The organism is Paenibacillus sp. LS1, from assembly GCF_026013365.1.
Taxonomy (GTDB): domain Bacteria; phylum Bacillota; class Bacilli; order Paenibacillales; family Paenibacillaceae; genus Paenibacillus.
Genome location: NZ_JAPDOE010000019.1, coordinates 1 through 57,671 on the forward strand (window position 1 = coordinate 1; position 57,671 = coordinate 57,671).

At 48.3% G+C, this 57,671-nt stretch carries 42 protein-coding genes and 1 riboswitch; of the genes, 32 read left to right on the forward strand and 10 right to left on the reverse strand.

Going from position 1 to position 57,671, the window contains the following annotated elements; translation table 11 throughout:
* The first annotated feature begins 735 nt into the window (after positions 1-735).
* The 12 genes from OM416_RS30050 (at position 736) to OM416_RS30105 (ending at position 17,454) form a co-directional block, all read left to right on the forward strand.
* Entirely contained in the window at positions 736-2,148 is a 1,413-nt protein-coding gene (locus OM416_RS30050; protein ID WP_264935606.1) for an alpha-L-fucosidase, read from the forward strand.
* A gap of 324 nt (positions 2,149-2,472) precedes the next feature.
* Entirely contained in the window at positions 2,473-3,450 is a 978-nt protein-coding gene (locus OM416_RS30055; RefSeq protein WP_413775846.1) for an ABC transporter permease, read from the forward strand.
* Between the two features lie 15 nt (positions 3,451-3,465).
* Positions 3,466-4,374, forward strand: coding sequence for a carbohydrate ABC transporter permease (locus OM416_RS30060; RefSeq protein ID WP_264935607.1), 909 nt, complete (start codon positions 3,466-3,468; stop codon positions 4,372-4,374).
* A gap of 128 nt (positions 4,375-4,502) precedes the next feature.
* Positions 4,503-6,140, forward strand: coding sequence for an extracellular solute-binding protein (locus OM416_RS30065; RefSeq protein WP_264935608.1), 1,638 nt, complete (start codon positions 4,503-4,505; stop codon positions 6,138-6,140).
* A gap of 175 nt (positions 6,141-6,315) precedes the next feature.
* Positions 6,316-8,535, forward strand: a complete 2,220-nt coding sequence (locus OM416_RS30070) for a helix-turn-helix domain-containing protein (RefSeq protein WP_264935609.1) — start codon at positions 6,316-6,318, stop codon at positions 8,533-8,535.
* Positions 8,536-8,585: 50 nt separating this feature from the next.
* Positions 8,586-10,898 carry a glycoside hydrolase family 3 N-terminal domain-containing protein gene (locus tag OM416_RS30075; protein ID WP_264935610.1) on the forward strand — a complete coding sequence of 771 codons (2,313 nt, stop codon included), beginning with the start codon at positions 8,586-8,588 and terminating at the stop codon, positions 10,896-10,898.
* Entirely contained in the window at positions 10,895-14,026 is a 3,132-nt protein-coding gene (locus tag OM416_RS30080; protein ID WP_264935611.1) for an alpha-mannosidase, read from the forward strand. Before OM416_RS30075 ends, OM416_RS30080 begins: the two co-directional genes overlap by 4 nt.
* Positions 14,027-14,043: 17 nt before the next feature.
* Positions 14,044-14,919, forward strand: a complete 876-nt coding sequence (locus OM416_RS30085) for a sugar phosphate isomerase/epimerase family protein (RefSeq protein ID WP_264935612.1) — start codon at positions 14,044-14,046, stop codon at positions 14,917-14,919.
* A gap of 12 nt (positions 14,920-14,931) precedes the next feature.
* Entirely contained in the window at positions 14,932-15,804 is an 873-nt protein-coding gene (locus OM416_RS30090) for a sugar phosphate isomerase/epimerase family protein (RefSeq protein WP_264935613.1), read from the forward strand.
* A gap of 187 nt (positions 15,805-15,991) precedes the next feature.
* Positions 15,992-16,219, forward strand: a complete 228-nt coding sequence (locus tag OM416_RS30095; RefSeq protein ID WP_062837704.1) for a hypothetical protein — start codon at positions 15,992-15,994, stop codon at positions 16,217-16,219.
* Between the two features lie 79 nt (positions 16,220-16,298).
* Entirely contained in the window at positions 16,299-16,859 is a 561-nt protein-coding gene (locus tag OM416_RS30100; protein ID WP_264935614.1) for a hypothetical protein, read from the forward strand.
* 166 nt (positions 16,860-17,025) lie between these two features.
* Positions 17,026-17,454 carry a VOC family protein gene (locus OM416_RS30105; RefSeq protein ID WP_264935615.1) on the forward strand — a complete coding sequence of 143 codons (429 nt, stop codon included), beginning with the start codon at positions 17,026-17,028 and terminating at the stop codon, positions 17,452-17,454.
* 119 nt (positions 17,455-17,573) lie between these two features.
* Here OM416_RS30105 and OM416_RS30110 read toward each other — a convergent pair whose 3' ends face one another.
* Complete coding sequence (locus OM416_RS30110; protein ID WP_264935616.1) at positions 17,574-18,431, reverse strand: hypothetical protein; 858 nt, start codon at positions 18,429-18,431, stop codon at positions 17,574-17,576.
* Positions 18,432-18,653: 222 nt separating this feature from the next.
* On the opposite strand from OM416_RS30110, the gene ytxJ reads away from it, so the two are divergent.
* The 8 genes from ytxJ to OM416_RS30145 all read left to right on the forward strand — a co-directional run bounded on the left by ytxJ (position 18,654) and on the right by OM416_RS30145 (position 28,852).
* A complete protein-coding gene (ytxJ, locus tag OM416_RS30115; RefSeq protein ID WP_264935617.1) occupies positions 18,654-19,193 on the forward strand; it encodes a bacillithiol system redox-active protein YtxJ in 540 nt (179 codons plus the stop codon).
* A gap of 298 nt (positions 19,194-19,491) precedes the next feature.
* Positions 19,492-19,554 carry a potassium-transporting ATPase subunit F gene (locus OM416_RS31995; protein WP_353884092.1) on the forward strand — a complete coding sequence of 21 codons (63 nt, stop codon included), beginning with the start codon at positions 19,492-19,494 and terminating at the stop codon, positions 19,552-19,554.
* A 59-nt stretch (positions 19,555-19,613) separates the two neighbouring features.
* A complete protein-coding gene (gene kdpA, locus OM416_RS30120; RefSeq protein ID WP_413775847.1) occupies positions 19,614-21,293 on the forward strand; it encodes a potassium-transporting ATPase subunit KdpA in 1,680 nt (559 codons plus the stop codon).
* A 208-nt stretch (positions 21,294-21,501) separates the two neighbouring features.
* A complete protein-coding gene (gene kdpB, locus OM416_RS30125) occupies positions 21,502-23,502 on the forward strand; it encodes a potassium-transporting ATPase subunit KdpB (RefSeq protein WP_264935648.1) in 2,001 nt (666 codons plus the stop codon).
* Positions 23,503-23,563: 61 nt separating this feature from the next.
* On the forward strand, positions 23,564-24,124 hold the full coding sequence (kdpC, locus tag OM416_RS30130) for a potassium-transporting ATPase subunit KdpC (protein WP_264935618.1): 561 nt from the start codon (positions 23,564-23,566) through the stop codon (positions 24,122-24,124).
* Between the two features lie 86 nt (positions 24,125-24,210).
* Positions 24,211-26,550 (forward strand): histidine kinase, encoded by a 2,340-nt coding sequence (locus OM416_RS30135; protein ID WP_264935619.1) that lies wholly within the window; start codon positions 24,211-24,213, stop codon positions 26,548-26,550.
* Entirely contained in the window at positions 26,551-28,149 is a 1,599-nt protein-coding gene (locus tag OM416_RS30140) for an ATP-binding protein (protein ID WP_264935620.1), read from the forward strand.
* Between the two features lies 1 nt (position 28,150).
* The gene (locus OM416_RS30145) at positions 28,151-28,852 is read left to right on the forward strand and encodes a response regulator (protein ID WP_264935621.1); all 702 of its coding nucleotides are present in this window, start codon (positions 28,151-28,153) and stop codon (positions 28,850-28,852) included.
* 119 nt (positions 28,853-28,971) lie between these two features.
* On the opposite strand, the gene OM416_RS30150 is transcribed toward OM416_RS30145, so the two are convergent.
* Positions 28,972-30,273, reverse strand: a complete 1,302-nt coding sequence (locus tag OM416_RS30150) for an alpha-glucosidase/alpha-galactosidase (protein WP_264935622.1) — start codon at positions 30,271-30,273, stop codon at positions 28,972-28,974.
* A gap of 204 nt (positions 30,274-30,477) precedes the next feature.
* On the opposite strand from OM416_RS30150, the gene OM416_RS30155 reads away from it, so the two are divergent.
* From OM416_RS30155 to OM416_RS30180, 6 genes are all read left to right on the forward strand, one after another.
* Positions 30,478-31,305 (forward strand): AraC family transcriptional regulator, encoded by an 828-nt coding sequence (locus OM416_RS30155; RefSeq protein WP_264935623.1) that lies wholly within the window; start codon positions 30,478-30,480, stop codon positions 31,303-31,305.
* 77 nt (positions 31,306-31,382) lie between these two features.
* Positions 31,383-31,577: riboswitch (cobalamin riboswitch) on the forward strand.
* Between the two features lie 165 nt (positions 31,578-31,742).
* Positions 31,743-32,681 carry a nickel ABC transporter permease gene (gene nikB / locus OM416_RS30160; RefSeq protein WP_264935624.1) on the forward strand — a complete coding sequence of 313 codons (939 nt, stop codon included), beginning with the start codon at positions 31,743-31,745 and terminating at the stop codon, positions 32,679-32,681.
* Complete coding sequence (nikC, locus tag OM416_RS30165; RefSeq protein WP_264935625.1) at positions 32,682-33,518, forward strand: nickel transporter permease; 837 nt, start codon at positions 32,682-32,684, stop codon at positions 33,516-33,518.
* Between the two features lie 14 nt (positions 33,519-33,532).
* Positions 33,533-35,125 carry an ABC transporter substrate-binding protein gene (locus OM416_RS30170; protein WP_264935626.1) on the forward strand — a complete coding sequence of 531 codons (1,593 nt, stop codon included), beginning with the start codon at positions 33,533-33,535 and terminating at the stop codon, positions 35,123-35,125.
* Positions 35,125-35,922, forward strand: coding sequence for an ABC transporter ATP-binding protein (locus OM416_RS30175; RefSeq protein ID WP_264935627.1), 798 nt, complete (start codon positions 35,125-35,127; stop codon positions 35,920-35,922). Before OM416_RS30170 ends, OM416_RS30175 begins: the two co-directional genes overlap by 1 nt.
* Complete coding sequence (locus OM416_RS30180; RefSeq protein ID WP_264935628.1) at positions 35,912-36,787, forward strand: ABC transporter ATP-binding protein; 876 nt, start codon at positions 35,912-35,914, stop codon at positions 36,785-36,787. Before OM416_RS30175 ends, OM416_RS30180 begins: the two co-directional genes overlap by 11 nt.
* 404 nt (positions 36,788-37,191) lie before the next feature.
* Here the strand turns inward: OM416_RS30180 and OM416_RS30185 are convergent, their stop codons facing one another.
* The 4 genes from OM416_RS30185 to udk form a co-directional block, all read right to left on the reverse strand.
* Positions 37,192-40,095, reverse strand: a complete 2,904-nt coding sequence (locus tag OM416_RS30185; protein ID WP_264935630.1) for a DUF5704 domain-containing protein — start codon at positions 40,093-40,095, stop codon at positions 37,192-37,194.
* Positions 40,096-40,573: 478 nt separating this feature from the next.
* The gene (locus OM416_RS30190; RefSeq protein ID WP_264935631.1) at positions 40,574-41,863 is read right to left on the reverse strand and encodes an S-layer homology domain-containing protein; all 1,290 of its coding nucleotides are present in this window, start codon (positions 41,861-41,863) and stop codon (positions 40,574-40,576) included.
* A gap of 346 nt (positions 41,864-42,209) precedes the next feature.
* Entirely contained in the window at positions 42,210-42,539 is a 330-nt protein-coding gene (gene csaA / locus OM416_RS30195) for a chaperone CsaA (RefSeq protein WP_264935632.1), read from the reverse strand.
* A 112-nt stretch (positions 42,540-42,651) separates the two neighbouring features.
* Positions 42,652-43,284: a uridine kinase gene (gene udk / locus OM416_RS30200; protein WP_017691162.1), complete on the reverse strand. Its 633-nt coding sequence runs from the start codon at positions 43,282-43,284 to the stop codon at positions 42,652-42,654.
* A 314-nt stretch (positions 43,285-43,598) separates the two neighbouring features.
* Here udk and OM416_RS30205 point away from each other — a divergent pair, with 314 nt between their 5' ends.
* The 4 genes from OM416_RS30205 (at position 43,599) to OM416_RS30220 (ending at position 48,955) form a co-directional block, all read left to right on the forward strand.
* Positions 43,599-44,432: a PRD domain-containing protein gene (locus OM416_RS30205; RefSeq protein WP_264935633.1), complete on the forward strand. Its 834-nt coding sequence runs from the start codon at positions 43,599-43,601 to the stop codon at positions 44,430-44,432.
* Positions 44,433-44,554: 122 nt separating this feature from the next.
* Positions 44,555-46,483, forward strand: coding sequence for a beta-glucoside-specific PTS transporter subunit IIABC (locus OM416_RS30210; RefSeq protein WP_264935634.1), 1,929 nt, complete (start codon positions 44,555-44,557; stop codon positions 46,481-46,483).
* 48 nt (positions 46,484-46,531) lie between these two features.
* Positions 46,532-47,989, forward strand: coding sequence for a glycoside hydrolase family 1 protein (locus tag OM416_RS30215; protein ID WP_264935635.1), 1,458 nt, complete (start codon positions 46,532-46,534; stop codon positions 47,987-47,989).
* Positions 47,990-47,995: 6 nt separating this feature from the next.
* On the forward strand, positions 47,996-48,955 hold the full coding sequence (locus tag OM416_RS30220; RefSeq protein WP_264935636.1) for a 2-keto-3-deoxygluconate permease: 960 nt from the start codon (positions 47,996-47,998) through the stop codon (positions 48,953-48,955).
* Between the two features lie 68 nt (positions 48,956-49,023).
* Here OM416_RS30220 and OM416_RS30225 read toward each other — a convergent pair whose 3' ends face one another.
* Positions 49,024-49,707, reverse strand: coding sequence for a type 1 glutamine amidotransferase domain-containing protein (locus OM416_RS30225; protein WP_264935637.1), 684 nt, complete (start codon positions 49,705-49,707; stop codon positions 49,024-49,026).
* A gap of 383 nt (positions 49,708-50,090) precedes the next feature.
* On the opposite strand from OM416_RS30225, the gene OM416_RS30230 reads away from it, so the two are divergent.
* Positions 50,091-50,555, forward strand: a complete 465-nt coding sequence (locus OM416_RS30230) for a hypothetical protein (protein WP_264935638.1) — start codon at positions 50,091-50,093, stop codon at positions 50,553-50,555.
* 138 nt (positions 50,556-50,693) lie between these two features.
* Here the strand turns inward: OM416_RS30230 and OM416_RS30235 are convergent, their stop codons facing one another.
* Both OM416_RS30235 and OM416_RS30240 read right to left on the reverse strand, forming a co-directional pair.
* The gene (locus OM416_RS30235) at positions 50,694-53,714 is read right to left on the reverse strand and encodes a DEAD/DEAH box helicase (RefSeq protein WP_264935649.1); all 3,021 of its coding nucleotides are present in this window, start codon (positions 53,712-53,714) and stop codon (positions 50,694-50,696) included.
* Positions 53,715-53,719: 5 nt separating this feature from the next.
* Positions 53,720-55,498 (reverse strand): SWIM zinc finger family protein, encoded by a 1,779-nt coding sequence (locus tag OM416_RS30240; protein ID WP_264935639.1) that lies wholly within the window; start codon positions 55,496-55,498, stop codon positions 53,720-53,722.
* Positions 55,499-55,777: 279 nt separating this feature from the next.
* Between OM416_RS30240 and OM416_RS30245 the strand changes: the two genes are divergently transcribed.
* Positions 55,778-56,596, forward strand: coding sequence for an endonuclease/exonuclease/phosphatase family protein (locus OM416_RS30245; RefSeq protein WP_264935640.1), 819 nt, complete (start codon positions 55,778-55,780; stop codon positions 56,594-56,596).
* Between the two features lie 157 nt (positions 56,597-56,753).
* Here the strand turns inward: OM416_RS30245 and OM416_RS30250 are convergent, their stop codons facing one another.
* Entirely contained in the window at positions 56,754-57,581 is an 828-nt protein-coding gene (locus OM416_RS30250; protein WP_264935641.1) for a methyl-accepting chemotaxis protein, read from the reverse strand.
* Positions 57,582-57,671: the final 90 nt, after the last annotated feature.

A 57,671-nucleotide genomic window follows, 5' to 3' on the forward strand; every position in this document is an offset into this window, starting at 1 on the left:
TTCGTTTTGCGATGAAATTTACGGACAAAACCGCAGCGTAGTGTCTACTTTTTTGACATAGGTCCATGATGTTTCTTACAATTTAAAAAGAGGACCAAATGGCTAAATAAGACGCCCTGAGTTCCTTAGAAAATCATCTACCCATTTGCCGAAATCATCCAAATTAGATTTCAAGATGTTATAAACGCGCTGAAATCCATCATCATATATCTTCCCTGAACTGAAGTTGAAGACACATCCTATAGAGACTTACCGTTTACGCTATAACAGAAAGTGTAGAACCAATCCAATACAACAAAGTGCACTCTCTGCCCTTGAATTCCCTATAGGAAAGAGGAGGAAATAAGGGGGCCATAGTGATTGAAGATGGCACCGCAATCGAAATAACAAAGTTACTAAGCCCCTTAATAGTTAAGCGAACCGTTACGCTAAAACGGAGAACGCAAACCAATATGAAGTAACAAGCTAAAAGCTGAGGAAGATCCTACTACACTAAAAATTACAGGATTTAGGATGTCCTTCTTAGTTGAATTAAACGTTTACACGATAACGGAGAGGGCAGAAGAAATCTGAAGAAGCGAAGCGCTAGCCTTTATCCCCGGATTTCCCCTCTAGGGAAATAATCAAAAAATCCGGGGGTAACAGCGATCGGAAGATTATTCTGTCCGCGCAGTGGCCGAGTGTAAACCTATGTGTTCAGCGTTTGACATTGAAATCTAGAGGAGATGAAACAGGATGAGCGAAACCAAAGAAACCGTACTGGAGCAGGAAGAGCAGATCGTCGAAGCCGGCGTGCACAATTTTAGCAAAGAGGATGAATGGATCAAACCGGAAGATCCGCTGCTGAATGAGCGGTTGGAGTGGTTCAAGGATCAGAAGCTGGGGCTGATGATGCACTGGGGTCCTTATTCCCAGCTTGGTCTCGTGGAATCCTGGGCACTGAGCGACGAGGATGGCGATTGGTCGCGCGATGACATCGACTGGACGGACGACATGGAAGACTTCAAGCGGGAGTATTTCGATCTAAACAAAACCTTCAATCCGATTCGCTTCCAGCCTGAGGAGTGGGCTCAGATGGCGGCAGATAACGGGTTCAAATATTTCCTGTTCACCACCAAGCACCATGACGGTTTCTGCATGTGGGATACCAAGACGACGGATTACCGGATTACGGGCAAGGACACGCCTTTTCATACCCATAAGTATGCGGACATCTGTCGAGCCCTATTTGACGCTTTCCGGGCCAAAGGACTCGGCATCTCAGCGTATTTCTCCAAAGCGGACTGGCATACCCCGTATTACTGGGCACCGGGCATGGAGCGTGGACGGCATATGTGGCGCGGCCCTTCGTATGATCCCCATAAGTATCCATGGCTGTGGGAGAAATTCGTAGATTTCACACATGAGCAGATCATGGAGTTGCTGACGAATTACGGGCGGATCGAATGTCTGTGGCTGGATGCCGGCTGGGTGCGCGAAGGTCGCCATGGTCAGGATATCAGGCTCGGAGAAGTTGTGGATCGGGCGCGTCAGACCACACAACCTTGGCTTCTTTCCGCAGATCGCACCGTGGGTGGGCCGTATGAGAATATCGTTACCCCCGAGCAGACCATACCGGAACATCCGATGAACATTCCATGGGAAAGCTGTATTACTGTGGGGAACTCCTTTGCTTTCGGATTTGATGATCAGTATAAAACGGGAAGACAGCTGGCACATATTCTACTTGAAGTTGTGTCCAAGGGCGGTAACCTGGCGCTGAATGTAGGTCCACAACCCGATGGGCGTCTGCCAAAAGGGGCAATTCGAGGCATCAAGGGCCTCGGTGAATGGTTGGGTACTCATGGAGAAGGGGTCTATGGAACCCGGATCTGTGGGCCATATTTTACGAAAGATTGGGCTTTCACTCAGAAAGAAGAGATCAACACCGTATATGCCTTCCGAATATACCGAAACGAGAATGAGATCGTACAACCACAGTTAATCATTCCTTATCTGGAAAAGGTAGAGCGGATCGAACTCATTGGTAGCGATGACGTACTTTCGTATCAGCATACAGAAGACGGACTTCTCGTGGAACTGCCACAATCCGCCGCAACCAGTGAAGCACCCATCACACATACGTTCAGAATGGTCACAAGCGCATAGAACCACATAGAACGTCATGTCAATTCCGGGGGAGATATCGCAGCCTCCGGGATTTTTTTATTCATACATAAGGAACACGATTCCCAATAGAAACAGCTCGCAATCGCTTGTCACACAAGGGTTTATGGAATAAAGAGAAGTCGGAGAAAATTGCAAATTGATGAAAGTTTATGGTTCGAGGTACTATCAAATCAAGAAAGCGTTACCTGATATGAATGTTCACATAATATTTGCTTACCAAGGGAAAGAGAACAGAAAAAAGGATGTTTAAGGGATGTAAATGTAATGTATTATTACACTTGAGGTGTAGAAGGAGTGACGCAAATGAGTCGAGCTACGGAAAGCATACCCGCCAAGATGGAACTCCAACAGAGGAAACATGTGGAGCCCAAGCGGCAGCATCCATTCATCAGAAGCCTCAAGAAGCACTGGGAGCTCTACCTGCTCGTGCTGCCCCCGGTGTTGTATCTGTTGATCTTCAAGTACATTCCTATGGTAGGTGTCCAGATCGCCTTCAAGGATTTCAGCGTGGTCAAAGGAATCTGGGGAAGCCCTTGGGTTGGATTCAAACATTTTGAAGCCTTCTTCCAATCTCCAAACTTCTGGCTACTGATTAAGAACACGATAGGCATTAGCTTCTATTCCTTAATCGCCGGTTTCCCTATTCCGATCCTTCTGGCGCTGGCGCTGAACGAGATTCGAACGGGTTATTTTAAGAAGACCGTGCAGATGGTCACCTACGCTCCGCATTTTATCTCCACCGTTGTTATGGTATCCATTATCATTCTGATGCTCTCCCCGCATGTGGGCGTGGTAGACAAGCTGTTCACACTGCTCGGATTTCCGATGACGAACTTCATGGGCATTCCGGAATACTTCAAATCGATCTATGTCTGGTCAGGTGTGTGGCAGGGCATGGGATATTCATCAATTATATATATCGCAGCGCTTGCTGGTGTTGATCCATCTCTCTATGAAGCAGCGAAGATGGATGGCGCATCAAGGCTTCGGAAAATATGGCACATCGACCTCCCATCGCTCGTTCCAGTCACCGTCATCATGCTAATTCTGAGTCTGGGCAGCATTATGGGCGTGGGCTTCGAGAAAATATACCTGATGCAGAATCCGCTCAACACAAGCGCTTCAGAGGTCATCTCCACGTATGTGTACAAGGTGGGTCTGATCGGGGCGAATTTCAGCTTCTCCTCGGCAGTAGGGTTCTTCAACTCCATTATCAACCTGATCCTGCTGGTTATCGTCAACGGCATATCACGCAAAGTATCCCAGAACAGCTTGTGGTAAAGGAGGAGCTTATCCATGTTCAACCTGATTAATCGTAACCGGATCAAGGACCCGCTCGGTGACCGTATTTTCATGACATTCAACTACATCTTTCTGTTCGCCATACTGCTAACGGTGTTTTACCCTCTCTTGTATATCATCAGTTCTTCGTTCAGCTCTTCACGAGCCGTGACATCCGGTCAGGTGTGGCTGTTCCCGGTAGATTTTAACATCAAGGCGTACATCTCCATTTTCAAAAGCCAACAGCTTATGCTCGGTTTCTATAACACGATCATCTATACCGTGGTGGGCACGTTCATTAACGTGGTGCTGACCGTGATGCTGGCGTATCCCTTGTCACGCAAGTCGTTCTACGGACGAGGAGCTATCATCATTTTCATGATGATCACAATGTTCTTTGATGGCGGTCTGATTCCCACCTACCTGCTGATGAAGGACTTGCACCTGCTCGATACACGATGGGCGATGTGGCTGCCCGGGGCGCTCGCGGTGTTCCAGGTCATCGTGGCGAGAACGTTCTTCCAATCTTCCATCCCGGAAGAGCTTGGTGAGGCCGCGGAAATGGACGGTTGTCGGGATATCCGGTATCTGATCAGCGTAGTTCTTCCCTTATCGAAGCCCATTCTGGCCGTCATGACACTCATGTATGCCGTAGGCCACTGGAATGCGTACTTTGATGCACTGATCTACCTGCGTTCCGAGAAGTTATTCCCGTTACAATACGTGCTTCGCAATCTGCTCATCCTGAACGCGGCTGATCCGGCGATGCTCGCCAATACCAGCCAACAGATGCGGGATCAAGGGTTCGAGCAGGTGTTGAAATATGCACTGATCGTTGTGGCGAGTATTCCAATTCTGATCATGTATCCATTTGTACAGAAGTATTTTGTTAAAGGTGTCATGGTTGGTTCCCTGAAAGGTTAATCCTTGTGAGTTAAGCCCGGTTGCCTCTTGAAAGGAGGTGGAAGGAACACGCCAGCTTCCGGGGTCGATTTTATACACGTGCAGTACTACCAATGGTTTGCCGTTATGAACAAAAAGGAGGAGTCAGATTGAGAAAATCTTGGATTTCGATGTTGTTTCTGGTCTTTGCTTCGATGGCTTTGTTGTCCGCATGCAGTTCATCCGAGGAATCGGGTGGGAGTAGCGACGGTAGCGGGGAGAGCGGTGGTCCTGTAACCATGACTTTCTTTGCTCCGCAAGGCAAAGCGTCTATGGAAGAGAATGAATTCACCCAATTTATCGAAGACAAGTTCGACGTTACCCTGAAATGGGATCTGGCCCCAACGGACGCCTTGCAGGATCGCAGACAATTACTGCTGGCCAGTGGTGATTATCCCGAAGTGTTTCTTCACGGCAAGTTCACCACCTCAGACCTTCAAACCTATGGAAAACAGGGCGTGTTCCTTCCGCTACAGGATCTGATTCAGGAGTATGGTCCGAATCTGACCAAGATTATGGAAGAGAAGCCATACTTCAAAGAAGCCATCACGGCACCGGATGGTAACATCTATGCGCTGCCGATCTTCAATGAATGTTATCACTGTACGTATGCACAGAAATACTGGATCAACACGGAGTGGCTCGATAATTTGGGTCTGAAAATGCCAACCACAACAGATGAATTGTATACCGTTCTGAAGGCGTTTAAGACACAAGATCCGAACGGTAACGGGAAAGCGGACGAGATTCCACTCACGGGTGCACCGAACAAGTATGTATGGAATGGCAACATTGATGCCTACCTGATGAATAGCTTTATCTATAATGATAACGACAAGTACCTGATCGTGAACGATGGCAAGGTGAGTTTTGCCGCCAATCAGGAAGGGTGGAAGAAAGGGCTGGAATACATGAACAAGCTGTATGCGGATGGCTTGATTGATCCAGCTTCCTTCACACAGAATGATCAGGCGATCGGACAGCTGGGTAACAAAGAGGGCGATGAAGTGGTCGGCTCCATTACAACAGCGCTGGTCAGTTATCTCGTGAATACCTATGACAAAGACATCACCCGTCACCAGCACTGGGAGATCGTTCCTCCATTGAAAGGGCCGGATGGGGTGCAGACGACAGGCGCCACGCAGAGCGTAGGTGAGTTTGAGTTTGCCATCACCAACAAAGCGACAGAAGCACAGCAGATTGCCGCCATCAAAATTGTGGACTACATGTTCAGTGAAGAAGGTGCGCTGTACGCGGAGTATGGTCCAACTGAAGGTAAGGGATGGAAGAAGGCAGATGCCGATGAGAAAAACATCAATGGCGAGCCGGCCAAATACAGCTACTACAACCTGCCTGAGCGTGATCCAAACGTTGTTGTGAACGAGAGCTGGTCACAGATCGGAGCACATGACTTGTCCAACACGTTCCGTAATCTGTTTGCCGAAGGACAGAATCCATTAGAAGCAGAGGGCTACGGTACACGTTTGGCTCAAGCAACCAATGTGTATGAACCTTATGCACCAAAAGAAGTATATCCTGCGAACGTATTTATCCGTCCAGAGGATACGGAATCAGCTGCACAACTGACTACGGCCATTAAGGATTATGTGCAGACGAATATGGCACAGTTCATTATTGGTAGCAAGAGCATTGATAAGGAATGGGATTCGTATGTCAAAGGCTTCGACGGTCTTGGGCTGAGTAATTACCTTGAGATCTACCAGCGTGCCATTGAGAAGAATCAATAATTGAAGGATTCAATATAGAGGCTGTCCCGTCTGTCACCCGTGACCGGGACGGTCTTCTCCTATGACAACCCCACGTCATCCGATATAATGTACTGTATATTTATGGAAAATTAGCGATCAGCACAACTATTTGTCGTCATTCAGCATGAACAGTAACGGTGGGGGGATCTCGGAGATGAACAACAATTGGTTTAGGCGTCTGCTGTTATCGTATCTGCCTGTTTTCTTTATTGTGACGACCATTCTATTCTTTATTTTCTTTCAGGTGTTCAATGAACAGAATCGTAGAGAAGCGCTGAAGGCCAATGAATTCCTTGCCTCACAGGTCACGCAATATCTAGACAACTCCCTGCGTTCCATCGACTTCAAGGTACTGCGTGAGATTTTGACCAACCCTAACTTGAAGAATTATTTCTCGGTATCTGGCAGCGAAGATGTGTATGCCGGCATTCAGGCGGTCCAGGTGGTTGATGAATTGAAAATAGAGTATCCGCTGATCGATTCGATATATCTCGTTCGATATGGAGATGGCACGGTCTTCAGTAACGGGAAGGCTGTTCCGATTGAAGAGTTCCCGGATGCAGACTTCATTGCAGATAGCCGGTCAAGGGATGAACAGAAATGGGTAGGAGCACGAGCGTTCCGGGCTTTTCCTTCGCAAGCGACGGAGCAGGTGATTACGATTGTGCGAAGTGTAGGGAACGGTAAAGGACTTGTGGTCACGAACGTAGATCTTAGTACCTTGAGAAAATCCATCATGCAGATGTATGATCCGGAATTTACGTTCGTGAACATCTTCAACCGATCAGGCGGCAATCTGTGGGATAGCAGCATGCCCGAAGGGGTTACAGCTTCCAATAAAACCACTTCGGGAGAGGTCTTCTCCGAATTTACATCGAGCTATAGCGGTTGGAAGGTGCAGACGGGTCTTAATAATGGGAAAATCGTCAAATTGGCTCTGCAATTTTATAATATCTGGTTTGCCTTTGCGGTAGTGGTTGTGTTGATTGGCGTGGTGTGGGTGATCTACGTAACCCGCAGAAATTACAAGCCGATTCAGCAGATTGTCACGTTAATTCAAACCGTCTCTTCGCAGAAGCAATCGGGGCTGAACTATGGCAAAGAGAATGAGTTCCGATTCATCCATACGACGCTGGAACGCATGATTGATCAGACGAAGCAATATCAGGAGGAGCATGAAGAGAATCTGATTTTGCAGAAAAAAATGTTCTTTCAGGAACTCTTGGAAGGAACACGAGATTATACGGGCAGCGAGCTGACAGCCGAGATGAAGAAGTTCAAACTGCCTGGGCTGGAACATCGTTGGGCCGTCATGGTAGTCGAGATGGATCGGTATGATGCATTTGTGACGGAGTATCATGATCAGGACCAATCCCTCCTGAAATTCGTGTTATCCAGTATTCTGCAGGAGAGTGCACGTCATGAAGGAACGGATGTATGGGCTGAATGGATCTCTGATCAGCGCCTGTACGCCATCCTCTGGATGCCGGAAATGGAACAGGCCGAGGAGACCGAGCATCGATTGCTCGCTGGTTATCTGGACAGAATCGATCAGTATCTGAACTTCACTGTGACCATTGGTGTTGGTCGGGTCGCTGTCGATATTCGGGGACTGAGAGCTTCATTGAAAGAAGCTGTGCACGCGCTGGAGTATAAGGCCGTACTAGGGATGAATCGCATCATTCCGTGTAGTGATGTGCCGAATTCGACCAATGATGTATATGAGTTCCTGAAGACCATCTCACTGCTGGTACAGGCGATGCGTTTATCGGACGATGTTTGGGAAAAGCATTTTGAAAGACTGTTTGATCAAATCAGTGAGTCCGTTCTGTCCCGTCAGGAGATTATGAATACGATCCAATTGTTATTTCAACATTACAATCGGGAATTTGCCGAACTTCCACGGGAGTATCAGGAGTCGTGGGCTGCTATATTCACCCCACTTCTGCCAAGGCTTGAGGGCTGGGAGACGTTAGACGATCTGCGTGAACTGTGCTGGGAAGGGTTCAGGGAACTGGCACTTCAGATGCAGACGCTGCATTGTTCCCGAAAACACAGATCACATATTTTGGAGATTCGCAAATACATCGAAGAGCATTACAACAATCCCGATCTGTCACTGAACTACCTTAGTGATCTATTCGATATTAATCCGAAGTATCTGAGCAAGCTTTTCAAGGATGAGATTGGGGAGAAGTTTGTGGATCTGCTCATTAGTCATCGTATCGAAAAAGCCAAGCTGCTCATGCAGGAGACGGATAAGGCTATTCAGGAGATCAGTGAGGAAGTGGGATACACGAACTATAATTCCTTCAACCGAGCTTTCAAGAACGTGGTGGGTGTGGCACCAAGTGACTACCGCAAAGCCATGTGATGTAAGTGCACGCGCCTAACTAATTCCGAACGCATAAGGAGAATGTGCATATGGACTATAAAGATGCTTCGCTTCCCATTCACGAACGGGTTCAGGATCTGATCGGACGAATGACAACGGCAGAGAAGATCGGACAACTCATTCAGCCGATGGGCTGGAAGACGTATGACAAATTAGCTGATGGTACAGTAAAGGTGACAGAAGAGTTCAAAGCGGACATGGAACAGGGCGGTGTCGGTTCTCTGTACGGTGTGCTTCGAGCCGATCCATGGACCGAAGTGACACTGGAAACGGGGCTGACCCCACGGCAGGGAGCTGTTGCCACGAATGTCATTCAGCAGTATGCCATGGAGAATTCCCGGCTGGGCATTCCCATTTTGTTCGGAGAAGAGTGTTCCCACGGGCATATGGCGATTGGGGCGACAGTATTTCCGGTACCGTTAACGGTGGGCAGCACATGGAATATGGAGTTATACCGCAAAATGTGTGAAGCCATCGCTGTAGAGACCCGGAGTCAGGGGGGAGCGGCAACGTATTCCCCGGTGCTTGATGTCGTACGTGACCCGAGATGGGGACGGACAGAGGAATGTTTTGCCGAAGATCCATATTTAATCGGTGAATTTGCAGTAGAAGCGATGAAGGGAATCCAGGGTGATCGCCTAGATTCCAACCGGACGATTGTCGCGACACTCAAGCATTTTGCGGCTTATGGCAGCTCGGAGGGTGGGCGGAATGCAGCACCTGTGCACATGGGATTACGTGAATTGCATGAAATAGATCTGTTGCCGTTCAAAAAGGCAGTGGAAGCCGGGGCTTGCTCCGTCATGACCGCTTATAACGAGATTGATGGTGTGCCTTGTACGTCCAGTACGTATCTGTTGAATGACCTTCTGCGCGAGCAGTGGGGATTTGATGGATTCGTCATTACTGATTTTGGCGCCATTCAGATGCTGGTCCATGGACATAACACCGCTGAGGACGGGGAGCAGGCCGTAGCACAGTCCCTTCGGGCAGGGGTAGACATGGAGATGTCCGGGTACATGTATCGCAAACATCTCGGTCAGGCGCTGGAGCAGGGATTGATCGAAGAGAAAGATCTGGACTTGGCTGTGTGGCGGGTGCTGGAGATGAAATTCAGACTCGGGTTATTCGAAGAGCCTTTCGTAGATCCTGACTTTGCCGAACAAGTCATCGGATCCGAGGATCATATTCAGCTGGCGAGGGAAGTTGCACAAGAGGGGATTGTTTTACTGAAAAATGAGGGAAATACTCTTCCGCTTGCCAAAACAGGTACAAAGCTGGCTGTCATTGGTCCAAACGCGAACCATATCTATAACCAGCTTGGGGACTATACCTCGCCACAGCCGAGAGAACAGATCGTCACCGTACTGGATGGCATTACGCGCAAGCTTGGCGCGGATTCGGGTCAGGTGCTGTACGCACCTGGTTGTCGGATAAAAGGTGATTCCAGAGAGGGCTTTGCACAAGCGCTCGCCTGTGCGGAACAGGCTGATGTCATCGTGATGGTGATGGGCGGGTCCAGCGCCCGCGATTTTGGTGAAGGTACCATAGACTTGCGGACAGGTGCTTCAGTGGTGACCGATGATCCATGGAACGACATGGAGTGTGGCGAGGGCATTGACCGGGCTTCCCTGAATCTCATGGGTGTTCAATTGGAGCTGGTGCAGGAAGTACATAAGCTGGGAAAACCCGTTATCGTAGTGTATATTAACGGCCGCCCCATTGCTGAACCTTGGATTGATGAGCATGTCCATGCCATTTTGGAAGCGTGGTACCCCGGACAGGAAGGGGGTAACGCGATTGCGGATATTCTGTTTGGCGATGTGAATCCATCGGGCCGCCTTACCGTCTCCATTCCCAAGCATGTTGGGCAACTTCCGGTCTACTATTATGCCAAACGCACTCGTGGCAGACGGTATTTGGAGATGGATTTGGCGCCGCAGTATCCGTTCGGATATGGACTGAGCTATACCAAATTCAAATACGAGAATGTAAGAGTAATACCAGACGTAATTGGGCCGGATGATGAAGCACAGGTGATGGTTGAAGTCACCAATACTGGAGCGGTATCGGGAAGCGAGGTTGTGCAGTTATACATCACGGATGTGTCGGCTTCGGTTACGCGGGCTGAAATGTCACTGAAAGGTTTTCGTAAAATCCATCTGGAACCAGGACAGACCCAGACCGTTACATTCCCTGTGCAAAAAGAACATCTCGCACTGATCGACTCCCGTCTCCAGTCTGTCGTAGAACCGGGTGAATTCAGGCTCATGGTTGGCCGCAATTCTATGGATTGGACCGCCTGCAGTCTGCACATCCAGAAGGTGGGGGTGGAGGTATGATTCGAATTCAGCGATTCATCGAAGATCTGAAGAAGCGGCAATGGCTGGATACGATCGAGCTTCCAGCGTGGGAGATGCAGAGGGCCAGATACATTCGGCCAGGGGAATACGATTATGAGCAGGGATATGAAAATGAAGATGAGCAGGCAGACAAGGCCATGCAAAGCTTGAATCCGCTGAACAGCGTACACGGCACGACGTATTTTCTGAGTAATCGTGTGGAGATTCCGGCGGAATGGCAAGATCAAGCTGTTGGGCTAATCTTCGAGGCTGGAGGAGAAGGGCTGCTGAAGGTGAATGGCTTACCTTATCATGGACTGGACCGGAACCATGGGTTCGTACCCCTGCCGAGAAGTCGGGTAGGTGATACGCCGCAGTTGGAGATTGAACTTTACGATCCGATTCCCGAGCCGCATGATCCACTCAACCGACAAGCTGTTATTCAGCCGCCTATTCAGGGCATTCGGGCAGCATTGGTTCATGTTAATCAGCCACTGCAGAGCCTAATGTACAGCGTTACGGTACTCGCCGAGTCGCTCCGGGCATATAACGAGAAGGAACCTAAGCGGATGGCACTTGTTCAAGCCATTCATCAGGTGATGGATGACATGTACAATGACCCGAACCGCTGGAGTGATGCAGTATGGATACAGAACTTCGAACATGCACTGGCACAGTCGGTACAACAGGAAGACCCGGAGGAGTATCGAAGTGGCTTCATGCATCTGGTTGGACAATCCCACATTGATATTGCCTGGCTATGGCCTGTACGTGAGACGGTTCGCAAGTCCAGTCGCACGTTTTCGACCATGTGCACCTTGATGGACACGTACCCGGATTTCGTGTATTCCCAGAGCCAGCCACAGTTATATGCCTTCGTGAAGGACCATTACCCGGAGTTGTATGAGCGAGTTAAAGCCCGTATTGCTGAAGGACGCTGGGAATTGGTCGGAGGCATGTGGGTCGAGCCGGATCTGAATATTCCGAGTGGCGAGTCGTTAGTTCGGCAGATTCTGTATGGACAGAACTTCTATCAGGAGGAGTTTGGCAAACGCTCCAACATCGAGTGGCTGCCGGATACCTTTGGCTACTGTGCTTCCTTACCGCAGATGCTGAAGCTCGCGAATATTCCTTATTTTATGACCACGAAGCTGAATTGGAATGACACCAATGCGTTTCCGTATGACCTCTTCGAATGGGTAGGCATTGATGGTACTTCGGTGCTTGCGTATCTGAACCATGGGGTGAATGAACATACACGTCCCAAAGATGTGGATGAACACTGGCAATCATACAAACAGAAGGATGTGCACCCTGAGCAAATGTTGCTTTACGGACATGGCGATGGTGGTGGTGGCGTAACCAATGAGATGGTAGAGTTTGCGGAGCGATCCCACTTGATGGTGGGGCAGCCAATCAGCAAATTCAGCACGGCAGGGGCTTTTTTTGAAGACATATCGTTAAATCATCCGACGTTGCCGAAATGGCACGGGGACCTGTACCTGGAGCTACATCGCGGAACCTATACGACTCATGCAAGGAACAAACGCAGCAACCGAAAGGCAGAGGTACTGTATCGGGAAGCGGAGATCTGGGGGCAATTTGCCGGAGCTTGCGCCGCACACACGAAGAATGATCTGGATGAAGGTTGGAAGTTGATCATGCTCAACCAATTCCATGACATTATTCCGGGAACGTCGATTCCAGAAGTTTACGTAACGTCCACCGAGGAATACACGAAGGTATTTGCACTGGGTACATCTGCACTACGGGAAACGCTGGATACCCTTACGGAGAACATTGCAACAGATGAAGTCGATGGTCTTCCCTACATTATATTCAACAGCCTTGGCTGGAAACGTGGAGAAAATATCACCATTACAGGCGATGCCCACATCGCCGGGATGGCTGTATTCGATCGTCAAGGAAACCATCTGGCCTGTGATCTTGAACAAAAGGAAGACAAGTTTACGCTGCTCGTGCATGTTCCATCGATTCCTGCTTTTGGGTATACAACCATATGGCTGCGCGAGGCATCGGATGTTATCCTTCCATTAAGGGGAGAAGAATCTTTCCCTTCCACATGGGAAACCGAATTCTACACCCTTGAGTTCAATGACTTGGGAGAGATCACGAGGTGGTATGACAAAACGGTAGGACGCGATTGGCTGAAGCCCGGTGATCGGGCGAATGAGTGGCAGTTTTTCCACGACAAACCGACGTACTGGGATGCTTGGGATATCGATCCACGGTTTGAATCCCAGCGAGCTGGTGCGGTGCAGTTGATCTCCAGAGAGGTTGTACAGCGCGGGACTACGCGAGATGTACTGCGTTTTGTCTGGAAGCTGAATCAATCGGAGATCAGCCAGGATATCATTTTGCATCGTCACCAGCGGCGTGTTGATTTCCATACAAAAGTGAAGTGGAATGAAAGTCATAAGCTGCTCAAGGTGGCCTTTCCAGTGGATCTGGTGGCAGCCAAAGCAGCCTATGAAATTCCGTTTGGAGCGTTGGAGCGTCCAACTCATAACAACACCAGTTGGGAGCAGGCGCAGTTCGAGGTCTGCGGGCATCGTTGGGCGGATATCTCGGAGGGAAACAGCGGTGTGAGTTTGCTGAATGATTGCAAGTACGGGTATGACATCAAGGATCGGACGATCCGCCTGTCCCTGCTTCGTGCCCCGAAATGGCCTGATGAACATGCCGATCAGGGCGATCATGAATTCACGTATTCGATCCTGCCCCACCAGGGCGATTGGCGACAAGCCGCCGTCGTTCGCCGGGCGATGGAGCTTAATCATCCTGTGGAGGTTGTTGCAGCGAGTCAGTCTTCCGGTCACTTGCCAGCTGAACATGCTTGGGTTCAGTTCCACAGTGAGCATGTCATTCTGGATGCAATTAAGCCTGCGGAAGACGGCTCGGGAACGGTGCTGCGTTTCTACGAATCATCAGGAGGTCGGGAAACGGTGCAGGTTCAGTGGGCTGAGAAGGAAATCAAGGCATCCATCATTAATCTGTTAGAGGATGAGATCCATCCGTTGGTTTGTCCGAACGGAGCATTCGAACTGACATTCAAACCGTATGAGATTAAGTCGGTGAAACTTGTTCCAGTGAATCCAAATACGTAATCTTCAGGAGGTATGACATGAAATTAACGAATAAGATTGGTGTCATCGTGGATAGCTTTGGCGTAGGTGTACGGGAAGGGTTGAACAAGGCCAAAGACGTAGGTGCAGAAGGTGTGCAGATCTATGCCGTCAAGGGAGAGATGGCCCCTGAAAATTTGTCGCCTGCGGCGCGCAAGGAGCTAAAGAGTTACATTGATTCTCTAGGTCTCGAAATTTCAGCATTGGTTGGCGATTTGGGCGGACATGGGTTTCAGGTCAAGGAAGATAATCCGTGGAAAGTGGAGAAGTCGAAGCGAATCGTGGATCTGGCTCTCGATCTGGGCACCAACATCGTCACCACACATATCGGTATTGTTCCACACGACCCTTCATCGGAAGTTTATGCAACGCTGCATGCTGCTTGTGAGGAACTGGGCCAATACGCCAAAAGTGTTGGCGCATACTTTGCCATTGAGACAGGACCGGAAACGGCTGCTGATTTGAAAAGATTCCTGGATACACTGTCGACCAACGGAGTATCGGTGAATTTTGACCCGGCGAATATGGTGATGGTGACTGGAGATGATCCGGCGCAGGGCGTTCGTCTGCTTAAGGATTACATCGTACATACCCATGTGAAGGATGGTGTGCGGCTGAAGGAAGTTGACCCACGAGACGTATACGGAGCGGTCGGTTATGCCCCTATGGATCACGAAAAGATTGCCGAGATGGTCTCTTCCGGAACATTCTTCCGCGAGGTTCCTCTGGGCGAAGGTGGCGTTGATTTTGACGGATACTTTGCAGCGCTTCAGGAGATTGGTTACACCGGTTATCTGACGATTGAACGCGAGGTTGGTCATCAGCCGGAGGAGGATATTCGCAAGGCGGTTCGATTTATCCAACAATATCGATAGGGAGCTGATAAGATGAAAGTGGGCCTGAGCACGTATAGCTTGTTGAACGATTTGAATTCGGGTGAGATGACGGTGCTGGATGTAATCGACTGGATTGCGGCGAACGGCGGCGAGCATATGGAGATGGTGCCTTACGGTTATACCGTGGAGGATAATCACGACCTGGCGGATGCAATTCGGGAACGGGCAGCGTCTGTGGGTATTGAACTGTCCAACTACTCGATGCCAGCGAATTTCGTGCAGGAGACGGAAGAGGCGTTTGCAGAAGAGATGGCTCGGGTCAAAAGGCATGTGGATGTCGTATACCGGATGGGTGTAAAACATCTGCGTCATGACGTCACGGCGTTTACCCTGCCGAAGGAGAAGATGACCATCACCTGGTTCGAGCAAAATCTGCCGCTGATGGTGCGGGGAAGCCAGATCATTGCGGACTATGCTGCGCAGTTTGGTATCACTACAACCATTGAAAATCACGGCTTCAGCGTGCAGGCCAGTGACCGGGTGCAGCGTGTGCTGCATGCTGTGGATCGTCCGAACTTCAAAACAACACTCGATATTGGCAATTTCATGTGCGTGGATGAGAATCCGATCATCGGCGTCATGAAAAATCTGCCGTACGCTTCCCTGGTCCACTTCAAAGATTTCTACTTCCGTCCTTATGATGAGCATCCGGGTGAGGGTGAATGGTTCACGACAGCCTACGGTAACTTCCTGCGAGGGGCCATCGTTGGACAAGGGGACATTCCAATTCGTAAAATTGTAAAGCTAATCAAAGACTCCGGCTATGATGGCAACATTACGGTGGAGTTCGAAGGCATGGAGGAATGTAAATCCGCATCCAAAATTGCTATGGACAACCTGCGCCGCTTCTGGAAAGAGGCGTAAGAACACTATAGAGATGTAATCAAGAGCCACGTTCAAAAGTGGCTCTTTTTGTCATACTGCAGCAAGTGATTAAGCCTATCAGAATATGGTTCTGCGCAAGGATTAAGTTACGAGCATCACAAGTGTGGTATAATGAATATATTCAGCCTGATAATAACTGGCTATGGATAGGAGAGGTCGCTGATCTATGCAGGTATTCGAGGACTGGAATCAGAAAGTAAAGAAGACGTTTAATGCTACGAACCCCGAGGTAGTATTGACGGTATCGGAAGCTGGAAGTTTGCTCGGCTTGACCAAAGACCAGATGAAACTGTACGTGGACAAGAACAAACTAACGAAGGTCCCGATCATGAGAAGTGTTCACCGATACCTCTTATTGAAAAGTGAAATAGATAACATCGTTCAAGCTCGATAACTTCATAGGATTGAACACAACCATTTTACCGACAGGATTCGGGAGAGTGGTCTTTTTTTTATCGGAAAGGGGACAGAACGTGCTGAATAAAGTGTCAAATTGGTTCTATCAACGGGTCAATTGGAAATGGGTTGTAGCTGCGGTTGTTGTATTTTCCTGTTTCATTGCATTTATTCTGCCCTGGCAGGCGGCAAAGTCGGAGGAGGCCACAGGTGGCGGACAGTCCCCGGACTCCTCTTTTTTGTACACAGCGAATGATCTTTATCAGATGGCTGAGCAGTATGGTGAAGCAGGGCGGAGCGCCTATATTCAGGCACGATTCACATTTGACCTCATATGGCCCTTGGCCTATCTATTTCTATTAGTTGTTCTGTTATCCGTACTCTATCGCGTGCTTCCGGTAAAGAGTCGCTGGCGCTGGGTGAATCTGGTTCCGGTCTTAGGTTGGGCTATGGATATGCTTGAAAATATAGGTGCATCCCTGATTATGTATCGCTATCCTGAACGTACGCCTGTGCTTGCTGAACTCACTCCGATATTTACCTTGTTGAAATGGTGTCTGATCTATGCCAGTTTTGCAGCACTGGTTCCGGGTGTTCTGATCACGGTTCTCTACTATATGCGCAAGCGCAAGCAGTAGTGGAGAGAGGGATGGATTCAGAATATGTTGGTAACCCTAATCATGTAAAGGTCCACAGAGATAAGTGCCGAAATATACGCTTGTCAAAGGACAACCTGTTCATATATACTCATGTCGCAAGTGACGTGAATCGTATAATTACAAGAGCCAAGGAGATGAAGAACGCATGTCGATCAGCTTGAATGTGTATCTTATAACAGACGGTAATGGACGGGAAGCGGTAGATTTTTATCAAAAGGCATTTGGAGCGGAAGTGCTCGCACTTCAAACGTTTGGCGAAGGTCCATCCGACCCTAATCATCCGATCCCGCCTGAAGCGAAAGACCGTATAATGCATGCTTCTTTGCAGATTGGCAGCTCGGTATTGATGTTGTCCGACACATTTCCAGGCATGCCGTACACTGTAGGTAATCATGTTAGTATTACTGTGAACACGGATACTGTGGATGAAGCCAAAGCAATTTTCACCCAACTGGAAGATGGCGGCGTAGTGGAAATGGCGATACAAGAGACGTTCTGGAGTCCAGCCTACGGCACGGTTGTCGACAAATTCGGTGTACATTTTCAGGTTAATGCTACGCCGGGACAAGCTTAAGAGCGTACTCTTCGCTAATATAGCCTACAAATGGCAAAAACCTCCGCGATCTGCTTTGAGCAGTTGTGGAGGTTTTTTTGTGCTAATTTTTGTAGTGATTCGTGATTAATCTTCCTTGATTAGTCTTCCTTCTGAATCTTGGAAGGGTTGTTGATTTTATAGGGAACCGGGTTACGTGTCAGCTTCTTCTTGATGATTTTCGCTTCAAACGTGATAACGTCTCCCACTTCGAGTTCCTGTTTCTTAACCGTAGCACTGTGGCTGGACCAGGCTTCCCCAACATCGATGACATCTGGCTCCGTGATGGTAACTGCTTCATAGATGATGACTTCATCATCATTGTCAGAGAAGTGATTCGGTACGGTGGTGAACTCTTTGACAACGGCACTCATCTTCACTTTGCCTTCTGGCAGATCAATCTTGAGGGTCTTGGCTTTACTCGCTGTTTTGGCTTTAGGTTTGGCTTCACTGGATGCCCCGGTTTGAGGTCCAACATACTCTTCTACGAGCCCATCCGGATCACCCTTCAGCCCCGAGGAGAATTCATCTGTGTCCGTGTCGTCCGAATCATCCAGATCGGCAGGGACTTCATCCAGGTTAGCCAGGGTATCAGGAGCTGGCGTAACATCAGCAGGGGTACCTGGTGCGACTGTATCCGAAGTTGAGGGTTCTGTGCTTCGATCTGACCCGGCTGTGCCTATGCTTCTGGCACTGTAACTGGACGCTTGCATTTCCTTCAGATACGATGGGTGAATACAATGCTTTTGTCCATTATCCAGTTGAATAACAGCTGCCATGTGATCGACATATCCAATGATGGTGCAGGGCATGTTCAATCCGTTTCCTTTATAATAGAACGTTTTGAGTTTGGTCGCTTTACCGGAAAGCAGGCCCCACTCCTGACATTTCTCAATCAGCTCGTCTTCGTTATCCAGCGCAATAAAATCCTGCGGTTCAATCATAAACGCGTATGTCATATGGAATTTCCGCCCTTCCAATCCATTCTTCATGTTCATCGTTTCCAAATTACAACCAGTGTATCACAAATGAGCATTTTGCATAAATCGAAACGCCGAAATCTGTACCCGGAGACGAAGATTATCAAAGCCTGCTCACAGACGCCTATGCTATAATTTGATCAGAATATAAGGTGGGAAGATATAGCCCTGATATACATATTTCAGGAAGGGAAGATCTGTATGGAAAAAAAGGTGAATCATCAAGCCGTATGGCTTGCTATAGGTACTGCCATGGGAGTCAGTGTTGGTACGGCTACGCAGCAACTTGGACTGGGAATTGCTTTTGGCATGGCACTGGGCATTGTGATCGGCTCGGTGGTTAGCAAACGTGCAGGTTCAGACTCGGAAGATATGCTCAGCGAACATGTCCGTGAATTGCATAAACCAGATGACTGGGAAGAAGCGCTTCATCGCTCGCAGGATCATCCGGTGCTTATCCTGAAACACAGCACAACTTGTCCGACCAGTGCGAGAGCGTACAGAGAGTTTATGGCGTTTGTGGGCACCAATGCATCAGATCCCAAACAACCCATGGATTACCGCATCGTCAAAGTGATTGAAAATCGCTCGTTATCCCGTCACATTGCGGAAGAGACAGAGGTTCATCATGAGTCACCACAGGTGCTTCTGCTCGATCAGGGGCAAGTTGTCAATCATACCTCCCATGGCAAAATCACAAAAAAGAGATTATTGCAGTGGGCACAGAATCCGTTTGGATAAATAGTACACCTTCATAGACCCGTTCTTTTCAGCCCCTAGCTGAGGAGAGCGGGTCTTTTTTTACGCTTTTTTTACACCCATAGAAGCATTTCTTTACCCCTTTTTTACAGTGTTTCGTATTACGATTTTACATGTAGCAGGTGCAGAGAACGGTAGAGAGAGGGAGGAAGGGCGCATGGTGAATGATGCCACGATGATTGGATTGGTTGTGCTGCTGTTTGCGGTGTTTTGGGGATTCGTGAAATTCTGCGAGAAGGCTTGAGGCTAGAAAGGGGGAAGCCAGATGATCGTCATCGGCATGATTGTGCTCGCACTGGTGATTTATCTCGGTTATGTGTTGGTGAAGCCGGAGAAATTCTGATGCTGACGATGTGCGTAATGCGGGAACAAGGGAACGTCGACTAGGGAGGAAATGCGGATATGGGTATCGGTGTAGTGCAAGTAGCGGTGACGCTACTGATCATCCTGCTGCTGGTGAAGCCGGTGGGAAAATATGTAGTGAATGTGTTCGATGGACAGCGAACGGGGCTGGATCGGATTTTTGGCGGACCGGAGCGACTGCTCTATCGAGTGATGGGCGTACGCGAGAATGAGTCCATGGGGTGGAAAAAGTACCTCACGGCGGTTCTCCTCTCGAACTTTGTAATGTTGGTATTGATGTTTCTGGTGCTGCGACTGCAAAAATATTTACCGCTCAATCCAGATGGGATCGGCAATATGCCAGCGGCGCAGGCATTTAATACGGCCGTATCGTTCATGACCAACACGAACTGGCAGTCGTATACGGGCGAGAACGCCCTGTCGTACCTGTCACAGATGTTGGCAGTGACGTTTCCGATGTTTACGTCGGCAGCGACGGGATTTGCAGTGGCTATTGCATTCATTCGCGGACTGGTAGGCCGCCGGGATGAACTGGGGAACTTTTACGTCGACCTTGTACGGTCGATTACACGTATTTTTTTACCGCTGAGTTTCATTGTGGCCCTGTTCCTCGTGTTCCAGGGTGTGCCTCAGACACTCGCGGGAGCGGTGAACGCTACCACGCTGGAAGGCGCGCAGCAGACCATTACACGTGGGCTGGTCGCCTCATTGGAGTCGATCAAACATATTGGCACCAACGGCGGTGGCTGGTTTGGAACCAATGCTGCACATCCATTCGAGAATCCGACGGCCCTGAGCAATCTGGTGCATATCGTCTGCATGATGCTGCTGCCAACGGCACTGGTATACGCCTTCGGCCTGATGGTCAATAACCGGAAGCAGGGTTGGGCATTGTTCGCGGCGATGAGTTTTCTTTTCCTTGTGATGTTGACCACCGTATTTGTCTCCGAATATCGCGGTGTACCTGCGCTGGATGCAGTGGGTCTTCAGGGGAATATGGAGGGGAAAGAGGTCAGGTTCGGCATACCGGAATCGGCTTTATTTACAGCGGTCACGACGGCGGCTACAACAGGTTCGGTCAACAATATGCATGAGTCGCTCACTCCACTTGGAGGCATGGTATCACTGGCTCAGATGATGCTTAATAACGTGTTTGGTGGCAAAGGGGTAGGACTGATCAACGGACTGTTGTATGTGATTCTGGCTGTGTTTATCTGTGGATTGATGGTGGGACGCACACCTGAGTTTCTGGGCAAAAAAATCGAGGGCAAAGAAGTGAAGCTCGCATCCATCGCCTTGCTCATTCATCCTTTGATTATTCTGGCGCCAACGGCACTCGCGCTTATGCGGCCCGAAGCCATTGCGTCCATCTCAAACGGGAGCATGCATGGCTTGACCGAGGTTCTCTATGCTTTTGCCTCGGGTGCAGCCAATAATGGATCGGCCTTTGCCGGACTGAATGCCAATACAGACTTTTATAACATCGCGATTGGTATCGTTATGCTGCTGGGAAGGTACGTTTCGATGATCGCCATGCTGGCTATTGCGGGTTCACTTGCTACGAAACGGGTTGTGCCAGTAACTACAGGTACGCTACGTACACACACACCTCTGTTTGCTGGCATTCTGGTCATGATGATCGTTGTTGTCGGCGCACTCACATTCTTCCCTTCACTTGCTCTTGGACCGATTGCAGAGCATCTGGCAATGATTCAATGATGGTTATGACAAGGAAACCACAGATGGATCAGCACAAGGACGTAACGTATGGAGGTGGCAGTGCACGATGAATGCAGTCGAACGAAAGAAGGAGCAGACGATGCAACAGATGGATACAGAAATGTTCAAAAATAAGGCCAACGAGCCGGATAACAACCGCGGTAATATTCAACGTGATCCCGGATCAAAACGGTCGTTAAGCAAGGATATGATAGTTCAGGCTTCAATCGATGCGTTCAAAAAGTTAAATCCGGTGATCATGATCAAAAATCCGGTCATGTTTATTGTCGAGATTGGTACATTCATTACGCTCTTATTGAGCATCAATCCAGATCTCTTCACCGCATCCGAGGCTGGGCGCGGGTACAACATTGCCGTGTTTTTCATTCTGTTGTTCACGCTGCTGTTCGCTAACTTCGCGGAGGCACTTGCAGAAGGTAGAGGCAAGGCGCAGGCGGATACGTTACGCAAGACGAAGTCGGACACGATGGCCAATCTGGTACAAAAGGATGGGACAATCCGGCAAGTGTCTTCGACCCAGTTGAAAAAAGGCGATATGGTCCGTGTGGAAGTCGGTGAACTGATCCCGACGGACGGTGAGATTATGGAAGGCCTGGCCTCCATTGATGAATCGGCTATTACAGGAGAATCCGCCCCGGTCATCAAGGAAGCAGGAGGTGATTTCTCCTCGGTTACCGGAGGTACACGCGTCGTGTCCGATTACATCGTCATGCGTGTTCAGACCGATCCGGGTGAGTCATTCCTTGACCGGATGATCTCTCTGGTTGAGGGTGCACAGCGCCAGAAAACACCTAATGAAATCGCGCTGACCACCCTGCTCGCCGTATTAACCCTGATCTTCTTAATCGTCATTCTGACGATGGTTCCGATGGCAAATTACCTGGGTATTCGACTGGATCTGGCCACCCTAATCGCACTGCTCGTCTGCCTGATCCCAACCACCATTGGTGGATTGCTATCCGCCATTGGTATTGCCGGAATGGACCGTGTTACGCAGTTCAATGTGCTCGCCATGTCGGGTAAAGCGGTGGAAGCGGCAGGGGATATCGATACGTTGATATTGGACAAAACGGGAACGATCACATACGGAAACCGCATGGCATCTGAGTTCATTCCCGTTCAGGGCATTACTTCGTCAGAGATGACGCAAGCTGCTTTACAGGCTTCTGTGCGAGATGAGACCCCAGAAGGGCGTTCTGTTGTGGAATTGGCAGGCAAACAAGGCCAGAGTTGGTCTGAGACGGAGTATGCAAATGCGGAAAATGTGGAGTTCACGGCAGAGACCCGGATGTCCGGTCTCAATCTGATCAGCGGAATGAAGATCCGCAAAGGTGCGGTGGATGCGATCAAAAGATATATTGCTTCTGAAGGAGGACGTATACCGGGAGATTTGGATGAGATTGCAAATCGTATTGCGAAGGCCGGAGGTACACCGCTTGCTGTGGCCATCGATGAGCGAATCTACGGTGTGATCTATCTGAAAGACACTGTGAAGCCGGGGCTGAAAGAGAAGTTCGCTGAGATGCGCGCCATGGGCATCAAGACCATTATGTGTACAGGCGACAATCCGCTGACCGCAGCAACCATAGCGCTGGAAGCGGGTGTGGATGATTTTATTGCCGAAGCGAAGCCCGAGGACAAGATTGCGGCGATCAAAAAAGAGCAGCAGGAGGGCAAGCTCGTCGCCATGACGGGCGACGGTACCAACGATGCTCCTGCTTTGGCGCAGGCCGATGTGGGCCTGGCGATGAATTCGGGCACCATGGCGGCCAAGGAAGCGGCCAACATGATTGACTTGGACTCTGACCCGACCAAGCTATTGTCGGTAGTCTCCATTGGCAAGCAGCTGCTGATTACACGCGGCGCACTTACAACCTTTTCGATATCCAATGATATCGCGAAATATTTTGCCATCATTCCAGCCATGTTCATTCTCGCCATGCCGCAGCTTCAGGCGCTTAATGTTATGAATCTGGCTTCACCGCAGTCTGCGATTCTGTCGGCACTTATCTTCAACGCCATTATCATTCCACTACTCATTCCCATCGCGATGAAAGGGGTCAAGTACCGGGCGATGTCAGCTGAACGGCTGCTTGGTCGCAATGTGTTCATCTATGGCGTAGGTGGTGTGATTGTACCTTTCATCGGCATTAAGCTGATTGACATGGTACTGTCGGGGATTGTTTAACGAGATAACAACGCTTATCAAAATTAATCTTTTATCCTAATGAATTCAGGAAGTGATCTGTATGAACATGTTCTTGCCCGCTGTACGGCTATCCGTTGTGCTTATGTTGATATGCGGCTTAATCTACCCGCTTGTAACAACTGGTGCAGCCCAACTTCTCTTTCCTGCGGAGGCGAACGGTAGTCTGATTACGCAAGATGAGAAAATCATCGGCTCGTCCCTGCTGGCGCAGGATTTCCAATCGCCGGGGCTGTTCCAGCCCCGGGCTTCAAATGCCGGTTATGACCCAACGGCTTCAGCCGGTTCGAATCGCGCCGTAGCTTCGGAGGAATATATCGGCGAGATGAAGGAAAAGATGGCTCAGCTCCAGCAGGAAAATCCGGGATTGAAGCAGATCCCTGCTGATCTCGTGACGGGTTCAGGCTCTGGACTTGATCCGGATCTCTCTCCCGAAGCCGCTGAGGCACAGATCCCACGCATTAGCAAAGCTACGGGGCTTAGTAAACAGCAGCTTGTGCAACTTGTAAATGAGCATACGGAAGGTCGTCAGATGGGTATATTCGGGGAACCGCGTGTGAATGTAACGGCTCTGAATCTGGCGCTGACAGCAGAAATGAACTAACGAACATATTAGCCTGCTCACGATATATCGGGAGGGGCTTTCTCCATTTTTATCTTCACATTAACAAGAAAGGGGGAGAGGGACGGATGGAAGACAGCTTCAAGCGCAAATCACCAGAAGAGATGCTGAAGATGATTACGAAGCTGCAGCAGGGTACGCTCAAAATCTACATCGGCCCAGTCAGCGGATCGGGCAAAACGTATCACATGTTACGAGAAGGGAATACGTTGCGCGAGCAGGGCATTGATGTTGTCATCTGCGCGGTCTCCACAATGCGCAGACCGGAAACGGTGGAACAGCTTGGCGCACTCGAACGGATTCCAAGCATTCACTGGTTACGCGAGATTGATGATGTAGAGATGAAGGATCTGAACTTGGATGCACTACTGGCGCGTAATCCGGAGGTTGTGCTGGTGGATGGTTTGGCACACCGCAACAGAGAAGACGCTCGGTATGCTACCCGGCTGGAGGACATTCAGTTTTTGCTCCGAAACAACATCAGTGTCATGACGACGGTGAATGTGTATGAGCTGGAAGGGTATACCGAGCTGGCACGAAAACTTACGGGTATCGCAGCAGAACATACGGTACCTGCGGATACACTGGAACTTGCGGATGAAGTCAAGCTGATTGACGTCACGCCGGAAACCATACTGAGTCGTCTGGCAGAAGGTCATCTGAAGGGGCATGAGGGAGAAGCTGTATTTCGTCAAGGCAATCTGGGTATTCTGCGCGAACTGGCCCTGAGGTTGGTTGCAGAAGGGGTGAATGAATCCCTGCGTGAGCATCGGGAGGAGATGGGAATTACCGTCACAACAGGCATCATGGAACGGATTCTGGTGTCCACGCAATATCATTGGAACGGCTCGATCTATATCAGGCGTGGACAACAGATTGCCAAACGGTTGAATGGTGATCTGTGCGCCGTGGTTTTTCGGAATATGAAGCAGCCATTAACCAAGGAGGCAGCCGTATTTCGGCGCAATATGATCAAGCTGGTAGAGAAGTTTGACGGCCATATGGAGGAGCTATCTATATTACACCGTCGCAACATTCCATCTACGCTGGCGCGTTACGCCATGGAGCACCAGATTACCCGGATTGTGATGGGGCACTCCCGGCGCACGCGCTGGCAGGAACTTTGGCAGGGTTCCGTTGTGAACTCGCTGCTACGCAGATTACGTGGTGTCGACCTGTTTCTGGTTGCTGATCGAGCGGCTCGGGAGGGTGAACGTGTGGTTCCGGCTAAGGTTAACGATGTAGAGTCGCTGACATACCGCAGACTAAGCGAACAGGAAATGAAGGAACAGATTGGTCAGATTCAGCGTGGCACATTCAAAATATATATCGGAGCCGCACCCGGTGTAGGCAAAACCTACATGATGCTGCGGGAAGGCAATGATTTGCTCCGTAAGGGCATCGATGTGCAGATCGGCTTGCTGGAGACCCATGGGCGGGCGGAAACCGTGGAGCAGATGGGTCACCTATCTGTGATCCCTCGTGTGCAGCGAGTGTATCAGGGGGCTCGGCTGGAAGAGATGGACACGGAGGGCATTCTGCGTCTTTGTCCGGAAGTGGTGCTTGTGGATGAACTGGCGCATACGAATGTACCTGGAAGTGTCCGGCAAAAGCGTTATGAAGATGTCCTGCTCCTGCTGAATGCAGGCATCTCGGTGATTACCACAATGAATGTACAGCATCTCGAAAGTCTGAATGATGCCGTTGAACATATTACCGGAGTTCGTGTCCGCGAGACTGTACCCGATCGGATCATTCAGATGGCGGATGAGGTGCAGTTGATTGATGTGGCCCCTCAGGCCTTGCGGCAGCGCATGAGGGAGGGTAAAATCTATGCAACTGCCAAGGTCGAGCAAGCCCTTGCGAATTTCTTCAAAATCGGCAATCTGATTGCCTTGCGTGAACTTGCTCTGCGTGAGCTGGCGGACGATGTCGATGAACGGCTTGAAGCACAGCAGGCCAAAATTGCACTTCGGGGACCTTGGCGCAGACAGGAAGCGGTCTTTGTATGTGTAAGCAGTGATCGTCATGCCGAGCGGCTGATCCGGCGTGGATTCCGTATGGCTTATCGTCTAAAAGCCATCTGGCATGTACACCATATCCACATCGGTGAGTCCATGAGTGACGAAGTGAAGTGCCATCTGGAAGCCTTGGAACAGCTGACGATTCGGCTTGGCGGTCAATTTCACATCCACCACAGTCCAAAGCTGCGGGATGTACCTGGGATATTGGCAAGAAAAGCATCGGAGGCGCGAGCAACCCAGCTGGTGGTCGGGCAGGCAAGACGGGTGTGGTGGCTGAATGGTTACCGCGGCTCGGGCTCAGTGGTCAACCGACTTGTACGATTGTCGCGGCATCTGGATGTATTGATCGTTGCAGATTATGATTATGAACTGAGCGGGATGTGAATGATTTTGTCTGAACGAATAAAAAAAGAAACGCGGGCATCCCATGGGAAACGGGTTCCGGCATATGTATGGGTGACCCTTGGGGTGACGCTATTAACCTTGCTGCTTCATGCCATCGGCATAAGTGGTGATCTGGTTAATGTAGCGCTTATATATCTGTTTCCCGTACTGATGAGTGCTGTGTATTGGGGAATGGGGCCAGCTGTATATGCCGCTAGTTTTAGCGTCATTATGTTTGACTTCTTTTTTGTACCGCCATATTTGAGCTTTACGGTTGAGGACTTGAGATATCTCATCTCCTTTGTCGTGTATCTTGCGGTGGCAATACTGACAGCAAGTCTTGCAGGTCGGTTGCGACAACAACTGGAGATGGTAAAAGCACGCGAGGCTACGACTAACTCCCTGTACGCATTGAGTCGTCAGATGACAGCCATTACGGATCTGAATACGTTGCTGGTTAACATTGCAACCCAAGTATCGCTTACCCTGGGTAAGCCGGCGGCTGTGTATCTTCCGGATGGACAGGGGGACCTGCTGGTTACAAGCTCTTCCGCATCCGCATTAGAAGGGGAAAAGGATGGCTGGGGAGATGGAAAGTCGGAGATTGCCATTGCCAAATGGGTGTATCATCACGGACAGATCGCCGGTAAGGGATCATCGACTTTGCGGGAATCTCCCGGACTTTACGTGCCGTTACGCACAGAGGAGCAGATTCATGGCGTGCTCGCCGTGAGCATGGACGCTGGCGAGGTTCATGAGCAGCAAGAACAGCTTCGTTTACTGGAAGCATGCGGAGGTCTCGCCGCAGGTGCCATTGCCCGAGTGAAGCTGGCGGAAGAGGCCCGTTTGGCGCAGATCACTGCTGAATCAGAGCGTATACGTACCGCACTGTTGGACTCTGTCTCTCATGAGTTGCGTACACCCCTAACTGCCATCATCGGCTCGGCTACAGGATTGTTGGAGAATGATACGCTTTTTACATCCAAGGATCGGAGAGAATTAACTGGCAACATTCGGGATGGAGCCTTGCGCATGAATCGTCTCGTCACGAATCTGCTGGGTATGGTTCGGCTGGAGAGCGGCATGTTGCAATTGAATCGGAAATGGTGTGACGTGGGGGACATGATCAGCGTTGTACTGACACAGGTTCGGGAATTCAGTCCGTATCGCCACATTCAAGTTGAACTGCCTGATGAACCGGCGTTCATTTACGGAGATGAAGTATTGCTGGAGCAGGTGCTGGTCAACATCGTCAGTAACGCCATCAAATATTCGCCTGAAGAGAGCCAGATTGTTATCACTGTGACGAGTGATAAGAGTCCAAGTCAATTGACGATCGTGGTAGCTGATCAAGGCATCGGTATACCGGAAGTGGAAAGAACACGTATATTCGATAAGTTCTATCGCTCGGAGTCCACTCAGCATGTTACAGGAACGGGGCTTGGTCTGGCGATCTGCAAAGGCATTGTGGAGGTCCACGGAGGTACCATTGTGGCAGAGCCGAATCCGGGCGGGGGAACGAGAATGCGCATAAATATCCCCATGGAGGCTCACGGACCGCGTTTTCCCTATTCAGAACAAGGAGAGGTTGAAGAATAACATGAATGCACCACTAGGGGCTCGCATATTGGTGATCGATGATGAGCCGCAAATTCGCAAATTGCTCAAGGTCACCCTACAGGCGCACCAATTCGAACTCCACGAGTGTGGGGATGGCGAAGAGGGCGTCATTCAGGCCAGTATTGTACATCCGGATCTGATCATCCTTGATCTTGGTTTGCCGGGCATGTCTGGCATGGAAGTACTTCGCCGGATTCGCGAATGGTCACAAGTACCGATTATCGTGCTGACAGCGAAGGATCAGGAGGGAGACAAAATTGCCGCGCTGGATGGTGGTGCAGATGATTATGTGACCAAACCATTCGGAATGGGTGAGTTGGTCGCACGTATTCGGGTGGCGCTGCGTCATGTAGCCAAAACGACGGATGAGCCGATACTGCGCTTCGGATCACTGACGGTTGATCTGGCCCAAAGGCAAGTGGAACTGGAGGGTACTTTGGTCAAATTAACCCCAACGGAATATGAGATGCTGAAGGTGCTTGCCTCGAATGCGGGGAAGATCATCACCCAGCGTCAGCTTTTGCAGCAAGTATGGGGAGGGCATCATCATGAGTCTGACAGCCATTACCTTCGGGTATATGTGGGGCATCTGCGCAAGAAATTAAATGAAGATCCGACAAATCCTCGATATATTCAGACGGAGCCTGGCATTGGTTATCGCTTCTTGCTTTCTGCCGAATAAGGTTCAAGGGAGCGGGGCGTTTCTTATCAAATGAATGCGATGCACGCTTTAGTGGGTGAGCGCTACGGAACGAACAAAACACCGTCCCCTTTAGCAGAAAAGGAAACGGTGCTTTTGTATTATGACGTGTATTTTGGCAACCAGTCGCCGTGAGCTTCAATCAACTCATCACACATCGCTACGATATCATCGATAGACAGCTCCGCAGCTGTGTGTGGATCAAGCATGGCGGCATGATAGATATGTTCTTTTTTGCCAGTGATTGCTGCTTCAATCGTCAGCAGTTGCGTGTTGATGTTTGTCCGGTTCAATGCCGCGAGTTGTGGAGGCAGATCCCCAATATACGTAGGGCTGATCCCTGATCCATCCACCAGACAAGGTACCTCGACACATGCCTCGCGCGGCAGGTTCGTAATCAGTCCGTTGTTCATGACGTTACCGCCAATTTTGTAAGGTTGGTTCGTCTCCATAGCCTCCATAATATGCGACGCGTATTCCCGGCTACGGGTATGTTCAATATTTTCGCTGGCAAACAGCCTGGTACGCATCTCTTTCCAGCCTTCAATCTGGTTCACACACCGGCGTGGATACTCATCCAGTGGAATGTTGAAGCGTTCGATTAGCTCCGGGTAATTACGTTTGATGAAATAAGGGTGGTACTCGGCATTGTGCTCGGAGGATTCCGTTACATAATAGCCAAAACGCTGCATCAGCTCAAAACGAACCATGTCGTCATGCTGTTCCTTCTGTTTTTCTTTCGCCAAACGTTTAATCTCGGGGTACAGATCCTGCCCGTCTTTTGTAACTTCGAGCAGCCACGCCATGTGGTTGATACCTGCAATTTTGGCTACGACGCCTGTCTGATCGATCCCCAGTGCATCGAACATATGCGGCACACATACCTGCACACTATGACACAATCCTACGGTTTTGATCCCACCATGAACGTTCATGACGTTGGTAAGTACAGCCATCGGGTTGGTATAGTTCAGGAACCAGGCATCCGGACATACTTCTTGCATATCCCGGGCGAAATCCAACATGACTGGAATCGTCCGCAGATTACGGAAAATTCCACCGATGCCGAGTGTATCTGCAATCGTTTGACGTAGTCCGTATTTTTTCGGAATCTCGAAGTCCGTAATGGTACATGGATCATATCCACCGACCTGAATGGCGTTGATGACATATTTGGCTCCACGCAGCGCTTCTTTGCGATCATGATATACGTTAATGACACAACGACTTCCAATCGAACGGGCCAGACTGGTCAGCAATCGCTCGGAGTCGCTCAAACGTTCAGCATCGATATCAAACAATGCCAGCTCAAAATCCTGCAGTGCTTCAGTCATCATGACATCACCCAATACATTTTTAACAAAGACGGTGCTTCCTGCACCGAGAAACGTAATTTTGTTCATCTTAAGTTCAGCCTCCCTGAAAAATGTTGTACCCCAACTATAGGCCGATCCGGCTTATATAACTATGGCTCAACCCCTCTCAAACATGGCATAATCCCATTTTTGTTTCCGTTTTCAACTAATATTTATCTACTTTAGCTGTTATAATTTAATTAGGTATATAGATGGTGATCCGCAAAAGGAAGTAAGGAGGGAGGGCATAGCGTGAGTCCAATTGAGATGAATGTGGTTCCCACGGGCTGGACACAGATGGAGCTAGTTTTGTTGTTTTTTGGGTGGGAGGCATGTGATCCTGCACATTATTGGGGACCGGGTGTACGTGATTCCTATGTTGTGCACTACATCCATGAAGGACGGGGCACCGTGTACATGGGGGATCGGGAGTACAAGCTGAATCGGGGACAGGGCTTTGTGATTCTTCCAGATACACTTATTCATTATGAGGCAGATCCGCAGGAGCCCTGGACGTATTCGTGGTTTGGATTCAAGGGCGTACAAGCCAAAGCATTCATGCAACGTGCCCAGTTAAGTCCAGAGCGACCAGTGTATGATGCCCATGATACGAATACGATGGAACACTTGTATACGGAGATGGTTCAGGCTTCTACACGTCCGGGAGGTGATGTGATGAACCAGAGTCTCTTGTACCGCTTGATGGCAGAATTAATCTCCTCTTCTCCTGTGGAGGAGGAAATAGGACAGCTCCTTTCGAGCAAAGAGACGTACATCCGACAGGCAGTTCAGTTTATGGAGAACAGGTACAGCCAGCGAACCTCCATTCTGGATATTGCACAAGCTGTGGGGCTGGATCGCACGTATCTATCGGGTTTGTTTAAGGAGCGCTATGGCATGTCGCTACAGTCCTTTTTCCTGGAGTACCGCATGAATCGAGCTGCTGAACTTCTACAGAATCCAGGGCTGTCGGTCAGTGAAGTGGCACATTCAGTTGGCTATACGGACCCATTATTGTTTTCGAAGATGTTTAAGCGAGTGACCGGTGTATCTCCAAAGGGTTCGAGAAATCGAGATTAGCCGCATCTAGTGTTTCAAATTTAAAAGAAAAGTTTTGATCATTAATCGTTGTCCCGCTATACTGATACAGAAGTGTAATTGAATATGTGGAACTTGGTGCTTTGCCCGTCAGGGTGGAAGCTTAATAGGGAAGTCCGGTGTGATACCGGCGCGGTCCCGCCACTGTAACAGAGGAGTCAGGTAGCGATAAATCCACTGGTTTAAGCCGGGAAGGAGCTGCAAGTGACGATGATTCTGGAGCCAGGAGACCTGCCAGGTTTAACAAACACAGTAGTACCCTACGGGAGATAGGAAGGTGTTTAGAGAGCATGATTTTTTCTGAAAATCTGTTTATTTAAGGCGTCCTCATCCAGTAACACGGAGAGGGACGCTTTTTTTGATATGTAGGAGAACATCATGGCGCATACATAAAGTTTTGGGGAAGGACGTTTGAGCACTTGAGCAGATATATCGTTAAACGATTAGTACAACTGGTAGCCGTATTGTTCGGCATCACGTTCCTGACATTCCTGCTAACCTATCTGTCTCCTGGAGATCCAGCCAGACTTATGCTCATGTCTACAGGTGTAACGCCATCGGATGAGCTGGTCAGGCAGGTGAGGTCGGAGCTTGGATTGGATGAGCCCTTTCTCTATCGATACGGGACATGGCTGGGACAGGTGGTGACCGGAGACTTTGGTACATCATATAAATACAATCGTCCAGTACTGGACGTGCTCATGGCACGGCTCCCGGCAACGCTTTGGCTAACAGGAAGCGCCATGCTTCTGGTAATACTTGTTTCCTTTCCATTGGGGATGCTGTCGGCTGTCTATCGTAACAAATGGCTTGATCACGTCATTCGTCTGTTCTCTTTTGCCGGATTATCGATGCCCAGCTTCTGGTTGGGTATGTTGCTCATGTTGGTCTTCGGTGTACAGCTGAAGCTGCTACCAGTGATGGGCAATGCCGGCTGGAACAGTCTGATTCTGCCCGCATGTACACTCGCGATTCCACTTGTTGCCCAGTACAGCAGACAGATTCGTACGGTCCTACTTGAGGAGACAAGCCAGAACTATGTGATCGGAGCAAGATCCAGAGGTGTGAAGGAGTCGATCATTATTTTACGTCATATTCTCCCTAATGCTCTGCTGCCGATCGTTACCCTTATGGGCATGACGACAGGTGCCTTGTTAGGTGGTGCAGCGATTGTGGAAAGTTTATTTGTGTGGCCGGGTGTCGGACAGATGGCCGTGGATGCGATTTTTACACGGGATTATCCTCTAATTCAGGGGTATGTCATCTGGATGGCGATCATATATGTCACGCTGAATCTGCTGGTTGACGTATGGACACATCTTCGTGATCCTCGAATCCGACTGGATGTGGATGTATAGATGATGAGAGCCTTCAGACTTGTATTACTGCAAAATCGTTGGTTCACATTCCTGCTGTCTCTAACCGTCTTCTGGATAATTCTCGCCATGGTTGCACCGCAACTTGCACCACACGATCCACTAGCAACGAACTTTGCCAAAGTGTTGCAGCCATCCAGCGTCGAATATCCCCTTGGAACCGATCAGCTTGGCCGCTGTGTATTGTCACGTCTTCTGTACGGGGCACGAACCTCGTTGCTGCTAACCTTTATGATGATTGGTATTGTGTTCGTACTAGGTGTAGCAATTGGGGTCATCGCCGGATTTGCGCGGGGATTGACGGATACGGTGCTTATGCGGCTGTCTGATACATTAATGGCGTTTCCCGGCCTTATTTTTGCGATCGCTGTGGTAGGCATGCTTGGACCGGGATTGTTCAATACGGTGCTGGCACTGTCGGTTGTCTGGTGGGCGAAATATGCACGGATGGCCAGAAGCCTGGTGATTTCCCTTCAGCAAAAGGAATATGTCGCTGCCGCTGCTTTCAGCGGAGCACGTAAGATCCAGATCATTGGCAGGACGATCCTGCCCAATATGATGTCTCCACTCATCGTCATGGCGATGATGGATGTGGGGGGGATGATGCTGTCCATCTCGGGGTTGTCGTTTCTCGGGCTTGGCGCGCAGCCACCGAACCCCGAGTGGGGGGCCATGTTAAATGAAGGCAGAAGATATCTCCAGACTGCGCCTTGGTTGTTGATTTATCCGGGCCTGGCGATATTTAGCACCGTTATTATTTTTAATTTACTGGGAGACAGCCTGCGAGATGTACTTGATCCCAAGAAAAATACAGCTTAACTGGAGGAACCAGAATGAAGAGGAATTTACAAAAATCAATCCTGCTCACCATCGTATCCGTGTTCGTTGTGTTCTTGCTTGCAGCTTGTAGCACCACGAATAATCCATCGACCTCGTCGGATGCAACGGAGAAGTCGGCGGCTGCGGACAATGGTACGACAAGTGCACCAACGCATCTGAATGTGGCCCTGTTCTGGCTGGGAAGCAACCTGGACCCGGCAGAAGAATGGAACGGCTGGACACTTACGCGTGCAGCGATTGGTGAGACACTGATTCAGTTTGACGAGAATATGAAGCTGGTTCCTAAAATTGCAGATACCTGGGAACGTGTGGATGATACGACTTGGCATTTTCATATTCGAGAGGGTGTAACCTTCCATAACGGAAACAAAGTAACCGCCGACGCGGTGAAAAAATCGATCGAACGCTCCATTGAGTTAAATGAAAGAGGACAAGCAACGGTGCCAGTTGCGTCGATGACTGCTGAAGGACAAGATCTGACGATCAAGACGACAGAGCCTTACGCATCCTTGCTTGGCAATATTGCCGAGCCGCTGTTTATCATCGTGGATACTAGCGCAGATACATCCAAATTCAAGAGCGAGCCGATTGCTACCGGGCCATTTATGGTGACGGGTTATACGCCGGATCAGGAGATCCAGGTGAAAAAGTATGACGGGTATTGGGGCGGCGCGGCAGATGTCGACACATTGACGTTGAAATACATCAAGGATGACAGCACACGTGCTCTTGCTCTGCAATCTGGTGAGATTGATGTAGCAAGTAACGTGGGACGCAGCAGTCTGGCATTATTCCAGGACAAGAGTCAATATACCATTGATGAAATTCCAAGCCTGCGCACCCAGTTCGTATGGTTCAACACGACCAATCCGCTGCTGAGTGATCCGGAGGTTCGCCGGGCGATTTCATATGGTATTGATCGGGAGATGTACGCAAATACGCTGGTGGGCGGTCAGGCAGCCAAAGGACCATTCACCTCAGCTCTGCCTTTTGGCTATGATAAGATCACAGGATATGATTACGAACCGGAGAAAGCCAAACAGCTGCTGGATGGGGCTGGCTTCAAGGATGAAGATGGCGATGGCATTCGTGAAAAAGATGGCAAGAAGCTGTCGCTGCAACTGATTCTTAACTCCGCTTACGAGTCCGATTCAATTGTGGCTGCTGCGATGCAGTCCCAGCTTAAGGAGATCGGTGTTCAATTGGAGATGACCTCTTATGAGGATCTAACCGATCATCAGAAGAGCGGAAATTACGATCTTGCTTTAACAAGTATCAATACAGGCATCACGGGTGACCCGCAATATATTCTGGATTTCTACTTTATGACGGGCGCGGAATGGAATGTGGGCGGATATAGCAATCCGAAGCTCGATGAGGTAATTACTCGCCTTCACTCCGAGTTTGATGTGGAGAAAAGGTATGCCTTCGCAGCAGAGGCCCAGCAGATGATTCTGGATGATGCAGCCTATATGTTTTTGACCTATACCCCGATTAATATTGTGAGTAAAAGTACCGTGCAAGGTGCGACGATGTATCCTATCGACTTTTATCTGCTGGATCGTAATATTAAGGTTGGGCAGTAATGAAGCCCCTGCTTAGTGTCAATAACCTTTCCGTAACCTACAAGGGTGATTCTCTGGCTCTACGGGACTTGTCCTTCTCCATGAATAAGGGGGAGATTATCGGGATTGTAGGTGAAAGTGGCAGCGGAAAGTCGACCCTTATTCGGGCTTTGCTTGGCCTGTTACCAGAAGGTGGTCGATACACCGGTGGAGAGATTTTTTTTCAGGAAAAAATGCTTCTACGTGACTCGCGATTGGATTGGGCTGGAGTGCGCGGGAAGCGGATTACCATGGTGTTTCAGGACAGTGGATCGTATCTTAATCCGATTCGCAGCATCGGCAGTCAGTATATCGAAGCGATTCGTACTCATTTCACCGTGTCCAGAAAAGCAGCTCAGATCATGGCTGTGAATATGCTCATGGACATGGGATTGGATGATCCGGAACGAATCATGCGTGCCTATCCCTCGCAGCTTAGTGGGGGGATGAAACAACGAACGGCGATAGCTATGGCGGTTACGATGGAACCTGAACTTTTACTTGCAGATGAGCCGACAAGTGCATTGGATGTGACAACACAGAATGAAGTGATGAACCGATTGAGCGAGCTTCGTTCCCGCCAGGGGACAGGCATGATCATCGTTACGCATAACATTGCCGTTGCAGCTCATATGGCGGACCGAATTGGTGTTATGCAGGGTGGTACATTGGTTGAAATGGGAGATACTTTCCGCGTCATATCCGATCCTCGGCATGAGTACACTCGCAAGCTGCTGAGTGCTGTACCTGAATTGGAGGGAAATGTTCATGACTCATGAGGAGTTAGCGATTCTGGAACTAAGAAACTTGTGCAAAACCTACGAGTTAAAGGGACATAGGGCAGTTGATGCGCTGAAAGCTGTTCATTTGGAGCTATATCCGGGGGAGTGTCTGGGAATTGTCGGGGAGAGTGGTAGCGGGAAGAGCACACTGGCTAGATGTATAACCCATTTGGAGCGAGTGACTTCAGGACAGATTCACTATCGACAGCAGGATATTACCCGATTGAACGGAAAGGCGCTACGGCAGCAACGAAAACAGATCCAGATGGTATTCCAGGAGCCTTCCGCTATCTTTAATCCACGAATGAAGATTGGAGCTTTTATTCGGGAGCCACTCATGAATTATAAAATAATGAAGGGCCAGCAAGCGGAACAGGAAGTGCTCAGGCTGTTGGAACGGGTGGGGTTGCCGACTGCTGCTGCGGATAAGTATCCGCATGAACTGAGCGGCGGAGAGCAGCAGAGAGCAGTCATTGCCCGTGCGATTGGAGTAGAGCCAGACATCATCCTGTTCGATGAAGCCACCTCCGCACTGGATGTTTCCATCCAGCAACAGATCCTGGATCTGTTGGTAGAGCTGAGAAAGGATACAGGAATCTCATCTATTTTCATATCGCATGATCTGGCGGTGGTGCAACAGGTTAGTGATCGAATTGCCGTGATGTACCAAGGCGAGGTGGTCGAAGTCGTGGAGAGTTCCCAGCTGACCAGCTCAGCGAATCATCCCTACACCCGTAGCCTGATGGCTTCGGTGTTGTCCGTGAGGGAAATGAAGCATAGGATGCGGGTACAGAATCTAGAAGAGGAACAAGAACAGGAACAAGGGCAGATGGGGGTTCTTCAAGAAAGTCTGTCAGGATAACTCGATGTGCGGTTCGGTAGAAGTTTAAGTCAGGTTATAAAAAGATAATTACAAAAAAATGGGTTCCCCAGGAAGTCTATAGATGACTTTCAGGGGAACCTTTTTGTTGTGTAAAAGGCACGTTGTGTACAGTTGGGACGTGATACAGAAATACAGCAATAGCTTGTGAATGCTTCATCGTATGTCGTTTAATACACCTATATCAATCAGTACACCGGCTGCATAGTATTTTATCTGACACTTCGTAGCTATTTCATCACACAATTATTGATTGCTTTATTGGGTTATTATCGCTATAAATACAGTCAGTCTTATTTTGGAGAGGTACACCGCATAAGACTCTTCTGTCCACATGTAGTTGTCTACATCTGCCTAGTCAGTTGTATTGACTTGGGTGATTCAAACTAGTGTGGTACTTGGGATTGGAAATCGTTCCGGCTGGACTGATCAGCATGGTAAAAGACAATATCGCCATCCTTCAGCGGCCAGGTTCTACCTTGGCTGTCAGTTGGCGTGTTGTTGAAACCTTCCATCTGCCATTGATTCATCAGCGGTGCATGAATGTATTGCAGATGGGGCGCCTCTGTATTTCCATTCCGCAGGCTCTCCATGTTGAAGCTGACTACGATATAGCCATTCTTTAGAAAAATCTTCGATTTCTCATCCAGCTGATTTTGTCTGGCGAGGGGTTCGAGATCCGTACCTTTTGGTACGGCATATACATCGGCCGGCAAGCTGTACTCCCCGTACCAACGCTGGATTGCTGCATTGGCCCGGTCCACGTTGACCCCGGAAGGAATGCCCGTTTTAGGTCCGATGAGTGTCCGAATTGGAGCAGACAGGATCATCCAGTCATAACGACCTATCCATGTTTTTTGATGAGAAGTCTGATCGACCAGGCGAACCATATGTTCTGCCAACGTACGCTGGTTGCGTTCTTCCGCTGTCAGTTCATAAGTATACTGATAACGCGCTGTATCGCCTAACTCTGTACCGGGTACATTTCGAAGACGTGAGTTCAGGACAACAAAGCGTTTCTCCAGATCCTGAGCCGATCCGATACGGATTAGGCGTTCCTGGCCTCGATGGTAGTACAGATCCACTTCTTGCCGGGAGGACCCGTCTTTACTCACAAAAGCAAAAGTGGGTGTAATTCGAATACCATCCTGTTTGCCAAACATATTGCCCTTGGTCTTCAGATCGAACTTGAAATGGTACCCTGTCTTCACAGTCGCGTTAGCGAATCCCTGCACCGGATGGCTTCCTGGTCGGATGGGCAATACAAATGGAGCCAGATTACCTCGTGGATCACCATCAATGCTATTCATCCCAGTCCAGTAGCTATAGCCTGTTGGTTCGGGACTGCCCAATCGCTTGCGAAATACATTTTCCCAGTTGTAATCGGAGATATCAGTGACGTGAAAATCATATAACCTTCCGATGACATCTACGGGTACGGTGTCCGCTGCAACATGATGTGCCAAATTGGTATTGGCATCCTGTTGCTCAGTAAAGTTTGCAGGTGCATTCTCTGCAATATTGCGGAATGCAATGTGATACTTGCCTTCGTCTACCCATACAGGGAGATAGAATGTGGTGTCCAGTTTATTGACCGGAATATCGACCCATGTCTTGGCAGGGATAAACTGACTCCGGTCAGCGTTATAGACATCAAACGGGAATTGCACCTGTTTGATTCGAAAATATTTGGCATAGTCCCGATTTCCATAACCGGGATAACTTGTTGCGTCCAAGTGCTGTCCCGCTGTAGGGATTCGCACAATGAACGGGCGTTCCAGAATGAGTGCAGCGCTGGTTGGGTCCGGTACGGTTTTCTGATTATGCGGCTGATCATCCGACACCCAGGCGTAGTTGACGACAGGAGTATGCACTGTGACGGTGTTGATGCCGTTAATCGGCAATATTTTGTTGGCGCCGCCATTCACGTTACCCGGTAGAAGATCATAATAGATCTCACCCGAGCTTGTGGTGTTTGCTTTATTCAGCAGGGATTTGCTGATCATGTTGCCGGGTTTGTACAGCACATCACGACCTATCGTCGTTGGATTAGGAATGTTGGATGGCGTGGGGCCATCTTTGGTTGTTTCTACATCATTCATAATGGTTGTGCTGTTGAATTTCACTAGATCATTATTCACTTTACTTTGAGGTGTATTGGACTCAGCCATTCCTTTTAACCGTGATGTATCATCAGGCACACTGGGAGGAAGGTTCAAGCCACCTGTTAATTTAGGTGGAGTATATGAGATTGAAGTGGTTTGCCCTGGTCGTACATGGCTTTCTACGGATTCATCATTTTTAGATTCCAGTGTTGGTGGTGTGTATCCTGTTGGACTCATCGTAACGGTCTCTCCGGGCAAAGCGTAATTGCTCATGGTTGCTTTAGCGATCTTATATACTTCCAGATTGTTAATTTTCCAGTAGGAGTAGTCTCTTGTGATTTGGAAAGTGTATGGCTTGGGTACCGTGTCATTCGCGGGTACAGGCGGTCCTGGTGTACAACCATCATCATCACATATTTCTGGTCCAGGTACCGTCCATTCTCTGTCGTAAGAGATTGTGATATTACAGTTGTATGTAACTTTACCGCTCATTTTGGCCCAGGCTTGTTTAAACAGGTAATTGTCAGCAAAGGCATTCGTGTAGAGTGATTCAGAAGTAGGGATTCCTTTCAACACATTGAATGTCTCATTATCTCTGTTATCTGACTTAATTACACCGTTGGCACTTGGATCAAGATCATTCATACTCATGATGGTTCCAGCAGAAGGTGGACCAATTGTTGGAGTGCAACCTCCACCACCGCCTCCGTTACCGTCGCCCCCGCCAGTACCTGGATTCTCTTCAACACCGATGTTTGTTGTGGTAGTTAACTCAAATCCATCTTTCTTCCACAGTACGGTTATTGTTGTAGTTCCCCTACTGACAGCTCGGACTAACCCAGAATTACTAACGGTAGCGACACCAGGATTGGATGATTCCCATGTAGTTGTACCACCGCTACCGGTGTTAACATTGGTCTCCGCACCAAAGTTTCCATCTCCGTTTTTGGTTTTAACAGTTGCATTAAGTTGTTTGGACTGGTTCAAGTTAAGTTGTCCGCCAGCGGTAAGGTTGATCTCTTTGGTTATTTCAGCCAATGCCTTCCAATAAAGATCAGTTCTGAAAATGTAGTCCGCTGACCATTTCGGAGGGTTATACTCTCTTGAAGCAGTAGGGGCGATTGCGCCCCCAATTTGCATTTGGAATTTGGTGCTCAATCCATCGAATTCATCTACAGAAATCAAAATTGGATCTCCAATTCTATAATAGCTAGTGTTGTCCATGTAGTGCGGTTTCTTTGATCTTTCAGTTATTGTAGATGAAGGGGGCTGCTCATTGTTTTTATCCTTGTACTCTGTTGGTTTGTATACATCTTTATCGAGATCTAATTGTACACATACTCTGGATGATCTAGGTAGGTTAGTTGAACTATCATTAAGTAAATCAATGCCGTTACACCGACCTTCTACCCTCCAATCCAAATTATCGAGTTGAAAGATGTAGATACCAAGATTTGTTTTTGCTTCGCCTTCAAGAGGAATAACTTTCTTCTGGGACTTTGCTGGTCCTGAGGGTTCCATGTGAAATGGTTTAACTTCTTCTTTAGTGCCTGGCCCCCCGCCAGCTTCAATCGTTGAAAAGGGGGCTAATAATGCACTTATTGTAAAGGCTACTACAAGAAATCGACTTAAATTACTTTTTAATGCCAAAATCATCCCATCCTTATTTATTATCGATCACACTAAATGTAACTCCCTCTTTAGTTGTGAGGGTAATTGCAGAAATCAGAGCTTTATCGAAATGTAGTAGTCCATCTCCCCAGAATACAGGATCTTTGACAGTGAAAACTCCTTTACTTTTTAGAAATTCAATATTAGTCGGTATTCCAAATGAAGCACTAGTTTTTGTTTTTGGGGAAAGAAGAGGATCAACAGCACTTGAGTTTAATAGACTTCCAGCTTGTAACTGATTCATAGATGAACTTTTAATATTTAATTCAAATTCGACAAATGAGTGATAGGCACCTCGTAAAGTTGTAATAACTCCTTCATCAACAAATACGGGATAATAAATGCTCCGTTTTGCTCCTACTGCATAAGGACTAACAACAATCCAATTGTGGATTTTGAGATCGGAATAATTTGTTAGTGTTACGAGATTTTTATTTCTTATTTTTGAAAAATCCTCTGTTACAGAATCATAGTCAATGTTAGGATTAACCTTTTTCTCAGGTGTTTTTTTGTACGATGGCGCAATAATACTCAAATTCGTACCGGTCAAACCCACTGCTCGCAGCTCATTTAAACCTTGAAAATCGCCAGGTTTTGTCTTGGCAACTGCTGCATAACGGGCAATCAACACAGCAACTTCCGCCCGAGTGGTGGTACGATCAACGCCAAATGTTTTATCGTTTGCTACACTCATTAGTCCCGTTCCCAGGGCAACGGCTACTGCATTTTTTTGAGCGCTTGCGAGTTTACCTGTGAAATATTCCTTTGCAGGCACAACGGTGTTTGTCACATCAGAGAGTGCTTGTTTGTATTCAGGATCAACCACGGTTAATCCTTGTGTCAACCACGTTGCCATTTCGCCTCGTTGAAGAGCACTTTGTGCATCCAGTTTCCCCTTGTAATTAGAAGGGCTGATAAAACCTTTCGCTATAGCAATAGAGACACCGCTTTTTGCCCACTCGGGTATGTCCGTGAAATTGTTTTGTTCTTGTGTTGATGCATTAGGCTGGTCGGATAGACGTCCCAGGATACTTGCCATTTCAGCTTTGGTGACAGGTGAGCTTGGTTTAAATGTCCCGTCGGCATATCCCTTGAAATACCCTTGTTCTACGGCCGAATTAATTGCTGAAGATGCCCAGTGTGTAGCCGGAACGTCTTTGAATTTAGTTGTGGCTTGTGCGGCTTCTACAGAACCCCCAACGCCTCCAACGCCTCCAACACCTACGATACCCCCTGTTAATAAAGCCAATGCCGTTACGCCGGAAATCATCATTTTTCTCATGAAACTTACTCCTCTCATTTGTGAATTTCTCTCCTTGATATGTACTGTTCAGGCTACTAGATACTAAATTTGTAATAATAATCAATATTCTACCATGTATAACTAGGCTGTTGGTATGATTTATCAACAAAATTCCTCCTCTGCATAGAACTCTTACTGCTTCTCCAGACCTATATTCCCTCCAAAAAACACAAAAAAAGGCCACGAATCCGTAGATTCATAGCCTTATGCTTTAAGGTCTCCAACATATGTAGTTCCTTCAATAGTCAATTCAATAATCAATACATCAAGAATACTCGATTTCCAAACATTTGAAAAGCCCATATTCTTCGAACTCAAAATAAACTCAGGCTATCGGTGTTCCATTTGGCAATGGACTATCCGATGTGAGCAAGACAACATCGCCTTCACCAGGCACGCCACCGAGCACGAGTACTTCAGAGACAAAACCGGCAATCTGCCGGGGTGGGAAATTAACTACAGCAACGACCTGTTTGCCGATCATCATTTCAGGCGTATAGCGTTGGGTAATCTGAGCACTGGAACGTTTCAGGCCAAGTGGTCCGAAGTCGATCGTCATTTTAATAGCGGGAATGCGAGCCTTCGGAAAGGGTTCAGCTTCCACCACTGTACCAACCCGGATGTCATGTTGCATGAACTCTTCAAAAGTAGCCATAGGGGTAGATCTCCTTTCAACTATTGGGAACTATTATAAATGAAAAATCAACAAAAAATCCAGATTACGCTGTATCGTAACCTGGATTTCTGTTGTGGTGCTTTGCAGCTAGTTAAGCCCCATTCCAATTCTCTCCGGTGAGGTATTTCTCGGTGAGGATGGATAACATTTGAATGCCTACTTCATTATGTCCGCCTTCTGGAATAATGATATCGGCATACTTTTTGGATGGCTCAATAAAAGCATCGTGCATCGGTTTTACCGTTTCGAGGTATTGTTTGTATACGGATTGAATCGTGCGTCCGCGTTCTTCAATATCTCGCAGTACTCTCCGCAAAATCCGCACGTCGGAATCAGTATCAACAAATACTTTGATGTCCATCAGACTGCGCAGATGTTCGTCGATCAGCACATGCAATCCTTCTACAATGACAATATGGTTCGGTGCCAGTTCAACCGTCTCATTGGCAGCACGGTTATCTATGGTGAAGTCATATACGGGAGCATACGCCGCTTGGCCTTTTTTCAACAGGGTGAGATGCTCAATCAACAGATCATTATCGAATGCAAACGGGTGATCGTAATTGGTGAGTCGACGTTGCTCAGGTGTGAGCTGCGACTGGTCTTTGTAATAATTGTCTTGGGATATAAATGTGACCTTACCTGATCCCAGACGGTCTATGACGGAGCGAGCTACCGTCGTTTTACCGGAGCCGGTTCCTCCGGCGATACCAATAATGAGCATGGTTGTTCCATAAGCCTCCCTAGAATGGCAGCATAATCATGGATAAAGAGCACGAATCAACAATCGATTCAGCACCTTTACCCACTTGTCTGTCTGTGAATACACAATTCCTTCATTGTACCATAGCGCATTACTTTTTTCATCTGCTATGCAGAGGCATGTATTCCCTGATAAAGGAGGATTGACATTCTTGTGAACAGGCCTATAATAATACATATATTCATAACACGGACTGTTACTGGGCGAACCAGGCATGACCGAATTCGATTATTTAACTGTAATCGCTTTCGGTCTTTTTTTATTTTCATCGGGGGGTGAGGACATTGAAGGTTATTAAGAAAGTGAATAACAACGTGGCGATTGCCATTAATGATAACAATGAAGAAGTATTTGTCGTAGGTAAAGGGGTAGGATTTCTGAAAACGCCCTATGAGCTGACGGAGACGGACTTGGTGGAGAAAATTTTCGTAGCACCGAAGAATATCCGTATGTATGACCTACTGAACAGCATTCCGATTGAGGATATTTATCTCGCGGAGGAAGTGATCAAGCTGGGCAGTCAGATTCTGAATAAACAGTTTAATCCGAACCTGCTTCTCACCCTATCCGACCATATCAGTTTTGCGTTAACCCGAACCAGAGAAGGGATCAGTATCAAAAATCCGCTGGAATGGGAAGTGCGAACACTCTATCCGGACGAGACACGGGTGGGGGAGGCTGCGCTGAAGCTGATTCAGGAAAAAATGCATATCACTCTGCCGACAGCCGAAACGACGCTGATTGCTCTGCACTTTGTTAATGCACAGGTCGGCTCCGGAGAGATGACGGATACCACCAAGGTAACCACAGTCACGGGCGAGATCCTATCGGTGATCAAATATGCTCTCAAAATTGATTTTCAGGAAGACTCCATTCACTTTATGCGATTTGCTACACATATCAGATATTTCATCATGCGGCAGATGAGCGGTAAGTCGCTCAAAGACGAGAATGAATCGCTATTCCTGATGGTGAAGGAGAAGTTTCCGAAGGAACTTGCTTGTGTGGAGAAGATTGCTGATTTCTTGAAAAACAATTACGGCTGGACCTGTTCAGATGATGAAAAGTTATATCTGATTCTGCATATCCAACGATTAATCTCGAACTAACCAAATAATCCATATTGGACTGTTACTGATTCGATCAGGCATGACCAAGCGTAGGGAATGACGATTCCCCGGCTTGGTCATTTTTTATATAACTATTTCAGTAGATGTAGAGGAGAAGGGTCATGAACAACAAAGATTTGGCTAAAAACGTACTTGATCTTGTTGGCGGCGAGCAAAATATATCGGGTCTGACGCACTGTGCAACTCGTTTGAGATTCGTATTGAAGGATGATAACAAAGCAGACCTCAAGGCGCTGGATCAGCTTGAAGGCGTACTCAAGGCACAAAATTCCGGTGGACAGATTCAGGTTGTCATCGGTGCAAAGGTAGATGCAGTCTACAGTGAAGTGAGGAATCTGACTTCTGACCAGATTGGCGAGCTTTCGGAGTCTACAGACAGTGGACCGAAAAAGAGACGCAACCCCGTCAATGTCGTGCTTGAAACCATCGCAGGTATATTCACCCCTGTTCTGCCAGCACTTGTTGGTTGCGGGATGATCAAGTGTTTGGCTACTGTAATAACTGCAATGGGATACCTGGAAGGCTCCGGTTTCCTGACGATCATTAACATGATTGGGGACTGTATTTTCTACTTCATGCCGTTCTTCCTGGCTGTTAGTGCAGCAAACCGATTCAAAACCAATCCCTATTTGGCGGTAGCTCTTGCTGCGGGATTAATGCATCCAACCATTTTGAACGCTGCGGCTCAGATTGCTGAGACGGGTGTGAATAGCATTGATTTTCTCGGCATGCCGATTCTGTTGATGAAATATTCCTCTTCCGTCATTCCAATCATTCTGGCTGTATGGATTATGAGTTATGTGTATCCGATCGTCAATCGGGTGATTCCCAAGTTTCTGCAGGTCTTGCTCACCCCAATGATTGTTTTGTTCATTATGATTCCACTGGAATTAATCGTGCTTGGCCCAGTAGGATCATATATCGGTGACTGGTTGACCAATGGCATCAACTCATTGTTCTCCACTGCAGGTGTTCTTGCTGGTGCGATTCTTGGATTTTTCAAACCGATTATGGTCATGTTCGGTATGCACTATGCCATCATGCCGATTCAGGTTCAACAAGTGGCTACACTGGGTGCAACCGTGCTGTTACCAACAGCACTGGCAGCGAATTTGGCTCAGGCTGGAGCAGCCTTCGGTGTGTTTGTACTAACGAAGAGTAAAACGATGAAATCAGCCGCTGCTTCAAGTGGATTCACCGCGTTGTTCGGGATTACCGAACCGGCAATCTATGGTGTAACGCTGAAATACAAACGTCCCTTTTTCGCAGGTTGCCTGGCAGGTGGATTAGTCGGTGGATTCTACAGCTTGGTGCATACAACAGCGAATGCAATTTCACTTCCAGGTGTATTGGCAATTGGCACGTATACCTCTGATCGCTACATGTATGTCGTTATTGGTTGTATTGCCGCAGTTGTACTCGGGTTTGTGTTCACGCTGTTGGCTGGCATCAAGGAAGATACAGATGGAAATAAATCGAAGCAGCAAGCTACGAATAAAGTAAATAGCAATCAGACAATCGTTGCCTCAGAGGTAACTCCAACATCCGTATCATCACAGACATCCACGTCTTCTGACATGCTTATCGTTAGTCCAATGACAGGGGAGATTAAACCCATCTCTGAAGTAGAAGATCAGGCATTTGCCCAAGAGTTAATGGGTAAAGGCATTGCAATCGTTCCGACAGATGGCAAGGTATACGCTCCATTTGACGGAGTAGTCGAGGCGCTTTATCGCACCAAACACGCCATCGGTTTGAAGGCAGCGAATGGTGTTGAGATCCTGATTCATATCGGGGTGGATACGGTCAGCCTGAAAGGGAAATATTTTAACGCCCATATCGAACAGGGACAGACAATCCAGGCTGGGGATTTATTAGTAGAGTTTGATCCAGAAGGCATTACGTCAGCAGGCTATAATACCATTACATCGATTGTGGTAACCAACATGCAACAGTATGGAGACGTACTGACCACAGCGACCAGCGGCCCAATCCGGGAGAGCGAAGCTTTAATTAAGCTGATCCCATAAAACCTGAAATAAGACCTTAATAACACGTAATAACAGGAGGAAACTAAAATGACGAATTCCAATTTTCCAAAAGATTTTTTATGGGGCGGTGCACTATCTGCCTGTCAGGCGGAAGGTGCTTATAATGTCGACGGCAAGAGTCTGACCATTCCAGAAGTGATGAAGTTTAACGAGAAGAACGACCGCAAAGTGACCAAGCAGATCAGAGTGAATTGGGAGATGATTGAAGAGGCCAGGAATGACCCGGATACCGTGAAATATCCGAAGCGCCGGGGGATCGATTTTTATCATAACTTCCGTGAGGATATCGCCATGTTTGCCGAGATGGGATTCAAAGTATTTCGTTATTCCATTTCATGGGCCAGAGTTTTTCCAGGTGGCGACGATGCCGCTCCGAACGAAAAGGCACTAGAGTTCTATGATCAGGTGATTGATGAATGTCTAAAACAGGGCATGGAGCCCCTGATTACCATCAGCCACTTTGATACGCCAATTGTACTGATGGACAAGTTCGGAGGATGGTATAACCGCAAATTAATCGATCTGTATGTGAACTATTGTGATGTACTGTTTAATCGCTACAAGGGCAAAGTGAAATATTGGGTGACGTTCAACGAGATCAACATGAGCGTGAAAGCATCGGCCAAGACGCTGGGAATCATTGATTATGATGCTGCCAATTATGAGGAAATGCTGTTCCAGGGGCTGCATCATCAATTTGTAGCTGCGTCCAGAGCAACCAAGATAGCACATGAGATTGATCCGAATAACCAGATCGGAAGTATGGTCGCTTATTTTACAACGTATCCTTACACTTGCAAGCCGGAGGATGCACTTCAGATGCAGCAGGATGATCAGATGAAAAATCAGTTCTATCTCGATGTGCTCAATAAAGGCGAGTACCCTTACTATAGTAAAACGTATTTCAAAAACAAGGAGATCCAGTTGAATATCGAGGATGGCGATCTGGATAGCATTCGCGCACACACGGCTGATTTTGTAGGGATGTCGTATTACAACTCGATGATTTCCAGCAGTGATACAGAGCAGCTCGAACTAACAGCAGGCAATGTACACAGTGTATATAAAAACCCGCATCTGCCCGCTAACGAGTGGGGCTGGCAGATTGATCCCATTGGCCTGCGGTATACGCTTAATCTCGTCTATGATCGGTATCAAAAGCCTGTCTTCATTTTGGAGAACAGCTCGGGCTTCTACGACAAGCTGAATGAAGATGGAACGATCAACGATCCATACCGGATTGATTTCCTGAGCAAACATATCGAACAGATGGGACTCGCCATTGCGGATGGCGTCGAGGTGTTGGGATACACGATGTGGGGACCCATCGACATGATTAGTTCAGGGACCTCCGAGATGAGCAAACGGTACGGATTTATCTATGTGGATCAGGATGACTATGGCAATGGTACGCTCGAAAGATATCGTAAGGATTCGTTCTTCTGGTATCAGAATGTGATCCGTACCAACGGAGCAGAATTGTAATAGAGCATGAATATTCTGGATCGTATCAAAAAAATCCCCGGCGGCTTGCTGATTGTTCCTATGCTGGCCGCCGCGGTCATCAACACGGTGTTTCCATCGTTTTTTCAGATCGGGGATCCAACAACAGCGCTGTTTACTTCGAAAGGTACCATGGTGCTGATCGGCATGATTTTACTGATATCAGGAACACAGCTTAACTTGTCACAGCTTCTGGTGACCTTGAAGAGAGCAGGGGTGCTCTGTATTTCACGCATCCTCATCAGCTGCCTGTTCGGCTGGGCGTTTGTACACTTTTTTGGCATAAGTGGGGTTGGTGGAGTTTCTGCGGTAGCCTTCATTGCCGTTCTGACCAGTTGTAATCCGGGACTATATCTGGCCTTGATGAACACGTATGGAGATGATGTGGATCGTGCTGCGTTTGGCATTCTGAATCTGATCGCCGTACCCGTTATTCCGGTTCTGATATTGAATTCGGCGAGCGGTGTTGGTATTGATTACCTTAGTGTCCTTGCTACACTAGTACCTTTTTTCATCGGCATACTTCTTGGTAACCTGGATATCAACATACAGAAGATGTTCGCTCCGGGAACACTGATTCTGCTGCCTTTTTTAGGTACAAGCTTTGGGTCAAATATTGATTTGCGTATTGCATTTCAATCCAGTCTATCCGGTTTGTTGGTCACAGTGTTATTTTTGCTGATCTGCATGCTGCCGCTCATTGGGATCGATCGAACGATATTAAGACGTCCCGGTTACGCAGCGGCTGCGACATGTTCGGTTGCTGGATTGTCCATGGTCGTGCCATCGATGGCTGCCGAATTCAATCCGGCGTATGCACCTTATGTAGATACAGCTATCGCTCAGATTGCATTTGCTGTGATCCTGACGTCGGTGACCGTTCCTTATATTGTGAAGCGTTTGGCTGGAGGAACAGCGACGGAAGCTTCTGCTTCGACAAATCACTAGAAAAAAACAGCATGTGTTCTGTCAGGTCATGACGGATCACATGCTGTTTTGCTTTGTACATCTATATTTTACAGACCCAGCAGTTGTTTAACACTTTCCGCTACGGCTTTGCTAGATTGCGGATTCTGTCCTGTGACCACGCGGCCATCTGTTGTGACATAAGAGCTGAAGGCAGCTGCTTTATCGTATTGTGCAGCACGTTCTCTCAAAGCATCTTCCAATAGGAAAGGAACATACTCGGTTTGTTGAGCCAATGCTTCTTCTTCATTCGTAAAGCCGGAAACGGTTTTGTCGTTGATCAAAAGCAGACCGTTGGACAGCTTCACGTTCAGCAGGGCTGTAACTCCGTGGCACACGCCGGATACAACGCCACCTTTTTCATAGATATCACGAGAAAGCTCTTGAAGTTCGGAATTGTCCGGGAAATCCCACATCGTACCGTGACCCCCTGTGAAATAGATTGCATCGTAGTCACTCGCGTTTACTTCGCTAGGTTTCAACGTATTTTTCAATTGGTTCATGAACGTTTCGTTTTCGAAATAGGCTTTGGTGCTCTCATCCAGAGAGTCGCCCAGACTTTTCGGATCAAGAGGTACGTTACCACCTTTAGGGCTAACCAGATCGATCTGAACATTTTCGTTTTGATCAAACTCTTCAATAAAGTGCGTTGCTTCGCTCAGCCACAAGCCGGTAGGCTCGTCCTTCGTTGCGTATTTATCCACATTTGTTAGAACAACCAGTATCTTTTTCATATAAAAACCTCCCGTAAAGTATATATCATTAATCTATATTTAATATCACAAAATTAAATTGTGTAAAATCTATAATTAAATATAACATAACCATTTTCTAAAGTAAAATTATGAGCTTATTGGTGCTCACCAAATTTAACTTTTCATGCGAAGGAGAAGGAGCAAAGTGGTGGTAAGTATGCCTCTTAAGAATGCACGTTTACTTATTATGCCCGACTTAATTTACTCATATTGTAAGCGGAGGTAGGCGTGTGTAAGGGATCTCGAAATTAATTCAAATTTGAAGTTAATTTGATTGAACAACTAGTACTTTTGATTTAGAATGACGGAAGATACCAACTTAAAAACTGGTACATATTACATATGGACTCGGAGGAACAGTCATGAAACGTTCAGGTAAATTTTTCGCTTCATCCGTAGTTGCTGCTTTCGCTGCAGTATCTATCGTCTCTTCAGCTTCAGCGAGCACAGTTTCCGTCTCCAATATCTCTGGCGTAACACCTATCAACTTTAGCAGTATGGATATCGAAACCGCTTTGATGATGGTCCAACAAGAACGTACCAAATTATTGGATGCTCAACTGCAAATGCAAATTCAGGAGGTACAGAAACGTAATCAACAGATCGCGGATTTGAACTCTCAATTGCAGATCGCCCAGCAAAACGGGGATGAAGCAGCTGTTCAAAAGCTGAAAGGCCAAATTGATGCTGCGAGCAATTCCCAACAGATGGACATGCTTCGTCTGCAATCTATGTCCAACAAGCGCAATGAAGCGTTTGATATCATGACGAACTTTGTCAAAAAAATGCAGGATTCAAGATCATCTATCATCGGTAACATGCGTTAAGAACGGATGATTAACTGCAGCAACACAAAAAGAGCGAAGCCGGAATTCAGATTCCGAAACTTCGCTCTTTTTGTATTTCTCATTTATTTGATTTCTCTGAAATCCGGGTTTGGCTTGTACTGTAAATCTTCTACCAAGTTAGCCCGACCAGTCACGACGCCGAGTGAACAGGTCTTTCAGCTCATCCGTCGACAATTCCGTAATCCAATTCTCGGAGCTTGTGATGATGTTATCGCTGAGCTGCTGTTTGCTCTCCAACATCTCGTCGATCCGCTCCTCTAATGTGCCAAGAGAGATGAACTTATGCACCTGAACATCTTTGGTCTGACCCATCCGATAAGCCCGGTCGGTGGCTTGATTCTCAACAGCCGGGTTCCACCAGCGGTCAAAATGGAAGACATGGTTGGCTGCGGTCAGATTCAATCCCACACCGCCTGCCTTGATGGACAGAATGAAGACGGACGGCTGTTTGTCCTCAGGTAGTGTGCGGGATTGGAATTCCTCAATCATACGATCGCGCCCTGTTTTGGACGTACCTCCGTGCAGATATAGCACAGGCTCCTGCAACTCCTGACGCAGTACCTGTTGCAGCATCTGACCCATCCCGATGTATTGGGTGAAAATCAGGCATCGCTCGCCCTCGTCCCTTAATTCACGGACAAGTTCCATCAGTCGTTCTAGCTTCGCGGAGCGACTAATCAGCATCGCCATATCTTGCGGACTGTACACGTCATAAGCAGATGTCAGTGCACCGTCTTCGGGAAGTTCCTCCGGCAAAGCTTCTTTTGTTAACAGCAGAGGGTGATCACACAACTGTTTAAGCTGGGTTAACGCCGATAGAATTGCACCTTTACGCTTGATGCCTTCCAGTTCTTTCATTTTATCCATCAGGGCCTGCACGGACTGGTCATACAATGCACTTTGCTCGCCCGTAAGGTGAATGTAAGTCTTCATCTCGTTTTTGTCCGGCAGATCAAGCTGGATATTCGGATCTTTTTTCTTGCGGCGCAGCATGAACGGTTTCACTAATTGCTGCAAATCCTGCATTCGTTGCTCATCCTTATCTTTCTCTATGGCACTGATAAAACGAGTCTGGAATGCCTGGGCACTGCCCAGATATCCTGGATTGGTAAAATCATAGATCGACCACAGCTCGGACAACCGATTCTCGATTGGTGTGCCTGTCATGGCAATGCGGTGTTTCGCCGGGAAACTGCGAACAGCCAGGGACTGTTTGGTCTGAGCATTCTTAATATTCTGCGCTTCATCGAGACAGATGCATGACCACGTATAAGTCTGCAACATTTCCTGATCTAGTGTAGCCGTAGCAAAGGACGTAATGATAATGTCCACCTGCTCCGTCTGCTCCCGGAATTCATCTCCGCTTAATCGGCGTGCTCCGTAATGCAGGCTGACATTAATGGAGGGTGCGAAGCGGCTAATCTCTTTTTGCCAGTTGCCCAGTACCGAGGTTGGGCAGATCAGAAGTACCGGGGCTTTTCCCGGCTTACGTGGTTCATGATCCTTGATGTGTAACAGATACGTGATGAACTGAATGGTTTTCCCGAGACCCATATCATCGGCAAGACATGCCCCAAGTCCGAATCTGCGCAGGAAACCAAGCCATGCAAAACCTTCCTTCTGATACGATCGCAGCTCGGCATGAAGCCCTGTCGGAATGGACAGGGAAGGTGCGCCGCCTTGTCCGCCCCCGAGTTGTGCAATAACCCGGTTCAGGTGCTCATTCAGCTCTACTTCCAGCCGAATGTTCTGATCATCCTGTGGTTGCTGCTCTTCCTCGGTTTGTTGTCCTTCCTTCCATTTCTGGTTGCGATATTCCCGTTGCTCATTGTGCAGCAGATGCAGGTGCAGAATATCCTGGAATGAGAGTCCCTGTTCCCGATCTACACCGCCCATGGCACGGCGTATCTGTTCCAGCAGGTCGGGATCAAGTGGAACCCACTCTCCGCGGAAGCGAACCAATCGTTCATTACGGGCAACAAGGTCGGCGAATTCATCTTCGCTAAGATCCGTGTCACCAATCGCAATGCGCCAGTCAAAATGAATAATCGAGTCCAGTCCAAAGAACGACTGTCCCCGTTCACTGCCTTCCTCCGGCTGCACCTTAGCACGCAGCTTTGGTTTCTTCTTACGGGCTGCTTCCCACCAACCTGGAAGTAGGACTTGCCAGCCCGCCGCCAGTAACCTGCCGCTATCCTGCGTCAGAAACTGCCAGGCTTCCTGATCTCCCAAAGGATCACTCAGCACATCCCGCCTGCCGCTAATGGAGCTTCCGAGACGCGGCAGATGTGCACGCAGTTGATCCAGCCATCCGGAGGAGCGATCCAGAATGAACGGTGTCCATACCTCGGGCCACTCCCCTTCAAGCCTGCCCCGTGAATCCAGCATGACGGGCACCAATACTGCAGCATCCAACTTGTTCTGCAATACCAGTCGCAGCCGCCAAGATGGCTCATCCTCGTCCGGCTCCTGCAATTGCAGCATGGGCCTGAATGGTGCGGCATCTGCTTTCCAGCCAATGGATACGAGCCAGGACTGTGCGTCCATTCCGGCTGTCTTAGGAAGAGTCCCACGCTCTGGGAACAACTGCGGGAATTCACGCCGCAAATCCGTCGCAGCTTCCTCCGAACTGTACCAGCGTTGGAATACGAAGGCAGAGTAGGTCGCCCCAAGTCCTTCGGCATAACTCTCGTCGGTCTGTTGAATCGCCTTGGTAAGCAATGCCCGCTCCTGCTTTTTCAAGCTATCCGGGTCCCAGGTCCACTGAAGCTGTCCTGTACGGTAGGCCTCGAAGCTAGGTACGTATTTGCGTTTTTCGATAGATGCTGCGAGCGCGGGAGCCAATCGAATCAGATGTTCAGCCTGTTCATCCCATTTCCATTCAATATGAAGCAGGGTATGCATCTCGGCAAAGAAGGGAATCACTTCTTCCGCAGGCAGAACAACCAGCTCAATCTCCTCAATCTGCCGAACTTCCAGTTCGGTACCGTAGAAGGAAGGCGCATGCCAAGCGAACAATCGCTGCTTAAGCGACTGTCCCGGTACAAAGTGGTGTGTGTTGAGTGCTCCGTAAAACAATGCATCGCCATATCCAGTTAAAGCGACGTGAACCTCAATCGTTTCAGTGTAAGGATGAATTAAGCTCATGAGATCAGTTTACCTTTCCGAAGCTCTTCCTGCAGGGCGCGCAGCCGACTGTTACGAACGGCGAGTGTGGTGATGAATTGCTCCCAGTGCGCTTCTTGCTTCAACTTTTTATAGATTTTGGACAGACGTTTCAGCAGTTTCACCGCTGCTTTGTATCCGTCCCTGTTTTTGTGTCCGATATAACGCTCCACTGCCTGATGATAGAAGGGAAGCAGCAGCTCAGGTGCATCTTTTTCGATTGGTTGCAGCATCGCTACGCGGAATTCGAGAGGTTCCGTTCCCGTACTCAGCTGAAAATCAATCCATCTGCGCCACTGTCCACGCGAATGCATAGCATCCTCGTAGGCGGGGCGGGAGTGGGGAAGCATACTGACAAGCGTGTCCCACATACGGTTCTCTGCATCGGGCAGATGTTGAATGGCCGTATCCCATAGATGCATGTAATCATTCAAAGGTGTATTGCGCCGATTCGCCAGCAGGGGGCCAAGTTGTACCAACCAATCGCCAAGCCGCTTCCACTCAGCCGAATCTGCGAGTACATGGAGAAAATGCAACAGTTGTTCTGGCGGGAAACCGTAGGCCGAGCTTCCATGGATGAGTCGCTGCCATGCCTGATCATCTTGCCCCAGATGGAAGTGCATCCAGCTCTGCGCGAGTATGAGTGGTAGGGGCAGTGTTACGGCTTTGCCTGGTCTATCACTACTACTTCCATTACTTTGAGTGCTACCCAAGACACTCCCACCTGACTGTGAAGGTGGCGAAGCGGCGGTTATATTGCGTTCTATATCATCTAAGATGACCTGTTCCGACACTAACATGTCCCGCGACCCTTGAAGTTCAGGTACGATCCAGTTCAACCACAGTTGTCGATAGATCGGAGTGAAGAACATCATGCTGGCTGTCTCAGGCATCATCTGTTTGCGTAAATAAGCTGAGGTTTCGGCCAGTCTGTTCCAAAGTTGTTCAAGCTTGTTTCCCTTTAGACCTGTCAGGTCTAAAGGATGGTTAAAGATCCGCTCAATGTCTTTCTGAAGTGCATCCACCGCGAGCTGGGCAGGGTAGCTCAAGTACACGGGGGTATGCGTGATGGAGTTACGAGCCGGAGGCACACAGAATCGGATGAGGTGCAGCTGCACATGTAGTTCAAAAAGTTGGTCCATTGCAGCGTTCAGCCTTGGTTTAATGGCATACAGCTCGTCCGTTGCTTCCTGTACGTAGGATGTGCTTGCTGTGCCAGTCCCCAGCCGTCTCAGACAGGAGTGGAATAGTTCGTGCCATTCCGCAATTTCGAGATCAGCAAGCTCTGTTGCACGCTCCTTAATCTGGCTGTATTGGTTGTCCGGAATGTCCATATCCTGCTGTTCATCGGCTTCTGTGTAACTGGATAGTCCTGCGGACATGGCCCCGATGGGTTTGGTCGTTTGTTTGAGTGCGGTACTGGAGTGTGCATTCACAATGGCATGGACAGGTCGCTCCAGTTGCTCGGCATAACTCATCAATACAGCAGTCATATGTTTGCATACGGAACTCACCGGACAGGTACAATGACTGGTAGACAGAGATTGCATGCTCAGGGTGACCTCATATTCTTCCGATCCTTGTACAACGGCCGAGATCCCTTGTTGTTCGGAATAGGTTAATGGTCCGACACGTTTCTGTTTATAATATTGGAATCCGCGCATGATCGTTAGGTTATTAAAATGCTCCGCAACCTGCCTGATCAACTGTTGCCACTGCGCATCATCCATTCTCACGTTATTGGGTATGTTCATCATTCCATCTCCTGGGGTAAACATAGGTTCAGTAATCACCACGTCTATGACGTTATGGTGTGAATTTGATGTATCCATCATATCAGTTATGAGCCAATCCGTGCATGGGTTATGAAGAATTTGAAGTTATTTTAGACCAACAAGAATCAGGATGAACACGTCGGTTCTGATAGCGGACGGAATGCATGATTGCCCCATATTGTGTATGCTTATGGTATGTATTCCTTTCAGGAACGATGCAGGCCGGGGAACGGCTATACTACAAACAACAGGAGAGAGCATATGAAAATACTTACGTTAAATACACACGCTTGGGCGGAAGAAGATCAACTGAACAAGATCAGTCAGCTGGCTGATTTTATCAATACACATCAATTTGACGTAATTTCCATGCAAGAGGTTAACCAGTCCATGCAGGAAGCGGCGCTTTCTGAAGAAGAACTGAAGATGTATTATGCTACTGAACCCGATGCAGTGATTAAAAAAGACAACTATGCCTATGTTCTGCTCAAGCAGCTGACAGAGCAATATTACTGGACGTGGATTCCCGCTCATGTTGGGTTCCAAAAATACGATGAAGGACTGGCGATCCTTAGCCGGACGCCGATTACCCAGGCTTTTGGAGAATACGTGTCGCACATGCGGGATTATAACAATTACCGTACACGCAAGATTGTGGGAATCCAAACGGTCGTTGAAGATGAAGCAACCTGGTTTGTGAATGGACACTATAACTGGTGGGATGATGCGCAGGAACCTTTCAAGGGACAATGGGAGATGACGGAGAGCAAGCTTGCCCCCTACATGGATCAGCCGTTATATATGATGGGTGATTTCAATAATGTCGCGGAAGTACGTAATGAAGGCTATGATTATATGATGAGCAAAGGCTGGAACGACCTGTATACCACAGCATTGCAAAAGGATGATGGAGCAACCGTGGTCAAGGCCATAGCCGGCTGGGCAGACAACAAACGCGATCTGCGGATCGACTATATTTTCTCTAATCGTCCAATCCAGGCCAAGTCTTCCACCGTGGTCTTGAACGGTAAAAACGGGCCGGTCGTGTCCGACCATTTTGGCGTCGCTGTAGAAATATAATAGTCATTTGACTATAAGTGGGATATCACCTCAAATACGAAACAAAGCCTCCGCTGACTTCCTGTAAAGGGAAGTGTAGCCGGAGGCTTTTCACATTCTAAATCATTTGCTATGTACATTTCATATGGTTTGTTCTTTCTGTTGTGGAACTGTATTGTTATTCGAGCGCCAGCATCTGATGTACAAACTTTTTCAGATTCGCGCTTGTCTCACTAAGCTGTTCGATACTTTCCATGAATTCGGTAACAAGCTTGGCCTGATCCACTGTTGCGGTTGTAATCTGACCAATCTCCTGCTCCATATGTTTCATGGAATCCTGCACACTACCGAGGGATGTTTCGATATCAGCCGCTGCTTGTTTTGTATGATCGGACAGCTTGCGTACTTCACTGGCAACTACACCGAATCCGGCTCCCTGATCGCCCACACGAGCCGCCTCAATCATGGCGTTCAGTCCAAGGAGGTTGGTTTGTTCCGATACTTCACGAATGACGTTTGTTACTTTAGATACACTGACGGAGTTCTCTGAAGCTTTTTTGGAGTTGCGCAGAATCTCTTCCGAGGTCGCGGTAAGTTCCTCCGAATGTGCTGCGATCTGCTGAATGCCGCCGACGAGCGCATTAATGGTCGTTTCATTTTCGCGGATCAGCGTTTCCAGTGTCATGTGACTATCCAGTGCGTAGTTCACACCCAATATACCCACGACCTGATCGTTTTCCTTAATGGGAATAAGAATGGCGTCGAAGGGTCTGCCTTGCAGATCACCAGGCATGCGTGCCACGGTACGTGAATCCTTGTTGGTGAGCATTTTGAAATTTTTATAATCATCATGCAGCTCATCCCCAACCTTCACGCCAATCTCCAGACTTTTTGCTTCGGAAAAATACAATACTTTCTCATGATCATTAATGGATATGGATATGTCGTCGCGGAACATTTGACTAACAAAAGGCATAGCATTTACCAGAGATTCAAGAGTATTCAATGTTCATCTTTCCTTCCCGATACAAAAAGTGGAATTTTTCAGCCTACTATCTATATCGGTAACGTTTTCTCGTTTTTAAACCATTGTTGA

What these genes read in the sequence shown, in the direction of transcription:
- OM416_RS30050 (WP_264935606.1), top strand. Translation starts at nt 736, where the DNA reads ATGAGCGAAACCAAAGAAACCGTACTGGAGCAGGAAGAGCAGATCGTC.
- OM416_RS30055 (WP_413775846.1), top strand. Translation starts at nt 2,473, where the DNA reads ATGAGTCGAGCTACGGAAAGCATACCCGCCAAGATGGAACTCCAACAG.
- OM416_RS30060 (WP_264935607.1), top strand. Translation starts at nt 3,466, where the DNA reads ATGTTCAACCTGATTAATCGTAACCGGATCAAGGACCCGCTCGGTGAC.
- OM416_RS30070 (WP_264935609.1), top strand. Translation starts at nt 6,316, where the DNA reads ATGAACAACAATTGGTTTAGGCGTCTGCTGTTATCGTATCTGCCTGTT.
- OM416_RS30075 (WP_264935610.1), top strand. Translation starts at nt 8,586, where the DNA reads ATGGACTATAAAGATGCTTCGCTTCCCATTCACGAACGGGTTCAGGAT.
- OM416_RS30080 (WP_264935611.1), top strand. Translation starts at nt 10,895, where the DNA reads ATGATTCGAATTCAGCGATTCATCGAAGATCTGAAGAAGCGGCAATGG.
- OM416_RS30085 (WP_264935612.1), top strand. Translation starts at nt 14,044, where the DNA reads ATGAAATTAACGAATAAGATTGGTGTCATCGTGGATAGCTTTGGCGTA.
- OM416_RS30090 (WP_264935613.1), top strand. Translation starts at nt 14,932, where the DNA reads ATGAAAGTGGGCCTGAGCACGTATAGCTTGTTGAACGATTTGAATTCG.
- OM416_RS30095 (WP_062837704.1), top strand. Translation starts at nt 15,992, where the DNA reads ATGCAGGTATTCGAGGACTGGAATCAGAAAGTAAAGAAGACGTTTAAT.
- OM416_RS30105 (WP_264935615.1), top strand. Translation starts at nt 17,026, where the DNA reads ATGTCGATCAGCTTGAATGTGTATCTTATAACAGACGGTAATGGACGG.
- OM416_RS30110 (WP_264935616.1), bottom strand. Translation starts at nt 18,431, where the DNA reads ATGACATACGCGTTTATGATTGAACCGCAGGATTTTATTGCGCTGGAT.
- ytxJ (WP_264935617.1), top strand. Translation starts at nt 18,654, where the DNA reads ATGGAAAAAAAGGTGAATCATCAAGCCGTATGGCTTGCTATAGGTACT.
- kdpA (WP_413775847.1), top strand. Translation starts at nt 19,614, where the DNA reads ATGGGTATCGGTGTAGTGCAAGTAGCGGTGACGCTACTGATCATCCTG.
- kdpB (WP_264935648.1), top strand. Translation starts at nt 21,502, where the DNA reads ATGATAGTTCAGGCTTCAATCGATGCGTTCAAAAAGTTAAATCCGGTG.
- kdpC (WP_264935618.1), top strand. Translation starts at nt 23,564, where the DNA reads ATGAACATGTTCTTGCCCGCTGTACGGCTATCCGTTGTGCTTATGTTG.
- OM416_RS30135 (WP_264935619.1), top strand. Translation starts at nt 24,211, where the DNA reads ATGGAAGACAGCTTCAAGCGCAAATCACCAGAAGAGATGCTGAAGATG.
- OM416_RS30140 (WP_264935620.1), top strand. Translation starts at nt 26,551, where the DNA reads ATGATTTTGTCTGAACGAATAAAAAAAGAAACGCGGGCATCCCATGGG.
- OM416_RS30145 (WP_264935621.1), top strand. Translation starts at nt 28,151, where the DNA reads ATGAATGCACCACTAGGGGCTCGCATATTGGTGATCGATGATGAGCCG.
- OM416_RS30150 (WP_264935622.1), bottom strand. Translation starts at nt 30,273, where the DNA reads ATGAACAAAATTACGTTTCTCGGTGCAGGAAGCACCGTCTTTGTTAAA.
- nikC (WP_264935625.1), top strand. Translation starts at nt 32,682, where the DNA reads ATGATGAGAGCCTTCAGACTTGTATTACTGCAAAATCGTTGGTTCACA.
- OM416_RS30170 (WP_264935626.1), top strand. Translation starts at nt 33,533, where the DNA reads ATGAAGAGGAATTTACAAAAATCAATCCTGCTCACCATCGTATCCGTG.
- OM416_RS30175 (WP_264935627.1), top strand. Translation starts at nt 35,125, where the DNA reads ATGAAGCCCCTGCTTAGTGTCAATAACCTTTCCGTAACCTACAAGGGT.
- OM416_RS30180 (WP_264935628.1), top strand. Translation starts at nt 35,912, where the DNA reads ATGACTCATGAGGAGTTAGCGATTCTGGAACTAAGAAACTTGTGCAAA.
- OM416_RS30190 (WP_264935631.1), bottom strand. Translation starts at nt 41,863, where the DNA reads ATGAGAAAAATGATGATTTCCGGCGTAACGGCATTGGCTTTATTAACA.
- csaA (WP_264935632.1), bottom strand. Translation starts at nt 42,539, where the DNA reads ATGGCTACTTTTGAAGAGTTCATGCAACATGACATCCGGGTTGGTACA.
- udk (WP_017691162.1), bottom strand. Translation starts at nt 43,284, where the DNA reads ATGCTCATTATTGGTATCGCCGGAGGAACCGGCTCCGGTAAAACGACG.
- OM416_RS30210 (WP_264935634.1), top strand. Translation starts at nt 44,555, where the DNA reads ATGAACAACAAAGATTTGGCTAAAAACGTACTTGATCTTGTTGGCGGC.
- OM416_RS30215 (WP_264935635.1), top strand. Translation starts at nt 46,532, where the DNA reads ATGACGAATTCCAATTTTCCAAAAGATTTTTTATGGGGCGGTGCACTA.
- OM416_RS30220 (WP_264935636.1), top strand. Translation starts at nt 47,996, where the DNA reads ATGAATATTCTGGATCGTATCAAAAAAATCCCCGGCGGCTTGCTGATT.
- OM416_RS30225 (WP_264935637.1), bottom strand. Translation starts at nt 49,707, where the DNA reads ATGAAAAAGATACTGGTTGTTCTAACAAATGTGGATAAATACGCAACG.
- OM416_RS30230 (WP_264935638.1), top strand. Translation starts at nt 50,091, where the DNA reads ATGAAACGTTCAGGTAAATTTTTCGCTTCATCCGTAGTTGCTGCTTTC.
- OM416_RS30240 (WP_264935639.1), bottom strand. Translation starts at nt 55,498, where the DNA reads ATGATGAACATACCCAATAACGTGAGAATGGATGATGCGCAGTGGCAA.
- OM416_RS30245 (WP_264935640.1), top strand. Translation starts at nt 55,778, where the DNA reads ATGAAAATACTTACGTTAAATACACACGCTTGGGCGGAAGAAGATCAA.